Origin of the sequence: Saccharospirillum sp. HFRX-2, from assembly GCF_043196805.1 — a bacterium.
In the GTDB taxonomy this organism is placed as follows: Bacteria; Pseudomonadota; Gammaproteobacteria; order Pseudomonadales; family Natronospirillaceae; genus Saccharospirillum.
Genome location: NZ_JBEBMU010000006.1, coordinates 114,230 through 171,474, shown reverse-complemented (window position 1 = coordinate 171,474; position 57,245 = coordinate 114,230). Strand labels below are relative to the sequence as shown.

The following is a 57,245-nucleotide window of genomic DNA, read 5'->3' as shown; positions in this document are numbered from 1 at the left end:
CACTGAATTTTCTTGGTTTTGTTTACCGCGAAATTCGTCGCGCCCTGACCGATATCGAGAATCTATTCGGTCTGCTGAAGCGGCCGCTGCGCATTCGCGATGCCGACGATGCCAAGGCGTTGGACGTGAAGCGCGGCGCTATCGAGTTTGATGAGGTGAGCTTTGGCTACCATCCAGATCGTACCATTCTGAAGTCCTTGAATCTGAAGATCGAAGCGGGTCAGAAAGTTGCTCTGGTGGGTGGCAGTGGCGCCGGTAAATCGACCATCGGCCGGCTGCTGTTTCGCTTCTATGACCCGCAATCCGGCGAAGTGCGCATCGACGGTCAGCCGATAAAAGAGGTCACTCAGGCCAGCCTGCGCGCCGCCATCGGCGTAGTACCGCAAGATACCGTGCTGTTCAACGATACCTTGTTCAATAACGTCCGCTATGGACGGCCGGACGCCAGCGATGACGACGTCTGGCAAGCCATCCGCATGGCGCATCTGGATAACTTTATTGCCCATCTGCCGGACGGCGCCGATACCCGAGTCGGCGAGCGTGGTCTGAAAGTCTCTGGTGGCGAAAAACAGCGTATTGCTATCGCCCGGGTGTTGCTGAAAAACCCGCCGATTTTGTTATTCGATGAAGCCACTTCAGCGCTCGACTCTCATGCCGAGCAAGCCATTTTGACGGCCATGAACGAAGTCTCCCGGAACCGAACTTCCATCGTTATTGCCCATCGGTTGTCGACGGTCATCGATGCCGATCGCATTGTGGTTTTGCGTGATGGTTGGGTGGTCGAGCAGGGCTCGCATCAGCAGTTGCTGGCACAACAGGGTGTTTATGCGGATCTGTGGCGCACGCAATTGCGTCAGGGGGAGGAGCGAGAACAGGCCGATGAATCGGATTCTTGATCAAGGCTGTGGCTGAAGTGAGATGAAGCCGATGCAGTCACTTAGCCGACTGCATCGGCCCCCTAATCAGCGTCTGCGACAATACAATTCTATATATTGAGAGGGGATAAAGGTCTCTTCGCCATGGCGTATATTGGGGACTCTCGAAAAGTAAACCTCCTTGTAACCCGGATGGATTTCAATGCAGCCACTGCTATTGTCAGCCGGAGAGACAATCGGTTGGTCGATGCGTTCTAATAACTGAGTGTATTCGGGGTCGGCATAGACTTCATAAATTAAATGATATTCAGCGCCAAAAACGGCCCCTTCAACAGGTCCATGGGTGATATTGGAAGAACCTGATGTTGTGCTTAACGGGCTGCGATATTCAATCGGTTCATCGGGTGATGCGGGGTTATGCAGGATAGCCCGGCTGTAAACTACCTGGTCGAAGTGTTTGATGACATTAAGGTCGAACGCATAAACCAAGAACAGGTCCAGTTGCCCTGGATTCGACCGAGCTAACCAATAGCCGGCATTGATCACTTCAAAATGTTCGCTGTATACCCGCTCCGGAAACTGTGCCGTGAATTCCCGGTTTTCTTCACGAACGCCCGAAAGCCAGAGCGGTTTATCGGCGGAAACTTGAGTGCCCTGGTATTTAATGCTTTCCATCGTTGAGCAGGCTGTCAGTATCAGGCTGAGCACCAGAACGGCACTGAGAGACTTGAACGTCATAAGTATTGGCTTCCCTTTAATGGCCATCGGTTTGAGTGTTGCCAATCGCTATTAAAGGGGCGCTTTGCCATAAAGCCAAGCGGTCATGGCAGATCAATCAGTCGGCAAGTTCGGTCGCAGCGGCCGCTTGCAAACTGTATTGCCGCGGTGAACAGCCCATCACGCGTTTAAAGGCAGTACTAAAAGCGCTTTCCGATTCATAACCCAGGGAGAGTGCCACGCTCGACACCGAGTCATCGGTGCGTTGTAAGCGATCACCGGCCAGCAACATGCGCCACTGGGTTAGATATTCCAGCGGCGGCGTACCGACCTTGGTTCGAAAATGCTGGGCGAAACTGGAGCGCGATTGGCCGGCTTGTTCGGCCATGGACTGCAAGGTCCAGCGCTGGGCTGGCTGCTGATGAATGGCTTCCAACGCCCGGCCAATGGCGGGATCTTGCAACGCGAATAACCAGCCCTGGCGCAAATCGGTTGCGCTTTGCTGATGCAGGCGCAAGGCCTGGATCAAAATCATATGCGCCAGGTGTTCTATCACCAGCGTGCTGCCGGCCTGAAGGTTGCGCATCTCCTGCATCATCTGCTCGACACACCAGCGTAGCGAAGCTGCCCCCTGGTCTTCACGAATATGGACAATGGCGGGCAAGAGTTGCGTCAGCAGGCTGTTGTGTTGGCTGCTCAGCGCGAACCGACTGCTGACGCCATAACACCGACCGCCGCCTTGATAGGTTGAAATCGTACCCTGGCCGAGTGCATTAAACAGGTCGCGCGCCGGAACGCATCGGCCGTTCAAATCGCTGCCGAGCCGGAAAGGACGACCCCAGGGCAGCACAAAGCAGTCACCCGCCTGCAGATGAACGGCTTCGTCCACGCCTTCTACCGCTAGCCAGCAGTCGCCGTTGAGGATGGCGCCGCACTTAATGCTTTGTTGCTGATCGGGGAACTGCACCAGCCAGTCGTCGCCAACATCGAAGCCGGCGCTCAGGTAGTTGCGCAACTTCAGCAGGGACAGCAGGTCTGAGAGTGGGTCCATGATGGATTTGGATGATTGCGAAAGAAGTTAGGACTTTACCGCATAGATCGTACAATAGTCACGCCTTAAGCTGGCCAGCATTCAACCGTACTTCGGTTGAGTGTCAAACCAGTAAGAGGAAGTCACATGCGAGTATTGGTAACCGGCGCCACCGGCTTTGTCGGCTCGGCGGTCGCAGAGGAATTAGTTAAAGAAGGTCATCAGGTCATCGGTCTGGCGCGTAATGCAGCCGGCGAAGCCAAATTGGCCGCAGCGGGTGTCAGCAGCTACCTGGGCGATCTGGATCAGCCGGACAGCCTGGCGCAGGCGGCTGAAGAGGCCAAAGCCGACGCTATCATTCATACCGCTTTCAATCATGATTTCAGTCGTTTTACTGAAAACTGCGCTGCCGAACGCGCGGTTATCTCGGCACTGGCCAAGCCAGATCGTCCGCTGTTGGTCACTTCCGGCATCGGTATGATTACCTCGACCGACATCGTGACCGAACAAAGCCGTGCCGATTACCCGCACGCCAGGTCGCCGCGTTCAGCGATGGAAGCTTTGTTGGACGAACTGGCGCAACAAGGAATGCCCGTCGGCGCCGTGCGTTTGCCGCCATCGGTGCATGGTCAGGGCGACCATGGTTTCGTGCCGATGTTGATCGATATTGCCCGTCGTCAGGGACGTGCCGCCTACGTCGGCCAGGGGCAAAACCAGTGGCCAGCGGTGCATCGGTTGGATGCTGCCCGTTGTTTTGCTCTGGTATTGAGCAAGGGGTTTGAACCGGGTGATCGCTTTCATGCCGTGGCGGAGACGGGCATTGAGTTTGGTGCCATCGCTGAATCCATCGGTCAGCACCTCAATCTGCCGGTCGACTCAGTGAGACCTGAGCAGGCAGCGGATTACTTTGGTGGTTTCGTGCATTTTGCCGCCATCGATAACCGCGCCAGCAGCGACTGGACGCGTCAGCAACTTGACTGGCAACCGAGCGGACCGGATCTGCTGAGCGATATGGATCAGGCGGGGTATTTCTAAAGCAAAAAAAAGCAGCCTCCGGGCTGCTTTTTTAGGTTAAAACGTCGACATTCCGGTCGCTTCCATAAACCGGTACATGCCATAACGCCAGCGGCTGTGATCAGAGAACTCGGCGTAGTCGAGACTGAAGACGCTGTCGTCGGGGTTGCTCCAGGAACGGTCAAAATCGTTCCGCATGGCGATCACTTCCGGGTGATCGGAGCGTACCGTTACCAGCACGCTGGTCTCCATATTGAGGTTATGGAGGTTGCGTCGGGTGAAGTTGGCAGAGCCAGTGATGACCTGGGTTTCACCATTGGCACGATCCAGACGAATCCACTTGCGGTGACATTGCTCGCCCTCGGTGGCGCACCAGCGCACGGCGATGCCTTCGTCATGCAAATCCCAGGCAGTCTGGCGATTGGGAATGCCGTTTTTCTCGCGGCCAAAGGCATCCCGGTTGGGATCGAGAATGACGCGCAGTTCGACGCCGCGTTCATGGGCCCGGATCAGCGCTTTGATCACCGGCCGTGATGCCAGGTAGAACATTTCCAGATCGATCTGGTCGCCTTCATCGGAGGAGTCGATCAGCGTCAACAGCCCGGTTTCAATCGCGCCTTCGGTCAGTACCTGCACGCTGAAGTCGGCGTCGGCATCCAGCTCATCGGCGACAGGCGGTGCCTCGGGCCAGTTCTCGGCGGCTTCAAAGCCGGACATCAGGGCGGCAGCGCGTTCGGTTTGCAGTAAATCCAGCGCGGCCGGACCGGTGAAGGTAACGGCGTTGTTGTCGTGACGGCTGCTGGCATCGTGGGGATTCATTGACGTCACCAGAGCGCGCCATTCGGTGCCGGTATTCACCACCAATGTTTTGCGATGGTTGGCACGGAAGTTCAGCAAGTGCAGGTAGGAACGCAGCGTTACTTTTCCGGGGCCGACCGGGTTGGGCAGCCAGCCGCCTCGGCTGCTATTGCCCACGAAACGGCAGCACAGGGTCCACAGCGTGGTCCAGCTGCGGTTGGACACCGGTAACTTGGCGAGGTCGGTGGTTACTACATCCACACCGGCCGCTTCCAGGCGATCGAAGTAGGGCGATTCCATGCCACCGTAGAGGGTGTTGAAAGGGTCGGTGATCAGCACCACTGGCATGTCAGGATGACGTTCTTTGGCGCGGACTAACGCTGTCGTCAATTCGTTTGATAGTGGCCGGTAAGCAGTCTCACCGGCGAAGTCGTTGTACAGGAACATATCCAGCACCAGCATGGATTCGGCGCTGTCGATCAGCGCTAGAATTTCATCCATAACTTGCTGGTTGACGACTTCGTCGCCATCGCTTTGGCGGTACGTCTGGTCGTAGAAGAAATCGACGTTATCCGTGGCCCGAACCGGTCCGGTGGCGGATAAACCTTGCGGCATGGAACTGCAGGCAGTTAACAAGAGGCTGCACAACACAGCCAGACACAGAGAACGATACAGAGCAATAGAGGAGTGATTCATGCAGTTTCCTTACTATGTTCAAGCCGCGAGATTGCCCAATGCAGTCAGTCTTTGCAATGGTGTGACGGCATCCTTGCCGCTTCTCGAAGATCTAAGAAATTATAACGTGTCGCTGATTTCGGTCAGCGCCTGATCGAGTGTATTCACCAGGGTATCGATGTCTAGATCGGTGGCGGTTAGCGCCGGGCTGAAATTCAGGGTGTTGTTGAACCCCGTCAGGCTGCGGTTGGTGCGGCCGATCAGCAGTCCCAGTTGTTTGCAACGGGCAACAATGGCCATAGGAATGCTTTCGTCAGCGGGTGTTTTGGCGCGTCGGTCGGTGACTAATTCCAGACCGGCAAACAAACCTTTACCGCGCACATCACCAATCAGCGGATGTTTTTGTGCCAGCTTTTGTAAGCCCGCCAGTAGCCGTTCACCCTGGCGTGCGCTGTTCTCCACCAGGGCTTCGCGCTCAATGATCTCCAGGTTGGCCAGCGCCGCCGCCTGCGACGAGAGGCAACCGCCGAAGGTGGAGATATCGCGGAAGTAACCCAGATTATCGTCAGGCGCTTCCTGCAATAACTGATAGACGCCTTCGGTGGTCACGGTGCAGGAAATAGCGGCGTAACCGGAGGCGACGCCCTTGGCCATGGTGACGATATCGGGGGTGATGTCGTAGTGCTGGTAACCGAACCAGGCACCGGTGCGGCCGAGACCACAGACCACTTCGTCGATGATCAGCAGTACGTCATATTGATCGCAAATCTCGCGCACCCGTTTTAAGTAACCCTCCGGTGGCGGGATGATGCCGCCGCCGGCGGTAATCGGTTCAATGATAACGGCGCCGACGGTATCGGCACCCTCACGCAGTATCACCTCTTCCATGGCGGCCGCAGCGCGCTCGCCATAACTGACGACATCGCCATCGACGTCGCCAAACTGATTGCGGTATTCGCAGCAGTGCGGGAATTCGACAAAGCCCGGCACAAAAGGACCGAAGTGATCGCGTCGTTCACTCTGGCCGGTGGCACTGAGCGCGGCGATGGTGGTGCCGTGATAATCACGCTCGCGGTAGAGAATTTTGTGTTTCTTGCCGCCATGATGTTTATGCGCAATCTGGCGCACCATCTTGAAGGCTTTTTCGTTGGCTTCCGAACCGGAACTGGAATAGTAAACCCGGCTCATGCCGGGCATCTTGCTGATCAGTTTTTCGGCAAAGGCAGCCGCCGGCTTGCTGGCCATGGAACCGGCGAAATAATTCAGTTCGGTCAACTGGCGATAAACCGCCTCGGCGATTTCGGTACGGCCATAGCCGACATTGGTGACCCAGACACCACCGGCGGAGGCGTCCAGATATTCGTTGCCGTCGCTGTCCCACAGGCGCAAACCTTCGCCGCGCACGAACATGGGCAGACCGGCGGCGGCCGATTGGCCGGGGGTCAGATGATGCCAGACGTGGGTTTTATCCCAGTCTTTTAAGGCGTCAACATCGTGCTCAACTTGGGTCATGGCGGCTCCTTGGATTCGCGCAGTGGGTGAGGGTTTCAGTTGTTGCGATGCACCGAGAAGGGCGACCAGGCCTGAGATACCGGCATGATCTCCAACTGGTTGATGTTCAGATGCGCTGGCAGATTGGCGATCCAGAAAATGGTGTCGGCAATATCGTCCGGCTGAATCGGATCGGCGCCCTGGTACAACTTATCGTGGGCTTGCTGATTGCCGCCGGTACGCACCAGAGTGAACTCGCTTTCGGCCATGCCCGGTGCCAGATTAGTCACGCGCACACCGGTGCCGCTTAAATCACAACGCAGCGCATAGGAAAACTGTTCAACGAAGGCTTTGGTACCGCAGTAAACATTGCCGCCGGGATAAGGCCAGTGACCGGCAATGGAACCGATGTTAATGATGCTGGCGCCGTTACCCTGATCGATCAGCGTGGGCAATAAAGCGTGTGTCATGCGCGCCAGGCCGCTGATGTTGGTGTCGATCATCTGTTGCCATTGTTCGGGATCGCTGTCTTGAGCAGGGTCGGTACCTAAGGCGAGGCCGGCGTTATTGACCAGCACCGAAATGGCTTTGAATTCCTCGGGCAAAGTGGCGACGACATTTTTGACCGCTTCGGCGTCGGTAACATCGAGCGCTAAAGTCAGCACCGGGCACTGTGACGACAGTTCGGCTTTCAATTCATCCAGACGCTGTTGGCGACGACCGGTCAATACCAACGACCAGCCGGCCTGGGCAAAACGCTGGGCCGTGGCGCGGCCAAAACCTGAGGTGGCACCGGTAATAAAAGCGATGGGCATTGCAAACTCCTCAAATCAAAATCCAACGGAAGGGCTGCTTAGGCTACCAAAAAACAGCGTCCTGACTTCGCGGAAAAACAGCCAACCCGCCATTAAAATCAACGCCGGGGCGACCAGAGTGCGGTATGACAGGGGCGGAAAACGGTCGAATAACCAATGCCCCAGAGCCGCACCCAGCCAGGCTAAAGGGCAGAGCGTTAACGCCAGCCAGGCGGTTGCAGTGCTGATCAAACCCACACTCAAATAACCCAACAAGGCGGTCGAACTGGCGCTGATAAAAAAGACGATGGCGGTGGCGCGGGCGGTCTGTGGGTCTAACCGGCTGTGCATCAGATAGATCATCAGCGGCGGTCCACCCGCTGACGACAGGCTCATCGCCAGGCCAGAAGCGCCACCGGCGGGCAACGCCAATCGCAAATCCCGGCGACGGTCTAAGTGCGTGGCGAGTTCATTGCCACGATGCGGTTGCACCAGTGTTGCCAGGGCGCCAACCAAACACAGGCTGGCAACGACCAATCTGGCTGCGCTGCTGGGCAAGACGCCCATCAGCGCTACGCCGGCGATAGAAGCTAAGAACATGGTTGGCAGCAGTCGTTTTAACACCGCGCCGTCCGCCTTGTGCCAGGCGTGTCTGACTAAGCCCAGAGCACCGAGCAGATCGAGCAGCAAGACAGTGGTCACCACCTCGACCGGCGGCAGCAACCACAACAGCCCCAACGCCATGGTCATGGCGAAGCCGAAGCCGGTGTAGCCGCGCAGCGTGCCGGCCGCCAAAGCGACGCCGCCGCTGATCAGCCAGGCAGAAGAGAAGGGCATGGGGTGGTGCTCCACAATCGAATCGTGCAGCGACTATAGAACCACCGGGGTATGAACTTTTAGGGCCAGATTGGGTGTCTGGATGTGACATCCCTGATTGTGAATTAACGGTCGTGGATTAACCAAGGTGCCGCATGACAGAGGCAAGTTGCTCGATACCCGGAAGTATTTTCTGCCGTCCAATGGCGTTAAACCCCAGACGCATAAAATGGCGTGGCGGTACCGGGTCATTAAAGTGCTGGAACCCCGGCTCGATCAATACGCCCTGTTGCGCCGCGCGCCAGGCCAACTGCTGAGTGTCGGTGCCGCGGGGCAGTTCCAGCCAGAAAGCGCTGGCACGAGCCGAGCTGGTGCAATGCGCCTGGGGTAATAAGCGTTCGATGGCGGCGCGCAATGTCTCGCGCCGGGCATCGGTGTCCTGCACATGGCTGCGCAAATGGGTTTCGTAGTAACCCTGAGCAATAAACTGCGCCATCTGGTGTTGCAGGTTGGCCGGCGGGTGGCGGTACATCAGTCGACGCAAGGCGCGCAGTTCGTCGATCAATTCGCTGTCGGCGACGATGTAGCCCATGCGCAAACCCGGCGACAGCACCTTGGAAAAACTGCCCAGATAGATCACCCGGTTCCCCACCTGGCTGGCTTTCAGCGCTGGCAATGCCTGGCTGTCGTTGTGCAGTTCGGCGTCGTAATCGTCTTCAATAATGATTTGATCATCCCGAACCACCTGCGCCAGCAGAGCGTCACGCCGCGCTCGGCTCATCGGAATGCCGGTCGGCACCTGATGGCTGGGCATCACATAAAAATAATCGCACTGGGCAGAGCGGTCGTTGAGTTGAATGCCCTGATCATCGACCTGGTGACGCTCCAGGGTGCTGCCAAAAAAGCGGAATACATTCACGGCTTCGCGATAGCCGGGATCTTCCAGACCGATACGGGTGCCATCGTTGATCAGCAGTTGCGCCAGCAAATAGAGGGCGTTTTGCGAACCCAGAGTGATCAGCACCTCATCCGGCCGCGCCAGGATGCCACGGCGTGGCAATAAGCGTTTGCGCACCTGCTCGACTAATAAAGGGTCGTCTTGATCGATGCGATCACGCAGCCAGTTGCGGTCACGATCACCGGCCAGTCGGCGCCGGGTAATGTCGCGCCAGGCATTGAGCGGAAAATCCTCGGTACCCGGCTGACCATAAATAAAGGGGTAGGGGTAGTCGGTCCAGTTGCTCGGCTTAAGAATGCCCTGAAACTGGCCGGGATGCCGCGCCAGTCGTTTGCTCCAGGATGGTGCGTCCTTTGATCTTGGTGCCGATGTCGCTGTCTGTTTCAGTGCCAGTTTTGAAACCGGCTGAGTCGTTACCGTATCGCCTTGATGGTAATCGCTGTGCAGGAAATAACCGCTGCGTGGTCGGCTGATCAGATAACCATCGTCGACCAGTTTTTCATAAACGATGGCCACGGTATTTCTGGAAATACCCAGCTGTTCAGACAGTTTGCGGCAGCTGGGCAGCGCCGAATCGGCCGGCAGGCTGCCAACACGAATGGCCTCGAGCAGACCTTCACGCAGGCGTTCTTGTAAGCCGCCTTCGCAACGATCGTGCAATGCCAGGCTGAGTGTTGTCATGGTCGGCATCCTCTTTGCTCTAGTGTTTGAACGCTGGTCTGCGCGAGGCCAAGGCACAGCGAGACGAGCGCGCAAAAGCTGAATTCAGCACAAAACATGCCACGGGGTCTGTCACAAGGTGGGGGCTCATCTGGCTCTAAGCAGGCATTAGAAAACGCCCTAGGGTGCCAAAGAGCTGCTGTTCAACAGTGGTTTATGAGCGAAAAAACGACATCGATACGCGCCACCTTCGAAAAAAATGCAAGCGAAAACGTGCATGCAAACGAGAGTCTGGAGAAACCCTATGAAGCATATTTTGACGTCGGCTATTGGCCGCGGCGCCTGTTCCCTGATCGCCGGTCTCGGTTTGATCGCTGCGGTTCACGCCGCCGATCTCGATGAGATTAAAGAGCGCGGCTACATGGTCGTTGCCACTGAAGACAACTACGCACCCTTCAACTTTATGAATGGCAGCGAACCCGATGGTTTTATGAAATACATGATCGAAGAGTTGGAAGCCTATTCCGACGACTTCGAAATCCGTCAGGAAATTCTGCCCTGGACCGGCCTGCTGGCGGCGGTTTCCAACGGCCAGTACGATGCTGCCATCACCGGTGCATCCATCTCTGATGAGCGCATGCGGGTGTTCAACTACGCCCCACCTTTTGCGTCTGCTCAGCACTTCTACATCAAGCGTGCCGATGACGATCGTATCAACAGCGTTGCCGATCTCGATGGCATGACTGTCGGTGTGCAGGCGGGTTCTGTATTGCTGTCGCGCTTGCCGGAGCTGGAAGCCATGTTGGAAGAAAGCGGCGGCAAACTGGGTGAAGTAGTGCAGTACGAAGCATACCCTGAAATTTATGCGGACCTCGCCAATGGCCGTCTCGACTACGTGATCAATTCCGCCGTCCCGGTTAACGATCTGATCTCCGAGCGTGGTGACATCTTTGCTGCGGGTCAGGCCGTTTCGGGTCCGGGTTTTGTTGGCTGGCCGGTACCGAAGAACAGCCCAGAACTGCTGGCCTTCTTGACGGATTTTATGAACGAGATGAAAGCCAGCGGCCGTTTGGCTGAATTGCAGGAAGAGTGGTTCGGTGAGTCTTTCCCGGATCTGCCCGAAGTACCTATTACTACGGTGGAAGAATTCCACGAACTGGCGGGTATGTAAGACCTTGCCCGATGTCCAGGGAAGACACCGCGGGCCGGGACGCCCGCATTTTTTAACCCGGCCTGCGTAAGAGGAAAACCATGGATTCCACGGCTTGGAGTATGCTGCTCAACGGCGCCTGGGTGACGCTTTGGATCTCCGGTGTGTCCATCGCTCTGGGGGTGACCCTGGGCTTAATCATTGCGCTGATACGGTCGGCAAAAATTCCCTTTGTGCATCAAGTGCTGGGTGTCTATATCAGCATTGCCCGCGCCACGCCGCTGGTGACCCTGGTGTTATTTATCTTTTTAACGGCACCGACCCTGGGCATCAGCATGGATAGATCCATTGCTGGCATCCTGGCATTAACGCTTAACACCACCGCCTTTAATGCTGAAATCTGGCGCTCCGCTTTTAATAATTTTTCCAACGATCAACGCGAGGCTGCTCTGGCTGTCGGTATGACGCCGGGCGTCTACTTTCGCCGCATCATGTTGCCGCAGATTGTGATCACCAGCCTGCCCAGCCTGGTGAATGAAATGTCTTTTCTGATCAAAGGCAGCCCGGCCATTGCCGTCATTGGTGTCGTCGATTTAACCCGGGTGACCAATCGAATTTCTGCGGTGACCTACGAACCCTTGCCACCCATCCTCGCTGCGGGGCTGCTCTATATGTTGATCATCGCCGCGCTGGTCTGGTTCCAGCGGGTGGCTGAACGCAAAGCCAACCGGTTGGCCATGTGAAGGAGAGGCAGCGATGACAGATTGGCAGATTCTCTGGGCCGAACGCGGCGTCTTCGTCGATGGTTTTTTCAACACCTTGCAGTTATTTGGTCTGGGCACTGTGCTTGGCTTTTTGCTCGGTTGTGTGATCGTGTTTGGCTTGGAAGGCGCCAAGGCACCACTACGAATTGCGTTGCGAATTTTTATCGACGCCATGCGGCTGTTGCCGTTTTTGGTGTTGGCTTATTTGTTTTATTACGGCTTGCCGTCGCTGGGCATTCGGCTCAGCTCCTGGGAGGCCGGCGTCAGTGCGCTGGTGTTGTACCACGGCGCTTACTTCGCAGAAATCATGCGCGGTGCCCGAGTGACCTTGCCTCCGGGACAGGTCGAAGCCGCCGTTGCCCAAGGCTTTTCCATGCCGAAGATGTTTCTGCGCTTGATCCTGCCGCAACTGGTGTTGAAGTCGCGCGGGGTGATGGGCAATCAGTTGATCATCCTGCTTAAAGACACCGCCTTTCTGGTCATCATCACCGTGCGTGAGTTGACCGCCGCTGCCAACGGTTTGTCTGGCACCTACTTTATTCCGATGCAGGCTTTTATCGTGGTCATCGGTTTCTACTGGATTATCAGCATCGCCCTGGAGCAGGCCGTCAATTGGATGGGACGCAGTGGCGCCAAGCGAGGTTTCAAGAATGCCTGAATTAGCCGAAGTCAGTATCCAAAAACTGTCCAAACAGTTTGACGGTGTGGAAGTGCTGCGCGATGTCAGCCTTGACGTTCAACGCGGTGAAGTGGTCAGTATTCTGGGTTCTTCGGGCTCGGGTAAGTCGACCTTATTGCGTTGCGTGAACTGGCTGGAACAACCCGATGGCGGCGAAATTCGCATCGCCGGTGAACGCATTGGCGTTAAAGCCGATGGCAAAGCGATGAACAATCGCGACCTGGCGAAGGTGCGCTCACAACTGGGCATGGTGTTTCAAAGTTTTAACCTCTGGCCGCACCTGAACGTGTTGCATAACGTCACCGAAGCACTGATTCATGTGAAAGGCATGAAGAAAGCCGAGGCTGAAACACTGGCCGATGAACTGCTCACCAAGGTCGGTATGGCGGAAAAGCGCAGCAACTATCCCTACACCTTATCCGGTGGCCAAAAGCAGCGCGTCGCCATCGCTCGGGCGCTCGCCATGCAGCCGCGCGTGATGCTGTTCGATGAACCGACCTCAGCGCTCGATCCGGAATTGGTGGGCGAAGTCTTGGCGGTGATCCGCGATCTGTCGCAGGAAGGCTATACCATGATCATCGTCACCCACGAAATGGAATTTGCCCGTAACGTGTCCGATCAGGTGGTGTTTTTGGAAAAGGGCAAGATCATCGAGAAGTCATCGCCGGAAGAGTTTTTTGTTAATCCGAAAACGGAACGGGTGCGGCAGTTTTTGGAGTTGGATGAGAAAGCTAGAGTGTCTTGAGTAACTCGATTGAAGAGTGCCGGACAGTCTTAAGACTGTCCGACGTTTTCTTATTATTCGGATTCAGCGTCCACACTGGGGACCAATACCCACTCACCATCAACTTGACGGAATACACCGATTCGGCAGCTTCCAGCATATTCACCGTTGCTGTATACGTGGTAGTCCATGGGTTCTGAGAAGTTCATTAAAGTCGAAACACTACAGCGCCAGTTGGCAATATGGTATTCGGCGCGAATTCGAACATTGGTATTTAATGGAACCTGGTTTTCATAGACGCGTATATTCTTGGCGCTCTCTTCATCTTCGAAATCATTGATTTCATGATAGCGTTCGTCGCCAACGGAAACCTGGTATGACATCCAGCCCTGATTTCTAGAGTCAGAGAGGCTATCAATAAACGTAATATCGGTGGTTTCTACATCGGCAGGCACAGTATAGTTTGGGTATGTTGCGCAACCGGCCAAAGCTATCGTCGCTAAAACAGTAACTGCGGCTTTCATGCTGAATAAGCGGTTATACATCATGACTTCCTTGATAGAGGTTTGGTTTAATAAGTGGCGGTTAGGGCTTTAAGGAGCAATGCTCATTGTTATATTAGCCAATAAGTCTATAAAGCCCAAAAAGAACCTTTGTCTCAGCCGAATAGAAAGCGGATTGTGTTAATTTCAGTCGCTTTTTTGAGCTTTATGATACGCCACCAGCGCATTGGCGTGGCCGTGCCCCAGCTGATGTTCCGTCTTTAAAAATGCTACCTGTTCCATATGTTTTCGATCCTGGACGCTATCCAGCAATTTGAGCCAGTGATCAATAGGTTTTCCGTAAGTCTTCTCTATGGACGGGAAGTATGAAGCGGGGCCTTTGGGTTTGTCGTTCGTTGCCATGGTTCATTTCCTTATTGAGTTTATCGGTAGCTGCTGGATGCAGCCGGTCGGCGTTGTCATGGTTCTGGTCGCTCCGGGCGACGGTCTTTCGACAGCCGAACCGCACAATCAGCGTTTTTTTCCTGTGCTTAGGTTTAAATCATAACGTGCTAGGTGCGTTTTTGCAGGAGCGGGTTGTATGCTAGATAACCGCTCTGTCGCGGACACTAAGGACACCACGCTATGAAGATGTCAGCCATTCCCTTCGGGCTCACCGATTGGGCGCAAATCGAAAAAACCACCCATCCTGGTGAACAGGGGCTGGCGATTTGGCAGACGCAGACCTTCGGTGATATCCGGGTCCGCATGGTCGAATACAGCGCTGGCTACCTGGCCGACCATTGGTGCAGCAAAGGCCATATTCTGCTGTGTCTGGAAGGGGAGCTGCATACCGAGCTGGAGGACGGTCGCACCTTTGTATTGACGCCTGGGGTCAGTTATCAGGTGGCCGACCAGGCTGAAGCGCATCGGTCTTTTACCGAGGTGGGTGCTAAGTTGTTTGTTGTTGATTGATTTTAAAAGACGGCCGAACGGATAACATACCAGTGACCGTCTTTTTGGTAGACGCCTATTTCTACCAGGGCATCGCGCTTTTCATAAATGCCTTTCCAGGCGGTGCGATAGATATCCAGATCGTCGATGCGTTCATTGCGCAACTCACTGAGAAATTCGTAGCCCTGGTTGCGGCCATTTCTTTGCTGCATCTGTTGAATGTCGTTATTAAATACTTCTGGGGTGAAGCCTTGCAGGTATTTGTCTTCGTAGCGCTGGGTAAATAACTCAAAATCGGCGTTGTCGTCGGCCGCTAACATTTCCTTGAGATAGTGTTCAGCGATGCTGAGTGCTTCGGCTTTTGTGGTCATAACAATCATCCTTAGAGTGTTGCGCCTTTCAGGCTAAGACATCATTCCACCGCTTTGCTTTGTGGCTCGGTACTGACCAGGTCCACCACTCTATCTCTCGATACCCAACCTTTAAATTCACCGGCATCCGAGGTCACAGCCATGGGTACGTTAGCGCGTATCATCTGCGGCAAGAGACTTTCCAGATCGGCCGATTCCGGCACGCAGACAACGTCTGTGACCAGAGCGCCAATTTCACCGTCGGCGTTTTGCAGGTCGTTCAGAGTAACGATGCCGACCAAGGATTTGCCCTCCAAAACGGTGGCGTAATCGAAGCCTTGGTCAATCATCCACTGGCGCGCTTTTTCGACGCTGGTGCGGGTGGTGAGGGTGGCTTGCGGCATGGCCATCACATGGTGAGCGGTCAGTACTTTGCCTCGGTTGACGTCGCGCACGAAGGCGGCAACGTAGTCGGTGCTGGGGTTGAGCAGGATGTCTTGCGGGTCGCCTTGCTGCACCAGCGCGCCGTCTTTGAGGATGGCGATGCGGTTGCCCAGGCGCAGCGCTTCGTCGAGATCGTGAGTAATAAAGACGATGGTTTTGTGCAGCCGCTGTTGCAGTTGCATCAGCAGGTCCTGCATTTCTTTGCGGATTAATGGATCGAGCGCGGAGAAGGCTTCGTCCATTAACAGAATATCGGGGTCTGTCGCCAGGGCGCGCGCCAGGCCAACACGTTGTTGCATACCGCCGGAGAGTTGATGCGGATATTGGTCGCCGACCCCTTTCAGGCCGACCTGTTCCAGCCAGTATTGTGCTTTCTTGCGGGCTTCATTTTTGGCGACGCCCTGGATATGCAAGCCATAACCCACGTTGTCCAAAACGGTTTTGTGCGGGAAGAGGGCAAAACGCTGGAACACCATCGACATTTTGTTGCGACGGCGTTCAATCAGGTCCGCCTGTTTCAGCGCGATCATTTCTTCGCCGTCGACGCGGATGTTGCCGGCGGTCGGGTCAATCAGGCGGTTGAAGTGACGAATCAGCGTTGATTTGCCGCTGCCGGACAGTCCCATAATGACGAACAACTCGCCATCTTCAATGCTCAGATTAATGTCGTTCAATCCGAGCGTATGGCCGGTGTCTTCCAAGAGCTGTTCCTTGCTCATGCCGGCTTTAACAGAAGCCAGATGGCTGCTGGCTTTGGGGCCAAAGATTTTATAGATGCCTTCGACTTCTATTTTTGCCATCAGTCACCGTCCTTTACTGCTGGGTACTGCAAACGTTTGCCATAGCTTTGGGTGACGCGATCAAAAATAACCGCGAGGGCGACAATGGCCAGACCGGCTAATAAGCCGCGTCCCACTTCCAAACGATTGATGCCTGCGAGCACCTCTTGACCCAAACCGCGCGCGCCGATCATGGAGGCGACGACCACCATCGCCAGCGCCATCATGGTGGTCTGGTTGATGCCGGCCAGGATGTTGGGCAACGCCAGCGGCAATTGTACGCCGAGCAGTTTTTGGCGTTTGGTGGCGCCAAAAGCCGTGGCGGCTTCCATCACTGAATGGTCGACCAGACGGATGCCAAGGTCGGTCAGGCGGATCAGAGGTGGTACCGCATAAACGATGGTGGCGATCAGCGCTGGTACCTTGCCCAGACCAAACAGCATGACCACCGGAATCAAATACACGAAGGTCGGCATGGTCTGCATGATGTCGAGAATCGGCAGCATGATTTTGCGAAAGCGTTCAGACACCGACATCAAAATACCGGTGGGAATGCCGATCAGCACACACATCACCAGCGAGACGATCATCAAGGCCAGCGTCTGCATGCCTCTGTCCCATTGGCCGATGGCGCCAATAAACAACAGCAGCACGGTTACGCCAGCGGTCAGTGTCCAGCGACGACTGCCGTACCAGCTGACAGCCGCGATGATGGCGATGACCAGCCACCAAGGGGTGTCGCGCAGTAATTGTTCGACAAAGACCAGGAATTTCAGCAGCGGCATGCTGATGCGCTCCAGGTCGTCGGCGTAGTTGATGACCAGGGAATCGACGAAGGCGTCGATGCTCTGGCGCAGGGCGCGAGCGTCGAGAATTTCCGGGAAAGCCAAGAGTGAGTCCTCTTGCTGGAGCGGATCGGACGGCACCCGGACGGATGCCGTCATTTAAAAAGCTTAGAGGCTGGCGCGAACCTTGTCGGCAATGTCGTCAGACACCCAACCGGTCCAGACGTCTTCGTAATTTTCGAAGAAGTAGTCGGCGACCTGATCGGGTTCAGCACCGTTTTCATCGGCCCAGCCGAGCAGCTTGTTGACTTCTTCGGTCGGGATGTTGACCGCTTCGAAGAAGGCTTTCAGCTGAGGTGCGGCCTTGCCGAATTCGGTATTGATGCTTTTGTGGATGCGCGCTGTCGGGTAAGCGCTGGCAACAGGATCGGCGCATTCGGGGTCCATATTGCAGCGGAAGCCCTCGGCCTGATAATCCGGCATCTCCAGCTGCACCATATCGAACTTGCCCAGCACCGCTGTGGGTGACCAGTAGTAAGTTACAAAGGGACGCTGGCGACGATAGTTGGATGCAATAGCCGCATCCAGAGCGGCGCCACTGCCGGGGGAAAACATGACGTAGTCATCCGTCAGTTCAAAGGCTTCCAGCAAATTGTTGTTAACCGCACCGCAGACCCAGCCTTCCGGGCAGTTGTAGATGCGGCCTTTACCGGGCTCTTCCGGGTCTTCGAACAGATCGGCGTAGTCGGGCAGGTCGTAGACCGAGACCAGCCCCGGGTTCTGTTCAGCAACGTAAGCCGGAATCCACCAGCCTTCTATGCCGCCGGAGTAGGTGCTGCCGAGCGATTCAACGATGCCTGCTTCGTTGGCGGTTACCCAGTCTTCGGGGGCAGAGTCGATCCAGGTTTCGTTATAGATATCGACATCACCACGCACCAGGGCGGCAATCATCGGCACGGTATCGCCGGCTTCTACCTGGGTTTCGCAGCCGTAACCTGCTTCGACGATGGTGCGTTCAATTTCCACCATCATCAGGTTCGACATCCAGCTCATGCCCGAAAAACGGACCGGGCGATCGAGTTCACAAGCAAAGGTCGGAAGACCGACCAGCAGTAAAACCAGCCCCAGCAAAGTCGTCTTTTTCATGGGAGCGTCCTTTATCGTCGGCGGTGTGTTAGGGGGTGTTGAAACCCTGGAAGTCACGGCACAGATCAGTTTTGGGTTCCATGGCGTCACAGTATTACGCAGTGGTTTTTGAATTGCCAACCCGGCTCAGCAGTCTTGTGCGCGTGACAGGGGCAAGGCAGGATGTCGACCGTCTCGATGCAGGAAAGTTCCGATGACCGCAGACTCTAATAACGATAATGCGCTGGTACAGCTTGAGCGCCGCCAGGCCTTACAGCTGATCCGGCTGAACCGACCCAAGGCGCTGAATGCGCTGAACCTTGAACTGATTGAAGCCTTAACGCTGGCCTTACAACAGGCGTTTGATGACGACTCGGTACGCAGCATCTGGCTGGAAAGCAGTACTGAGAAAGCCTTTTGCGCCGGCGGCGATGTGAAAACGCTGGCGATCGAGCTTGCCGGCCAGCCGGCTGATGAGCAGCGCCGTATCGGTCATCGTTATTTCGCCGCTGAATATCAGCTCGATGCCATGATTGAGCACAGTCCCAAGCCGATTGTTGCTTTTGGCCGTGGCTTGGTCATGGGCGGTGGCTGGGGATTGTTTGCCGGTGCCGATCTGCGCCTGGTTGATCGCAGCAGTCGCTTTGCCATGCCGGAGTTGCAGATTGGCCTGTTTCCCGATGTCGGTGCCGGCCATTTTCTGCAAAAGCCAGACTGGCGTGCCGGTACTTTGATCGGCATTTCCGGCATTCATCTGTCGATGCTGGATGTGTTGGCGCTGGAATATGCCCATGCCGAGGTGGATGACCAAGAGGTGGCTGCATTGCAGGCTGAGCTGGCTGGCGGTGAATTGCCCGAACAGCAGGAATTGGCTAAACCAAACAGCGAGATTCAGGCGCATCGTCAGGCCTGGCAGCAGGCTTTGGCGTCGCTCGGCGAGCCGTTGTTAAGTGATTGGATGCACGCTGTGCGCAGCAGCGACTTTGCGCCCTTTCAAGCCGCCGCCGACCAATGGCGTACCGCCTCGGCGTTGAGCATTGCCCATTGTTGGTATCACTTTAAGCGGTTGCGTCAGGCCAGTCGGGTGGAGGCTCTGGAAATGGACTTGACGGTTGGTTCTAACGCCTGCAGCGAACGCGAATTTTTGGAAGGCGTACGCGCGTTGCTGATCGATAAGGACAAACAACCGGCCTGGCTGTACCCGAGCGTTACCTCGGTTCCCTTTAGTTTGATTGAACGTTTTTATCAGCCGCTGCCCTTCACTACCGAGACCACTTATCCGGCCAGCAATACTTAACAGCCGGACAGAAAAAGAGGACGCCCGATGCAGGACATCGCCCAGCAACACATTTTGATCACCGGTGCCGCTCGTGGTTTAGGGTTTGCCATGGCGCGCTTATTGGCGCAATCAGGCGCAGTGATATCACTGGTGGATATCGATAAGGAGGCGGTTGACGCTGCGGTAGCTGCGTTGCAGTGCGAAGGTTTGAGTTGCCAGGGCTACACCGCCAATGTCGCCGATGAAGCCTCGGTTTTGAACTTGTTTAACCGCTTGAAGGCCGAGCATGGACACCTGGATGCGCTGATTAATAATGCTGGCATCTTGCGCGATGGTCTGCTGGTTAAACAAAAAGGCGGTGAATTGCTAACGCTGAGCCTGACGCAGTGGCAGGCGGTGATTGATGTCAATTTAACCGGGGTGTTTCTTTGCGGTCGCGAAGCTGCCGCCTGGATGGTTGCCGAGCAAACGCCCGGGGTGATCGTTAACATCAGCTCTATTTCCAAAGCGGGCAATCTGGGCCAATCCAACTACAGCGCAGCTAAGGCTGGTGTGGCGGCCATGACCGTCACCTGGGCTAAAGAGTTGGCGCGTTATGGCATTCGCGTCGCTGGTGTCGCGCCGGGCTTTATCGAAACCGAAATGACCGCCAGCATGAAACCCGAAGCCATCGAACGATCGTTGCAAGCCGTGCCGCTGAAACGCATGGGCCAACCGCAAGATATTGCCGAGGCGGTAAAATTTATCCTCAGCAACGACTATTATTCGGGCCGGATTCTGGAAGTCGATGGCGCGATGCGCATTTGAGTTGCTTCGCGCAGGACGCTGGACGGGAGACGGGAGACGCTGGTTAGGTGTTGAGTGCATAGCGTCTAGCGTCTAGCGTCTCCCGTTAAGCGTCTCCCCAACTACCAAAGAGGTTCCCTTAATGACCCACGAAATTGTCATCGTTGCCGCCAAACGTACGCCGCTGGGTGGATTTCAGGGCGCCTTGTCGAGCCTTGCGGCAACCGACCTGGGCGGCGCTGTTATTGCGGCCAACCTGGCGCAGATCGGCCTGGCGCCTGACTCGGTGCGTGATGTGCTGATGGGCTGCGTATTACCGGCCGGCCTGGGACAGGCTCCGGCACGTCAGGCGGCCTTGAGCGGCGGTTTGCCGGAATCGGTACCGACCACCACGGTCAACAAGGTGTGTGGTTCGGGCATGAAAGCGCTGATGCTGGCGGCCGACCAGATGCGCGCCGGCGACATCGACATTGCCATCGCCGGTGGTATGGAATCGATGTCTGGAGCGCCTTACCTGATGCCCAAAGCGCGATCGGGTTATCGCATGGGCCACCAGCAGGTATACGACCATATGTTTCTTGATGGTCTCGAAGACGCCTACGATGGCCGTGCCATGGGCGTACACGCTCAGGCCACGGCCGACGAATACCGCCTGACTCGTGCCGCTATGGATGACTACACCTTACGCAGCCTGAGCCGAGCGCAAAATGCCATCGCTCAGGGGTATTTTGATGACGAAATTGTGCCCATCACCGTCACTGATCGGCGCGGTGAAACCCGGGTGACTGAGGATGAACAGCCCGGCCAGGCGCGGCCCGACAAAATTCCCCAGTTGAAGCCCGCCTTCGCCAAAGACGGCACCATCACCGCTGCCAATGCCAGCTCGATCAGCGATGGTGCAGCCGCCCTGACGTTGATGACACGTGCTCGTGCTGACGCCTTGGGCCTGGCGCCCCTGGCAGTGGTGCGTAGTTATGCCAGCCACGCCCAGGCGCCGAGCAGCTTCACTTGCGCGCCCATCGGTGCGATGAAGTCTGCTCTGGCCAAAGCTGGCTGGCGCAATACCGATGTGGAACTGGCAGAAATCAACGAAGCTTTTGCCATGGTCGCTATGCTCGGTATGCAGGAAGTGGGATTGAGCGCGGACATCACCAACATCAGCGGTGGCGCAACGGCTCTCGGTCATCCACTGGGTTGCAGCGGTGCCCGTATAATCGTCACTCTGCTGCACAACATGATCCGGCTGGATCAGCGTAAGGGTATGGCGGCGTTGTGTATTGGTGGCGGGGAAGGCACGGCAGTGTGTTTGGAACGGGTGTAAAACAGAGTTGTTAAAAAAGGGCCAGAAGGCCCTTTTTTAATTCATTCTTCAATCGGGTACAGCGTTTTTAATTGCCATAAACCAACTCCATCTTCAGCGCGCAGCTGAGCCACAGCGTCTGCCTGTGTCTCTCTGGTGGAGGGGATTACCAGGGAGCTGGTACTGCGATCCCTATTCTTGTGAACCGTCATGGTATTGTTTAATACCGTGATGGTGTCTTCTTCGATGGTGAAAGCGTAGAAGACTCGCCTCGGTTTTGGGTTGTAAGAAAACCTAAGTGTTTGTGATTGTTTGGGCCAGGTTGTTTGAATGCCCAAGTAATACTCACCAACCGGGTAGGGGCCGAAGGTTGCGACTCTTTTGTTCAGGGTTGGATCCAGAATGATTCGGTCGACAACGCCTTCTTCTCCAGTACGAAATACCTGAAATTCGTAGGTGTAATAAAACCGGCCACCCGATTCGCTGGAAACCTGCATCGGAAAGGCGAGCATGCCACCGGTTGTGTCACTGGGCGCTGGCAGGGTTGCACAGGCCGACAGTGTCAGCGTTATTACCAATAGCAGGGTATGTATAGGTCTCATAGGCGTGTCCTTGTAGTGATAGCAGCGGGCACGATGATGCTCTGTTCACCGCTGTTCGCTTGCAGAGCCATGGCTGTTAACTGTTCAGGAATTTTATTCAGGAATAGCGGGATTTATTTGCCAAAGTCCGGCTTCATCCATCGCCCTGAGCTCGGTCATTGCCTCAGCCTGAATGTCCTCAGTTAAAGCACGACGACGATTGCTCGTGCTAAAGCCGCCGCCACTTCTGGGTCGCTTATGTACCACCAGCTTGGTGTTCAAAATGGTGATGGTATCTTCTTCAATGGCAAAGGGGATATAGATTTCACGAGGGTTGGGTTTGTATTGAAAACTCATCGAAGGGGATGATTTCACTCGGGTGGTTTGGACACCAAGATAATATGCGCCGGGCTCATATGGCCCGAAAGTACGGACATGAATACCGCTGGCCGGACTCAGTTGAATGCGATCAACTTCGATATCGGTATCGTGTTCGAAGACGGTAAATTCATAAACATAGTAAAAGGTGCCGACACCGCGCACTTCCATCGGGAAGGCCAGCATGCCGCCATCGGTTTCGTTTGGAGAGGGAAGGGAAGTACAGCCTGTCAGCAACAGCATCCCGGCGATCAGACCCCAACGTAGGTACGTCATAACAGCTTCCTCGTTCTGATTGGGAAACCTCGCAACCTTGCGAGGCGGGTGTTTTTTGAACACCCGTCAGGCCACCCTAGCAGGCGTCTTTACAAAGCTCCAGCCAATGTTGAATGCCCGGACTGCGGAACTTCTGGGCATGCAATACAAAATAAAAGTCGCGTTTGAAGTCGCGTTGGGGCACAGCTAAAGGCACCAGCGTGCCGCGTTTAAAAGCGTCTTCAAGGCACACACGCGACAGGCAGGCCATGCCCAAACCTGCCTCGACAGCCCGTTTTATCGCCTCGGTATGTTCCAGTTCCAGGGTGATTTCCAGCTTGCTTAATAAACCATGCATACCGCGCTCAAAGGTTTGGCGGGTGCCGGATCCCGGTTCGCGTACGATCCAGGGTTGGGTTATCAGCTGGTCGTCGGTTAACGGGCCAGCGTTAGCCAGTGGATGATCCGGAGCGCAGAAGATCACCAGTTCATCAGAACGCCAGGGGGTTACTTCCAGGTCCGGATGGTTGATCTCGCCTTCGATCATGCCCAGGTCCAGATCGAAGGTAAGCACCCGGTCGGCGATGGCGCGGGTGTTAGCTACTTCCAGAGTGACGCGGGCATTGGGTTGGGTGGCCTTGTATTGCGCCATTAATTGCACCGCCAGGTAGTTGCCAATGGTCAGGGTTGCCCCCACTTTAAGCCGCCCCAGGTCGTGATGACCGGTCAGGTCGGCTTCCAGTTGGTCGGCCTGTTCCAGTAGTGCTTCGACCCGCGGCCACAACTGGCGACCCACTTCATTGAGCTTGAGTCGCTTGCCGGCCCGTTCGAACAGGCGCACGCCGTACAGCGTTTCGAATTCGCGCAGCGCACCGGATGCCGCGGACTGGGACATATGCAGGCTGGCCGCCGCGCGACTGATGTTTTCGTAGTGTGCGGTCGCCAGAAAGACCTGGAGTTGACGCAGCGTGAATTTCATATTGGTAAAACCAATTAAATATATCGGAAATAATCATTTTGCCGATAAGCTCGCGCTGCGTATAGTGTCATTCATATAACTCGTTATTAATTTTTTAGAGGTTCTTATGTCGAATTTGAATATCGAAACCGTCACCAGTGTTCGGCATTGGAACGACACCCTGTTCAGCTTTACCACCAGCCGGGATCCGGGTTTCCGCTTTAAGAACGGCTATTTCACCATGATCGGGCTGGAGCAGGACGGCGGTCGTCCTTTGCTGCGGGCCTATTCCATTGCCAGTGCCAACTATGAAGAAGAGCTGGAGTTTTTCAGCATCAAGGTACCGGACGGTCCGTTGACGTCTCAGTTGCAAAACATCAAACCGGGAGACGAAATCTATGTCGGTCGTAAACCGACCGGTACCCTGGTGACCGATCATCTGCTGCCCGGTAAAAACCTCTGGTTGCTGTCTACTGGCACCGGTTTGGCGCCGTTCTTGAGCATCATTAAAGACCCGGAAATCTACGAGCAGTTCGACCGCGTGATTCTGACCCACGGCGTGCGCCAGGTGTCTGAACTGGCGTATCAGGACATGATCAGTGACTTGCCGAACAACGAATTTTTCGGTGAGATGATCGACGGCAAACTGCTGTATTACCCGACCGTCACCCGCGAGGAATTCCGCAACCAGGGTCGCCTGACCGACTTGATGACCAGCGGCAAGCTGTTTGACGATCTGGGTTTGCCTAAGCCGTCACTGGAAGACGACCGCTTTATGCTCTGCGGCAGCCCGGCCATGCTTAAAGACACCACTGATATTCTCGACAGCTGGGGCTTTAAAGAAACCCGTGCCGGTAACATTGGTGAGTATGTGATCGAGCGGGCCTTTGTCGAAAAATAACCTCGACCGCTGACGAAAAACCGGCGTAGGGAAAAGTCCTTACGCCGGTTTTTTTTGTTTATCGCTTGTCGACGCTGTCAGTTGGATCAGTACTGAAACCGGCTGACGGCCTTGTTCTGTTGCTCTACCAAATTGTTAAGCCGTTCGAAAGTCGCGCCGTTACGCGAGGCGTTGGAGTAAATCGCATCCGACAGTTCGGCAATGGCTTCGATCGAACGCGCCACTTCGTCGGCGGTGGCGCGCTGGGCGCTGGTGCCCTCGGCAATGTGCTGACTCATCTCGGTGATGTCATTCAGCGCCGTGAGAATGTCCTGCAGCGAATGGTCGGCTTCGCTGGTGCGGTTAACCACCTGGTCGACCCGTTCGCGGTTGTGGGTCATCAGTTCGACCGCTGAATTGGCGCGCGTCTGCAGGCGTTCAATCATCTCGTAGATTTCTTCAGTCGAGCTCTGCGTACGGCTCGCCAGGGTACGGACTTCATCGGCAACGACAGCAAAACCTCGGCCTTGCTCACCGGCACGGGCTGCTTCGATGGCGGCGTTCAGCGCCAGCAGGTTGGTTTGCTCGGCGATGTCCTGAATCACTTCCAGGATGGTGCCAATGCTCTTCGATTCTTCCTGCAGATTGTTCACCACCTCGCTGGCTTCGGTCAGGTCGTTAACCAGCTGGGTGATTTCCTGCTGGCTGGCCGCCATATTGCGCTGGCCTTGAGCGGCCGAATTGTGTACCGCCTGGACGCGCTCGAGGGTGTTGTCGGAATGGTCGGAAATGTCGCTGGCGGACGAGGTCAGCTCGGTCGCCGCCGTGGCGATGGACGCTGACTGGTCTTTTTGCTGCTGCAGTTTTTGCGAGCTCGAGCGAGTGGTTTCTGAGACCTGATGCGAGACCGAGGCGATCTCTTTGGAGGTGTTCTTAATGTCACTGACAATCAGGCGGGTGTGTTCGATCAAGGCATTGATGCCACGACCGATCTGGCCGAACTCGTCGGCCGAACGCACCGTCATCTGCTGCGACAAATCGCCTTCGGACACCGCGCCGAGTAAATCGGTAATGGTCTTCAGCGGTCGGCGAATACTGCGAATCAGCGACATCATGATGGCTACGGCAATGACCAGCGACACCACCAGCACGCCCAGCACAATCAGGCTGGCGCGTTCGTTGGCGCTGTTGCCTTGCTGGCGCAGCGTTTCGCTTTGCTCGCTTAAGGCCGAGGTCACCAGTCCCAGGCTGCGTACTCCACTGTTAACGGTGTCGGCCAGCACCGCCAGCTCGCGGCTGGACAGTTCCTCAGCACGCAAGGCGGACAAATAAAGCGTCAGGGTGCCGGTGTCGCCCGAAACCGCGGTTTGCAGCAGTTCGACATAGGTCGACAGATAACGGTGGATGATGGCGTTGCTGTCCGCCAAGCGTTCCATGCGTGAACCCAGACGCTCCAGTTCACGCTCCAGATCTTCCTGCACCGCCAGCACCTGACTGGCGGTGGCCAGACCGTTGATACCGTTGATGCCGGTACGGACCAGGTCGATGCGGTCGAGTACGTAGTTGGCGTCGGCGCCAATCTGACGGGCTTCGGCAGTGGACTGCTGGCCCAGCACTTCCAGCACCCGGTCGACAATTTTCATATCGTCACTGAACGTCAGCCAGCGCGAACCCTGGGTTTGAAACTCGCGCAGAAAGGCCTGTCGGCTGTCGAGTACGGTGCGGCGGGTTTGCAGGTGTTGCTGGCCCAGGCGCAGTGCTTCATTGATGGTGCTGTTGGCCTGAGCGAGCGGATCCACCAGAGGGTCGTTCTCGCTCAAGCTGTCGGCCAGGCCGGTGCGGATCCGGTTCACTTCGGCTTCGGCCTCGGTGAAATCGGTTTCGTAGCGTTCCAGGTCTTCATCGCTGGAAACAGCGGCGTGCTGGGAGACGGCTTTATTGGCATTTTGCAGTGCGATCACCAGGCGATAGGCCTGTTGCATGCGCGGTACCACTTCGGACGTGGTGGTCTTGAACAGACCGCCAACGGAGGCTTGGTTGGTCAGGGCCGAGACTGTAATGCCAACCATCAGCAGCAGAATCAGTGCAAAACCCAGAGCCGTTTTCATGACCACCGTTAACTTCATGGCGGAACTCCTAACTGGATAACTAAAGCGGTGAACAGGTCGTTACTGTAGCGACAGTTTACCTGATTCATTGAATTGAAATACCTTGGATGTTCCGAACACTGTCCGCCTGCAGCCCACGGGGCTTGCGCTTGCGAGCGGCGGTCACGGTCAATAAGATGCCTGCTGATTCAGCTGTCCTTCATGCTGCGCTCATCGTCTTTCGTCCTGGTATTGGCCGATGGTTGATGGCTCGGTAAGCGATCTGCCCAGCGTTGTCAGCAGCGTTGTGGTGCGGTGCCAGGGCGAGTGTGAAACGACAGATTCAACGATTCGATGACGGAGTTGCAGTATGAAAAGATTGGCGGTTAAAGGGGTGTTGCTGTGTTGTTCTCTGGTTTTGGCGTCGGCGCTGGCGTGGGCGGATGACCCCATTCGCATCGCTCATATCTATGGCAAGACCGGGCCTTTGGCCAACTACGGCAAGCAGAGCCATGACGGTCTGATGCTGGGTCTGGAGTACGCCACCGAAGGCACGATGAGCGTGAACGGTCGGGCCCTTGAGGTGATCGAAAAAGACAGTCGTCTGGATCCGCTGCTGGGTCGTTCTCTGCTGGAAGAAGCCTATGCTGAAGACGATGTCTTGATGGCCGTAGGGCCTTTATCATCCAGCGTGGCGATACCGATGTTGCCGGTCGCGCGCCAGTACCGACGCATTCTGCTGGTCGAACCGGCGGTTGCCGACACCATAACCGGGTCGCGTGGTAATCGTTATGTGTTCCGCACCGGTCGTTCGGCCAGTCTCGAAGCGGTAGCCAATGCGGTGGCGCTGGCTCGTCCGGGCCTGAAGATTGCCACCCTGGCGCCGGATAACGACTTCGGTCACAACACCCTTGCTGTGTTCGGTCAGGCCTTGCTGGGCACTGGCGCGGAGGTGGTGCATCAGGAATTTCTGCCCGCCGGCAGCGATGACTTCCGCGCTGCCAGCGAGCGCATCTTTGCGGCTTTGGAAGATGCCGAAGGTGACCGGTTGGTGTTTGTAAATTGGGCCGGTGCCGGTGACCCTCTGGCTCAGCTGTCCGCCCTGGACCCGCAACAGCACGACATTCGCCTGGCTGCCAACGGTGGGTTCTTATCCACGCTGGCTGGCTACAAGGCATACGACGGCCTGGAAGGCGCCAATTACTATTACTTCGAACACCCCAGCAACAGCGTCAACGATTGGTTGGTGGAGCAGTATCTGGCGCGCTTTGGTACACCGCCGGATATCTTTACCGCTGGCGGCATGACCGCGGGTATCGCTCTGGTTGAAGCCTTGCGTCGGGCCGACAGTACCGACACCGAAGATATGATCGAAACCCTGGAAGGCATGCGGTTTAACACGCCCAAGGGCGACATGCTGATCCGCGCTGAAGATCATCAGGCGTTGCAGTCGATGTATCACTTCCGGCTGCGCAGTGAAGAGGGTGTGGAGTGGGCGATCCCTGAACTGGTGCGGGAAATTCCTTTCGAAGAATTGCCCTTGCCAGTGGGTCGTTGAGGGCAGGGAACATCACGAAGGGCAGGGAGCATCAGGGCGTCAGATTCAATACGCCCTGAATGTCAGTTCAGGGCGCCGGCGTGGTGTCGGTCGCTTTGCTGCCACCTTTGAGGCGTTTGTTTTCGTCTTCCAGTGACTTCAAACGACGTAACATGGACTGGCTGTCGCTCATAAACTGACGCAGCAGCGATTCCATTTCTTCCACGTTCTCGCTGCTGTCGGGACGCTCGTCGGCCGGACGCGCTTCCGGCGCGGCGGCTGCGGCTTCTTCGACGTCTTCCTGCAGTTGCTGAACCGCCTTTTCCATCTGCCGCAATAGTTTTTGCAACTGATCGATTTCCGCTTCCTGCTGATCGGCAAGTGAGCTGATATCGGCATCGTCCTTGCGCACGTCGTTGGCGGTTTTACGCAGTTTAATCAGCACTTCTTTCTGTTCGGCGCTGAGCGCTTTCAAATGCTCCGGCATGGGCGGCAGCGACGCATCATCGGCTTCGTCCGCTTCGGGACGTTCTGCCAACTGGCGCAGCAGCTCTTGTTCGCGTTCGTTCAAATTGCCAATGGCGAGTTGCGCCTGTTCCAGTTCCATTTCCAACACGCTGACACAGGATTGGGTGTCACGGACCAGCAATTCCAGGCGACCGATTTCCGCCTCCTGGTATTCGGCAACCTGCTCGCGATCTCCACCGCTGCGCAGTTGATCCAGAGAATCACGCAGGTTGGAAACCGACTCAGCCTGTTTGTTGGTATTGGCTGACAGTTGATCGACGTTGTCGCGGTTGACCGGATTGCCGTCTTCGCTTTTGTCTTTCAGGCTCGCCATCTTGGCGCGCAGTTCACGAACTTCTTCATCCAATTCGTTCTTGGCCTGCTGGGCGGCCTCCATTTCTTTTTCCATCAGATTCATGGTGACGTCGGCGTCTTTGATATAACGCTCCATGTTCTGCATCTGCTGTTTCTGCGCCTGATCGAATTCCGCTGAGTTGGGATTCATCTGTTGCAGCTTCAGGCGCAGCTGATTGATGGATTCCTGCATGTCGAACTTGTCGCAACGCAACTGGTAAAGCTCGTCGGCGTACTGGCCGGGTTCCGGTTTTTCCATCAGCCGTTCGGAGGACAGATCGATGCTCTTAAACTCTTCGACTTCTTTTTCCAGGAAGGAAATGCGGTCTTTGGCGGCCTCATATTGATTGCGATATTGCTTGAGGTCTTTTTCCAACTGTTCGCTGCGCAGTTCTTCACTCGCCAGTTCTTTGCGGTTGCTGGAACCGGGTTCGACGCCCAGTTCGCGTAACGTATCGCCGGCTTTTTCCTGCCACATCTCTTCGTCGATATCACCGGAGAGCAATTGTTGTTCGAGTTCGAGAATGCGCCGACGCATCCAGTTGAGCTGCTCGGCGGGGTCGGCACCGGGTGGTTCGTCCGGGTCGGTGCCTTCCTGACGGGCGTCCTCGCTGAGTTGGTCGACGCGGTCGCGCAGCTGTTCCGGGATGGTTTTGCCGGCCGATTCGGCGGTGCGCTTAACCACCTCGAATTCGGTGGTCAGCTTTCTGTTCTTGGCGCGCAGCTCGGCGATTTCCTGCTGACGTTCCTGCTGGCGACGCAGCTTTTCCCAGCGCATCTCTTTAAGGATGGCCACCAGTACGTGGTAGAGCCGCCCCCGGAAAAACAGAAAGACGGTAATAATGAAGTAGACCACCGCTACTTCGGCCAGGATGAAAAGGGTCATCTGGTCAATAAACATGGCGGTCTACAGCTCCGTATTTTAGACGCGATCAACCCAGCCGCTGGGCTGGCTGGTATTGCTCTGGCCATCGGCGGAATAGGTTTCGGTGGGGGCCAGCAGATTGCGCAAAATGGTCATCTGCGCTTGCTTGCGGCTGGACAGGGTGGCCAGGACCTGCCGGTTGACGGCACTGCGCTGGTCGTTGACGGTCAAGCTTTGCCGCAGTTCACGCCAGCGGTTTTGCCAGCTTTCGCGGTCGGCCTGGGCCAGGTTTTGTGTCCAGGCCTCGAAGGAGGCGAAGTCGGGATCAATGTTCTGCTCAGCGCACCACTGCAGCAGTGTCTGAGACGCGCTCAACAGCGCTTCGGTCTGTTGGCGTTTGCGTTCAATCAGCTCCTGGAGCGCCGAAATATCGGCAGACTTCAAAGCCGCCAGTTCTTCTTCAAGCAGTGGCTTGAAGGCATCGCTGGCTGTCTGGGCATCGCGCAGGGCCGCGTCCAGACGGGTCAGGGTGGTAGTGTCGATGGTCATGTCGCCGAGCCTCCCCAGCGACGCCCTTAACCTTGATACCCTCAGAGCTCGGATTCAAAGCGTCTAAAGGCGGCCGCCAGTTTCTCGTGGTCAATCTTATAGTCGCCACCTTCGATGGCGCTGCGAATGCGGTCTACTTTTTCCTGATCAATTTCCGGCATCTGGCTGATGGTGTCTCCAGCCGACTTCAGGATGCGGGCTCGATCGGAAAGCTGAACCACATCGCTATCACTAGCAGATTCCGTTCCACTTTTTTGTGCAGCCGGGGTGCCGACGTCACCTGCGCCATCATTCTGGCGGGTTTTGGCGGTGCCCGTTTGGCCGGGTGTAAGGCCGTTGATATTCATGGCCATGTCTAACCTCGCTGAAAATAGAATTTTCTGGAGGGGTTAACGGCTGTCACTCCAGGAACTTTAGTCCCAATTGTGACAAATTTCCGTTATTTCCCCAAATGTTAGCGTTTTACACGCTGTTTATCGTCCTAGGGTCGTTAACGGCTGCTGGTTTCCACCACGCCGCGCTCCTTGATATAGGCATGCACGGTTTCACCGGAACGCAGGTTTCGTACTGGTATTTGCTCGCCGGCACGTCCTTCTCGCAGCGCTTCTCCCAAAGTGCGTACCGACAGGAGTCCACTGTGCGAGAGGATATAAACCCGGTCACCACGGTCGACCAGCATCGGTGGTTCGGCGATATAGGGCGTGATCACCTGGCCACTGTTGACGCTGCGCGCCAGTTGATAACCGATCAGATTATCCGTTGTTTCAAAATAACCCTGGCGCAGGCTGGCAATATCCGTATTCTGCAGGCGCAAATCGGTCGCTGTTAGACGGTGGCCGCGATTCAGGTTGCCGGCGGTGACCACCACCGGCAGATGAATGGCGACGCTGACCGGTACATAAAGTTGCCAGCCTTCGTTGGCGCAACTGACTTTGGGGGTCAGCCGGCTGCTCAGATCCTGGCCGCGCCAATCCACCTCGATGGCGGACGTGCAGGGCGTCAAATTGCCGGCAACGGCCTGCAGTTGAAAATCAAACTGCCTGTTTTGTGCATCCAGATCGGGATGCTGCTGCGCCAGTCTTTCAATCAGGGCGGCATTCAGGGCACTGGTGATCTGCGCCTGTGCCGTCGGCTGCGCCGCCTGTACCGTCACTGCACTGAGCAGTAAAGGCATTAAGCATTGGCCGATACGGGCCGATAGCCTGGGTAATGATTGCATTCAGTTGTCCTGTGCCGATAGCCGTCTATGCTTACTGCCAAAGGGGCCTGCAGGCGGGTACTGAGCAGCACTGCAATCCCATTTGTTAACGACCTGAGTGTCGGTGTTTTGACACCTTCAGGGCTTGTTGAAGGTTACTGCAAAGGCTGTGCCTGGTTGTTTGAGGTAACCAGTCACTGCATCTAGCTAGACGGAGATGGCCATGGCCGGAGTGCTTGATAGTGTTAACCAGCGGACGCAGCTGGTGGGTAAGAACCGACTGGAATTGCTGTTGTTTCGGCTCAGCGGCGATCAACTGTATGGCATCAACGTATTTAAGGTGAAAGAGGTTCTGCAGTGTCCGCCCTTGACGCAGATGCCGCAGAGTAAATCGGTGGTTAAAGGTGTGGCGCATGTGCGCGGCGGTACCATTCCAATTCTGGATTTGAGTCTGGCCATCGGCCAGGCACCGCTGACCGACATTCACAATAAGCTCACCATCATCACTGAATACAACATGCGCAATCAGGGTTTTATGGTGCGCGGTGTAGAGCGCATCATTAACATCAACTGGGAAGAGGTGCAGCCGCCGCCCAAAGGCTCGGGTCACGAGCATTTTCTGACGGCGGTAACGCGACACGAAGATAACCTGGTTGAGATCATCGATGTGGAACGCATCCTGGCCGATGTGTCACCGATGAAAGAAGACATCAGCGAGGGTATCATTACCGAAGCAGCCACCAGTGCCGCGGTTTCCAAGCAGGTGTTGATCGTCGATGACTCCAAGATTGCCCGTAAGCAGATGACCAAGACACTGGAGCAGGTCGGCCTGACGGTGGTGGCTCTGAACGATGGTCGCGAAGCGCTGGATCATCTGCTGGGTCTAGTGGATGAAGGCGTGGACCCGGTTGAGCGCTACCCCATTGTCATCTCCGATATTGAAATGCCGGAAATGGATGGCTATACGCTGACGACCCACATCCGCGCTCATGATAAACTCAAAGGCCTCTATATCCTTTTGCATACTTCCTTAAGTGGTGTATTCAACAAGAGCATGGTGCAAAAGGTGGGTGCTAACGAATTTCTCGCCAAATTCCAGCCGGATATGCTGGCTCAGTTGGTCATCGAACGGGTGACCAATCTGGGTGGCGAATTACCTGCCGTTGAAGGAGAGTTATGAAGCGGTGCAACCATCAGCCGGGAAGGCTGATTATTGATCGGCCCACGACTGCAATGAAGGAGCTGAGGCTTTAATGGTTGACGTTAACCAGGGCTATGAAGCCTTCTGTGATTACCTCGAACAGCACAGTGGTATTTGTCTGGGGGCCAGTAAACAGTATCTCGTTTCCAGTCGTTTGCGAAAAATACTGCAAGAAGCGGCCATCAATAATCTGACCGAACTGGTGTCTGCCATGTCCAAGCCGGGCGGGCAGTCGCTTCGTTCGGCCGTGATCGACGCCATGACCACCAACGAAACCCTTTGGTTTCGGGACATCCACCCATTCCGTATTCTGGAAGAACAGTTGCTGCCTGAGTTTTTCCAGCAGAAGACGAGTCGTCCGCTGCGCATCTGGTCGGCTGCCTGCTCGACGGGGCAGGAGCCCTATTCGATGTCGATGATGATCGAAGAGTATAAGCAGAAGAACCGGGTGTTCAGTGCCGGCGAAAAGATCATCGCCACCGATATTTCGGCCACTGCGCTGGACGCCGCCAAGTCGGCGGAATACGCCATGCTGGCCATTGGTCGTGGTCTGGACCCGGAACGATTGAAGCGTCACTTTGAAGAAACTCCGGCCGGACGCTGGAAAGTCAAAGCGCCGATTGCCCAGCGCGTTGAGTTTCGCGCTATCAATCTGCAGGACAGTTACGCTCTGTTGGGCAAGTTCGACATCGTCTTCTGCCGTAATGTATTGATCTATTTCACCGCCGACCTCAAGCGCGACATCCTGACCCGCATCCACGCCACTTTGAATCCAGGCGGCTACCTGATGGTGGGCGCTTCCGAAGCGGTGAACGGCCTGGGCGATCTGTACGAAATGGTGCATTGCCGGCCGGGCATCATTTACCGCAAACGCTGATCCCATCAAGCGGCATACCGGCAACGGCCAAGCCTTGCCGGTATGCCGGTCCAGCTCCCTCCGAAAACGCCTAACCCACTGATAAATAAAGAAAAATAAAATTGGCACCTGCTTTGCAATACGTTCTGCAACTGAACTAAAAGCGGCAAAGAGGTGTGCGATGTCTGCACTGGGTTTCAACAACTCTCTCGGGATTCACGATAACGCTCTGCTGGTACGCGCCGAGCGTTCTCAGGTATTGGCCAACAACCTGGCCAACGCCGATACCCCTCACTTCAAAGCGCGTGATATCGACTTCAAGGCGATTTTGCGTGGCGAAGTCGAGCGCAGCAAAAGCCTGGAAGTGAACCGCACCGACAACGCTCATATTCCCGGCCGTGTACGCGAAGAAAGCGAACTGCTGTACCGCTTCCCATACCAGCCGTCGATCGATGACAACACCGTCGACCCCAACGTCGAGAAGGCTGAGTTCACCAAGAACTCCATCGATTACAACTCCAGTTTTGATTTCCTCAACCGCAAGTTCAAGGGCCTTGATGGCGCATTGAGAGGGCAATAAGGATGTCATTAAGCAACGTCATTAATATTTCCGGCACCGGTATGACCGCCCAGTCAGTGCGGTTGAATACCACCGCCTCCAACCTGGCCAACGCCCAGAGCGTGAGCTCGAGCATTGACGAGACCTACCGGGCGCGCAAGCCGATCTTCCAGCAATTGCAGCAGCCCTGGCACGAGCGCGACATCCTGGCGCCGGTCGATCTGGAACATGATGTCGGTGAGGGCGTTAAAGTGCGCGCCATTGTTGAGAAAGACGCGCCTTTGGATATCCGTTTTGAACCGACCCATCCCTTCGCCGACGAAGACGGTTATGTGTATTACCCGAACGTCAATGTGGTGGAAGAGATGGCTGACATGATCTCAGCGTCGCGCAGTTTCAGTGTGAACGTTGAGGTGTTCAATACAGCCAAAACGATGATGCAGAAAACGCTGACGATGGGTCAGTAATGACCAGCTAGTCGCTAGCCGGTTTTTTTACAGCGAGGTTTCACCATGGCGGATGTCAACAACGTATCAGGCAGCTCACCGCTGGACCAATACGACATCGGCAATAAGAAAGAAAAGAAGACCAACAGCAATGAGCTGGGTCGCAACGAGTTTCTGGAACTGATGATCACTCAGTTGAAAAACCAGAACCCGCTGGATCCGCAGGATAACGCTGAGTTCGTTGCCCAGCTGGCCCAATTCTCGACGGTGGAAGGCATCGAGAATATGTCCTCCAGCCTGGAAAACATGTCGGCCTCCTTTACCTCATCGCAAGCCTTGCAGGCGACGGCTTTGGTCGGGAACTCGGTCACCGTTAACGGCCAGGACACCAGTATTTTGCAGCATGGTGACCTGGTGTACGGCTTGATTGAGGTGCCGCGTGGTGCCTCCAACATGACCTTGCGCATTACCAATGCTGAGGGTGAAACGATTGAGGACGTACCTCTGGGTAATCTGCCAGCAGGCGCAGCCACCATGAAGTGGGATGGCGCCAACCTGGAGGTTAACGGGGCTCTGGTCGAGATCGATTACGACAAGTTCGAAACCGATGAGGACGGCAACATCATTCCTCATCCGCAAGGAGAATACTCCTTCGATATATTCGGCAACGTGGCGGGAGTGCAAGAAGAGATTGAGTTGAACATGAGTTCACGCGTCGATTCGGTCACCCTCGGCAGCGCCGGTGAAATTCAGCTGAATCTGGCAGGTGCTGGCAAAGTCATCACCATGGAAGACGTGCTCCAGATCAACAGCGCTTATTGATGGCCGGGCCGGCTGGTCCGGCTCAATTGAATGAAACACTAGGAACGAACTTGGCGGCAACGCGGGTTCTGGCTCTGTAACAGCGCAGTGCGAGGTGCAATACGATGAGCTTTACGACGGGTCTTAGCGGCATCGCGGCCGCCAACAAGGACTTACAGATCACCGGTAATAACATTGCCAACGCCAGTACGACCGGCTTTAAAGCCAGCCGTGCGGAGTTTGGCGATGCCTATACCTCATCCTTTATCGGCTACGGCCAGGACAAGGTTGGTTACGGTGTTAAGGTGGTGAATGTCGGCCAGAAGTTTGAGCAGGGCAACATCAGCCAGACCAACTCGGCGCTCGACATGGCCATCGACGGCGAAGGCTTCTTCGTCACCGAATATCCCAACGGCAGTATTTCCTACACCCGTTCCGGTATTTTCGGCATCGATAAACAGGGTTATATCGTCAGCAACCAGGACGCCAAGCTGCAAGGCTATGGTGTGACTGCCGGTGGTGACATCAACACCGGTGTGCTGACCGATCTGCGCGTCGACAAAGCCAACCAGCCGCCACGTGGTACTCACCAGGTGGACGCCAAGGTAAACGTTCCTGCCGGTGCTCAGGTGCTGGCGGAAGATGGCACCATCCTGACCACCGAAGGTCTGGCCATCGGTTCAGCGCAAGTCGGCCCGACTGAAGATACCGCCACTGTTTTGAACACCGTGGGTTCACCGACCACAGCCGGTACCAACGCCGAACTGATCGGTGGTATTCCCCGCGTGCCGTTCCCGTGGCAGCCGTCTCCGGTGGAAGCCTCGTTTACCATGGACATCGAATTGCGCGGCCCGAATATCACGGGAACCAACAATACCGTCACCGGCACCATTCAGCCGTTTGATTCGGCCCAGGTTTATACCGATGTTTACGACCTGGTTGACGCCATTAATGCGTCCATTACCGGCGACTCCGGTTTGCGCGGCAAAATCGAAGCCACGGTTAACGACTACGGCGGTTTGTCGTTCCAGACATCGGGTGTTTACGCCACCGATGGCACCGCCATTGTCAGCATCGTCGACAACGTGGGTAACCTTTCTGGTGATAACTATTTGAACTTCCAGAACGGCACCATGATGGCTTCTGGCACCACCGAGCCGGGTCTTGAGGTCGTGAACGCCGCGACCCCGACCATTTTGACCGGTGGTCGTGACATGAACTCTCTCCCTAGCGGCGGTGCCTTCCTCGACAGCTCTGCCACGCCTACCAATATTGACTTTGTGATCAGCATTGGCGGCACACCGACGAACATCAGCGTGCCGGTTCCGGGTGGCGGTTTTGCGAGCCAGGCAGCCTTTGTAGCTGCGGTTAACGCCGAATTCACCGGTGCGGGTCTGAACGTGGCGGCCAGTATTACTGGTGCTAACCGTCTGACCATCACCGCGACCGGTGCGGCAGTCGGTGATACCGATATTGTTGTCAATGCCTTGGCATCCACCACCAATTCGGTCGATGTGCGTGATTTAGGTCTGACCACGAACTCGACCTTCCCGCCTGCCGTGACCCAGGGTCTTGATCCCAACGATACGCTGTCGTTCAGCCTCGATGGCGGTCCGGCGATCGCCATGGCCGCGCTGACACCGGGTGTCTATGCCAGCGTTGATCAGTTGGTGCAGGAGATTAATGCTCAGATTACGGCCACTGCGGGTCTGACCGGTGAAATTCGTGCCATCAATGATAACGGCGTCATCGTCTTCGATCGCCTGAACAACCCGGGTGCGGGTACCGCTGATATCGACGTTACCGGTACGGTCTTTGCCTTGGAGTATTTCGGCCTGGATACCCTCGACAAGCAATTGTCGCCATCGGTTGTTGCGCCCGTTCCAGGTAATGATCTGTTTGCCAATGGTGGCTCCATCGACCTGACGTCCGATCCGGGTCAGGCCGCCTCCTTGATCAGTAACACTCAGGCAGAGCTTGACTATAACAGCCTGACACCGGGCACTTTCTCGACCCTGACCAGTTCGAGCACGCTGAACTTCCTCGATAACACCTTGCCCTTTGGTGACCTGGAAGCGGGTAACTCCTTTGCCTTCGGTATTGCCGTCGGCAGTAATTCGGCAACGGGTGTTACCGTCACTGTTCCTGCAGGCGGCTGGCCGACTCAGGCCGCCTTTGTCACCGACCTGCAGACGGCAATTGATGGTGCCTTGGGCGCTAACGTAGCGAACGTCAGCATTGATGGCGCCACCAACCAGCTGATCATCGAAGCTGGCACGGTCGCCGGTGTTGGCCCGAACGGCATCACCATCACTCATTTGGCGGGTTCAACCACCACCACTTCCTTCGATCTTGAAGTCCTGGGTTTGGCATCGACGTCTTCGCCAGCACCGACGCTCGATCCGGGTGACTCGACCATTCTGCCGAACAACGAATTCACTCTGTCGGTGGATGGCAGTGCCTTCCAAACCATCATCATTCCGCCGGGCAGTTACACCGAGATCGAAGATCTGGTGGCCGCCATTAACCAGCAGATTTCCACCAACTCCATCCTCAACGGTGAAGTGGTGGCGTCGCAGGTCAATGGACGTCTGGTGTTTGAGCGTACTGAGATCGGTAACTTCCCGCTGGATCTGGACATCAATGGTTCGGTGCAGGCATTGCAAGCCTTGGGCATGGATAGCGCTACCAAGATCGAAGGTGAAGATCCCATTGATCGGTCAAACTCCTTCCGCATCAACCTGACGGTGCCGCTGCCGGATGAAGACAATCGTTCCGGATCCGTGGAAATCAGTCTGAGCGAAGACATCCGCTCCATCGATCAGTTGGCGGCTGCCATCAACCGTGAGTTGGCGGCGGTATCCGATGAGGACTACATCGGTGTGCGCGCCCGGGTGATACAGGACGATGCCGGTAATGAGCAGTTGATCCTCGAAGCCACGGTCGAAGGTGAACCGTCGCAAATTTCGGTCAGTAACATCCGCGCGCCGGGTGATGACCTGGCCGTGGAAGCCATGTACGGCTTGCTGCAATTTGCGCCGGTGGCGGGTGATTATCTGGTGCTGGGTGAAGCTGCGGTCACTAACGGCTACCCGGAACAGGGCGTAGTCATCTACAACGAAGAGGCCGATGAGCGCGAGCTGGTTACCATTCCCGAAGGCTCGACTGCCGGTGAAATCGCTGCACTACTGAGCGAGTACGAAGGTGTGGACGCCTCGGCGGAAACCGAAGTGCGGTTGATGTCGCAGAACTACGTTAACTCCGGTGACATGAACATCTACATCAACGGTCAGGTGATTGAAGCGAACAGCCTGGAAGCGATGGTGGCTGAAATCAATCAGTATCAGCAGACCTCGTTGAACAGCATCACCGCCGAATTCGATACCGAAACCGGCGATGTGATTCTGACCTCCAGCACCGGTATCGACATCTCGGTGCGCATCGAATCACCGACGGTGACCGATAGCCTGAGGGTACAAGGCGTTCAGGGATCTGCACCGGTGGTGCTCGGTGGCAATGCCGACGCGGAAACCAATGCGCGCATTGGTGGCTCCGTCGATATCATCCTCAACGAAGGCTACACCATGTTGGAGCCGGATCCCTATGTGGCCGGTCTGTTCAACGGCCTGGGTGAAGATGCGTTCGAGCCGTACACCATTAACGAGTTCAACCCGGATGACTCCGACACCTATAACGAAACGCGGGCGTTGCGAATCTTCGATTCCATCGGTAACGAGCACGAAATGCGCTTCTTCTATGTGAAGGATGCGCCCGATCCGAATCGCCCCAACTCGCTGAGCACTTGGACGGTGTATCTGCAGGTCGATGGTGAGAATGTTGGTGATCCGAACACCAACCTGCCGTTCCCGGAGAACACCCAGGCGACGCTGGCATCGCACAAGCTGTACTTTAACGCCGACGGTACCCTGAACAAGGAAAGCACCGGCGACTTCCTGATCTCCAACTGGAAGCCGATCGACCCGGATACCGGCAAGCCAACCGGTGCCTACATCGGTCAACCGGAAGCTCAGGGCGGTGCCTTGCCGATTCCGGACCCGAACTTTAACTCGAACTTTGCGATCTCGTTCGATGGCACCACTCAGTACGGTGGCACCTTTGCCAACAACAATCTGCAGCAGGATGGTTACGCCTCAGGCCGACTGTCTGACCTGGAGATTGACGACGCCGGCATCATCTACGCCCGTTACTCTAACGGCGAAGCACTGAAGCTGGGTCAGGTGGCGCTGGCATCCTTCGCCAACACCGAAGGTCTGGTGCCGGTCGGTGACACCGAGTGGGTCGAAGGGTTTGAATCCGGTGATGCGGTAATCGGTGAGCCCGGAACGGCCTCGCTGGGCACCATCGAATCGGCCTCTTTGGAAGATTCGACGGTGGATCTGTCGGAGCAGTTGGTGCACCTGATTATCGCCCAGCGAAACTATCAGGCCAGCTCGAAGACGATTGAAACGGCCAACGCCGTGACCCAGACGATTATTAATTTACGATAGTTTTGGGTTCTCTCCAGCTATGGCGTCGGTAACGGCGCCTTTTTCCGCTGGACGCTTAACGGGAGCGGTACGCCGCCCGGACGGAAGACGCAAATTACGAAGCACCTTTGGTGCTGGGTTTTGCGTATCCAGCGTCTCCCGTCTCCCGTCCAGCGTCTTCCGCCCACGGCAATCGCTTGCCGCACTCCTCTGCACGTCCCTGGCCACTTACGCCAACTCCCCGCCAAATCTGGCTCTCCAGGCATTTTCAAAACTTGGCACGGCTTTCGCTATCTATCCGTTATAAGCGGTTAAACAGCCCAATAGCGGCAGGAGTTACCCATGGATCGCGCGATATACATCGCCATGACCGGCGCCAAACACAACATGCTGGCGCAGACGTCACACTCGAACAATCTGGCCAATGCCACGACCACCGGCTTTCGCGCCGACTGGGAGCAGGCACGCGCCATGCCGGTGTTTGGTGAGTATTACCCATCACGGGCGTTCTCCAACACCGAACGGCCGGCGACCGATTTTAACGACGGCCCCCTGGTTGAAACCGGCAATGAATTGGATGTTGCCATTACCGGTGACGGTTTCTTTGCCGTTCAGGACGCCGAAGGCAATGAAGCCTATACCCGACGCGGTGATTTTTCCGTCACCCCAGTCGGTCAGTTGATCAATGGTTCCGGCCAGCCGGTGATCGGGCAGGGTGGTGGACCGATCGTCTTGCCGCCCTATGAGAAAGTCGAGATCGGCGAAGACGGCACCATTTCCATTCGCCCGGCCGGCGCTGGCCCCAATGAGATGGCGGTCATCGACGGTCTGAAAATTGTGAACCCGGATCTGCAGAACCTCGATAAAGGCACCGACGGTTTGTTCCGTCCGCGTGAAGGAGAGCAGGTGTTGGAAGACGATCCGGCGTTGTCGGTTGTCAGTGGCTTTGTTGAAGGCAGCAACGTTAATCCGGTGCACGAACTAACCAATGTGCTGGCGCTGAATCGCCAGTACGAACTGCAAGTAAAAATGATGAAGACGATCGAGGAAATCACTCGCTCTTCTGAACAAATTCTGCGGTTAAGCTAAGGGGGTATTCAAGATGCATAAGGCATTGTGGGTCGGTAAGACCGGTTTGGAAGCCCAGGATCTTTCCTTGGCCACCATCTCCAACAACATGGCAAACGCCAGCACCACCGGCTTTAAAAAAGAGCGGGCGGTGTTTGAAGATCTGATCTATCAGATTCAACGTCAGCCGGGCGCCCAGGGTACTCAAAACACCCAGCTGCCCTCCGGTTTGCAGCTTGGTACCGGGGTGCGCACCGTGGGTACGCAAAAACTCTTTACCCAGGGTGATCTGAACACCACCGAGCAGCCTTTGGACCTGGCGATCAACGGTCGTGGTTTTTTCCAGATTCTGCTGCCCGACGGCAACCTGGCTTACACCCGCGACGGCACCTTTCATATGAACGATGAAGGTCAGATCGTTACCGCCAGTGGTTATCTGCTGGAGCCGGATATCCAAGTGCCGGAACAAACCAGCACCATCACCATTGGTGAAGACGGCATCGTCACGGCGGTGATCGGTAACGACAACAACAACCTGGTGCAGCTGGGCGATATCGAAGTGGTCGACTTCGTCAACCCGGCGGGTTTGCAGTCCGCGGGTAAGAACCTCTTCCTGGAGACCGCGGCCAGTGGCCCACCTCAGGTCGGCGTGCCGAGTCTGGATGGTTTTGGCGCCATTGTTCAAGGCGCTCTGGAAACCTCGAACGTGACCATCGTCGAGGAAATGGTCGACATGATTTCGACGCAACGGTCCTACGAAATGAACTCCAAAGTGGTCAGCACTGCCGATCAGATGCTGGGCTTCATTACGTCGAACCTGTAACGCGAGGATTAAGCTCATGAAGATGATCACACCGCTTCGCACAGCGCTGACTTGGGCGGCTTTGAGTCTGCTGGTCAGTGGCTGCAGCACCACGCAATCGGTGGGTCTGGGTGAACCCTTCCCGCAGCCAGGCGACCCGGATTTTGCGCCGGTACCGGCCGAAGCCTTGCAGGCACCACCGGGAACCGACGGTTCGCTGTTTAACAGCCAGGCCGGTATGGCGCTCTATGGCGATAAGAAAGCCATGCGCACCGGTGACATCATCACCATCGTGCTGGATGAGCAAACCCAGGGCAGCAAGTCGTCTCAGGCGTCCTCATCGAAGACCAGTGAAGCGGCGCTGAACGCGCCGATCATCGGTGGTGGTCAGCCCATTGAGTTGCTCAGTGGCACCGTTGGTGGCAACCGCAGCTTTTCTGGCAGCGGCGATGCCGACCAGAGCAACAGCTTGAGCGGCAATATCTCTGTGACCGTCTCTGAAGTGCTGCCCAACGGCGTACTGCGAGTGCGCGGTGAAAAGTGGATTACGCTGAATACCGGCGCTGAATTTATCCGTATTCAGGGCATGTTGCGCCCGGAAGACATCAACCTGGACAACACAGTGTCCAGCCAGAAACTGGCCGATGCCCGCATTTCCTACAGCGGCGCCGGCGCCCTGGCCAACGCCAGCCAGCCCGGTTGGTTGAGTCGGTTCTTTAATAGCCCGGTTTGGCCGTTTTAGCGGCCAGACCGGACGCTTGACGCTTAACGGGAGACGCAAATTACAAGGCACCTTCGGTGCTTGGGTTTGCGTATCCAGCGTCTCCCGTCTCCCGTCTCCCGTCCAGCGTTCAGCGCCCTGCCTAAAGCGGCATGGCCCACTAATTGCTCTAAGCTGCTTAAGTCAAAGCAGACGTCAATAGAGTGACACCATGAAAAAGTTGCTGATTGTACTGATTGCCGCCCTGGCCATGCCGGTCTGGGCCGATCGCATCAAGGATCTGTCGTCCGTTCAGGGCGTGCGTAATAACCAGCTGGTTGGTTACGGCCTGGTGGTGGGGCTCGATGGGTCGGGCGATCGCGCACCTTTTACCAACCAGACGTTCCGTAACATGATGGAGCAGTTTGGTATCACCATCCCTGAAGGCGAAAACCCCAATCTGAATAACGTCGCCGCAGTCAGCGTGCACGCCACCTTGCCGCCGTTTTCCAAGCCGGGTCAGGAAATTGACGTCACCGTCTCCAGCATCGGTAATGCCGACAGTCTGCGTGGCGGCAGTCTGTTGCTGACGCCGTTGCGTGGCCCGGACGGCCAGACCTACGCCGTGGCTCAGGGCAACCTGGTGGTCAGCGGTTTTGGCGCCGAAGGCGAAGACGGTTCCTCGATCAGCGTCAACGTTCAGAACGCTGGCCGCATTCCCAATGGCGCCATTGTCGAGCGCGGCGTGGCCAACACCTTTTCCCAGGGCGATTACATGACCTTCAATCTGCATCGCCCGGATTTCACCACCGCCAAGCGGATGTCGAGCGTGATTAACGAACTGCTCGGCCCGGGCGCAGCTTATGCGGTCGATGCCGCTTCGGTTCGAGTCACCGCGCCGCGCGATCCCAACCAGCGGGTGAACTTTATCAGCGTGCTGGAAAACCTCGATGTGCAGCCTGGCGAAGAAGCCGCGCGCGTCATCATCAACAGCCGCACCGGCACCATCGTGGTCGGCCAGCATGTGACGGTCTCTCCGGTTGCCATCACTCACGGCAATATGACGGTCACCATCGACAACACCCAGAATGTTGATCAGCCGCCGCCGTTCAGCGAAGGCGAAACAGCGGTGGTGCCGGATACCGAAATCGAGATCGATGAAGGCGACAACCGCATGTTCCTGTTTGGGCCGACGGTCACCCTCAGCGATATTGTCGATGCGGTCAACGAAGTCGGCGCAGCGCCGGGTGATTTGATGGCCATCCTTGAAGCGCTGAAAGCGGCCGGTGCCCTGAAAGCCGAATTGATCGTGATCTGAACTCGAACGCTCGGTTTGCTGAATTGGCACGAGCTTTGAAATAGAAAGATCACAGTTAAGACAAACCGGCCTGAAATGCGGGCCAGACGGACGTTGCCGTGGTAAAAGCGGCAACTTCTCACCGGAGAGCGGCAAAGATGGTTTCGCAAGTCGACGCAGCCTTTAACTACAACGACCTCAACGGCCTGAATCAGGTCAAGTCGATGGCGCGTAAGGATGACCCGGAAGCGTTGCGGGTGGTGGCGCAGCAATTTGAGTCCATGTTTATCGGCATGGTGCTCAAGAGCATGCGTGAAGCCAATGACGTCATGGCGTCCGACATGCTCAACAGTAACGAAAGCCGTTTCTACCGCGATATGTACGATCAGCAACTGAGTCTGAACCTGGCGCAACAGGGCGGTTATGGCCTGGCGGATGTGCTTTTCGATCAGCTGTCGCGTCAGCTGCCACAGCGTGATCAGGACTTCAGTAACATCAACATTAAAAGCCTGGAAGACAGCCGTCGCCCGGTCCTGCCAGCCAATCAGGCCGAGCCTTTGCCGGTGTTACCCGGCGCGACTGAAAGCCGTTCAGATGCGGCTGTTCCTGATGCAGCGCAGGTGCTCGACGAAGATCTGGAAGCGTCCGATTTGTCGGTTAATCTGCCCGGCAAACAAAGCGCTTTTGACTCGCCCGAAGAATTTATTCAATCGTTGTTACCGCACGCCCAAGAGGCGGCCGAATCGCTGGGCGTGGATCCGCGTATTTTGTTGTCTCAGGCGGCGCTGGAAACCGGCTGGGGCCGTTACATGATTGAAGATGGCCAGGGCAACAACAGCCATAATTTTTTTGGCATTAAGGCCGATGCCCGCTGGGATGGCGCCACGGCGGAGACCATGACCCATGAAGTCTTTGATGGCCGTACCATTCAAATGCGCGATGCCTTTCGTGCCTACGAAGATCCCCGCCAGTCCTTTGCTGATTACGCCAACTTTTTGCAATCCAATCCGCGTTATCAGCAGGCTTTGAACCAGGCCGATGACGCTGAAGCTTTTACCCGATCATTGCAGGCGGCCGGCTACGCCACCGACCCGCAATACGCCGATAAAATATTACGCATCGCCGATAGCGAAGTGATGCGTTTAGCCGCTGCGGACCACGCAGTTCGGCATCCTTTGGGGTAATGGTGGCCTATGGGCAGCATTCTTAATATCGCCATCACCGGACTAAAAGCTCAGCAAACTGCGCTGAGTGTGACCGGTCACAACATTGCCAATGCCGGTGTGGAAGGTTACTCACGCCAGGACGTGGTGCTGCACACCAATAACCCTCAGTTCCGCGGCTACGGTTACATTGGTAATGGCGTCAGCATCTCCACCGTGCGCCGTATTACCGACCAGTTTATGGTGGAACAGCAGCGCATCGACACCAGCAGTTTTCAGCGCGAACAGACGTATAAATCCAACATCGAACGCATTGATTCATTGCTGGCTTCACAAAGCACCGGTTTGCAATCGGTGCTCGATAACTTTTTCGCCAGCTTGCAGGGTGCGTCCGACAACCCCGGTTATGTGCCGTCGCGCGACGTCGTGGTGGGGACGGCTGAAGGCGTTGTTGATCGTTTCAAAACGCTGCATCGCTATCTGACCAACCAGAACGAAACTCTGAACGGGCAGATATCGACCGCCGTCGATGAAATTAATGCGCTGGTCGAAGGCATCGCCAATCTGAATGAGCGCATTGTCTTCGCTCAGGGGCGGATCGAGTCGGAACCGCCCAATGATCTGATGGACCAGCGCGATGAACTGGTGCGGCAGTTATCGGAGTTCCTGCCCGTCGAAGTGACCGAGGATAACGGCCAGTACAATGTTGCCTTTGGTCAGGGCGAGTCACTGGTGCTGGGCAAGCAGGCGCACCGGCTGATGGCGGTGCCGTCGGCTGAAGATCCGCAGCAGATGGGCATTCGTTTTGTCAGCAATCTGCGCGATGTGTTTGTGACCGATACCATCAAAGGCGGCAAGCTCGGTGGCATGTTTGCGTTTCGCGAAGAAGCCCTGAACCCGACCATGAATGAACTGGGCCGTATTGCCGTGGCCTTTACCGAAGAAATCAATGCCAAGCATCATCAGGGCGTCGATATGAACGGCGATTTTGGCGGCGATATGTTCCAGGATTTAAACGATCCGGTACTGGCCAAGCAGGCGCGCGTTCAAGGCGATGGTCTCAACGAGCCACCGATTAACCAGGTGTTCAGCCTGTATTTCGACGACGTCGGTGACCTGACCACGAGCGATTACACCATCCGCTTTACCGGCCCCGATGACGACAGCTACGAAGTGTTCCGTAAAAACGATGGCGTCAAAGTGGACGGCGGCACCATTGATGGTGGCAACCTGCCAACCGAAATCAGTTTCGATGGTCTGCGCATCGTGCTCGAAGAAGGCAATTTTAAAGCCGGCGACGAATTCACTGTCAAACCACTGCGCGATGTCGCCTCGCAGATGGATTTTGTGTTGTCGCAGTCATCGGAATTGGCACTGGCTTATCCGATGCGTTCCGACAAGAGTTTGGGCAACCTCGGTACCGGTCTGATCGACCATGGCCAGATGCTCAGTGAAGACGGCAAAGCTTTTGCCATTGAAGGTCAGTTGAACCCGCCTTTGGTGGTGGTGTTCCATAGCGAAACGCATTATTCCATTCTCGATAACAGCGATCCGGGTAATCCCAAACCGCTGGATCCGCCGATGGAAAATATCCGTTATGTCCCCGGCGCGGAAAACGATCTGTTCCCGACCGATCCGGGCGAAACCATGGTCAGTTCGTGGCGTCCCCGCTTGCCGGAGCTGCCTTATATCACCCCGGACGGTCCGTCTTCGACCACGCCCTACAACGGCATCAATTCGGAGCGTTTTACCTTCAGTCGAACCGATCCGGTTACCGGTAAGGTGACGCAAGACCCAGTCGTTACCACCGCCAGTGGCGCGACTGCCGCCGAGATTGCCCAGGAACTGAACAAGGTCGATGGCGTGCAGGCACGGGCCTACACCGAGGTAAAACTGAGTAATTTCACCAACTCCGGTACGCCCTATGATCCACCCAATCCGTTCGAGGTTTGGGTCAATGGCTACGAAATAACCCTGGATGATCTGGGTCCTAACCAGAGCATCTTTATGGATGGTTTTCCGGAAGAAATTCCCGAAGATATGACGCCGGATTTTCTGGCCGATCGAATCAATTCGCACTATGACCTGGTGGCAGCCGGTGTGCGTGCCAGCAGTGATGGCGAAACGCTGACCATCACCGATGCCAAGGGTAACGACATCTTTATCGAGATGCGCGGCGATAAACCCGATCCCGCCATCGTCGGCACACCTCCGCTGGGTACGCCGCCGCCGAACGATGCCATTGATCCGGGCGATACCTTCGAAATCAGCACCGGTGAAAACTGGCCGGTGGAAGCCGTTGAAGGTGAAACACGCGGCCTGTTGAACAACCTGACCGGTTTCGATTTCAGCGAAGGTGGTCCTTATCGCTATCAGATGTATTTGCCGGACGGTCGCAAGGGCACCATTGAACTGACCGGTGACCACGCCACCGGCGACGACGTTAAAGCCGAAATCGAAGCCAAGATCGGTGCGCTGCTCGATAGCCCCGGACGCGCCGAGGTCAGCATTTCTGCGGAAGGCGAAATCAGTTACCAGGTGTTCGTTAAGATGGCCGGCTCGGGTAATGACGATACCGCCGGCATGAATGTGGGTGGTCAGGTTGATGTCACCATGGCCGACGGTATTTCCATGAAAACCGATCCCAGTGACGGCGCGATCTTTACCGGTGTGTCGGCCGCCAAGCCGACCTATCAGGGCTTTCAGTTCACCATTTCCGGTCGCCCGGAAGCCGGTGACAGCTTCACCATCGAATGGAATTCAGACGGCATCTCCGATAACCGTAATGCGCTCGATCTGATTGCGCTGGAAACCACGGATACGCTGAATGAACGGGAAGGCGGCATGACCTTTACCGAAGCTTACAGCCAATCGGTCGAGAAGGTGGGCACCAAAACCAACCAGGCGCAGATTCGTGCCCAGGCAGCCGAAGCCGTTTTGGAAGGCACTGAGTCCGATCTGAACTCGGTGCGGGGTGTGAACCTGGACGAAGAAGCCGCCTTATTGATCGAATTTCAGTTGGCCTACCAGGCCAATGCCCAGGTGATCAGTGTCGCCCAGGAAACGTTCAACGCTTTGATTGGCGCCTTCCGTTAAGCCTCGCTGCGGACAGGCCGATAAGTTTGCCGTCATCCACCACAGGATGACCGTTTAGGAGGTCGAGATGGTCGATCGTGTTTCAACCTACTGGATGTTCAACCGTCCAGTCAGTGACATGACCCAGTTGCAGGCCGATATGATGCGGACTCAGGAGCAAATGAGTACCGGCTTGCGTATTCTGACACCCGCCGATGATCCGGTCGGTGCCGCCCGGGTGTTGCAGTTGAATCAGGAAATTGCGCTGACCACACAATACGAGCGCAATATTATTCTGGTTGAGGGTCGCCTTAATGAGGAAGAGGGCATTCTGGAATCGATCCAGAACACCATCGGCCGTATTCGCGAGCAGGCGGTGAAAGCCGGTAACGCGGCGACCCTGAACGATGAAGATCGCCTGGCCATTGCTGCTGAAGTTCGTATACGCGTTGATGAACTGTACGACCTGATGAACAGTAAAGATGGCAGCGGCGAATATCTGTTTGCCGGCTATTCCGGTGGCACTCAACCCTTCCAGCGCAATCTCGGTGGTGGTACTTCCTTTGAAGGCGACCAGGGCGTGCGCTATTTGCAGATCAGCCAGAACGTCACCCTTGCCTCCAGTGATTCTGGCAAGGATGTCTTTATGGACATCCCCGCCGTCGAGCCGAGTTTCTCCACCTATGGCAACCCGCTGAACAGTGGCAACCCGCCGGGAATTATCTCTGCCGGCATCACCCGTGATCAGCAGGCGCTGGACGAATTCTTCCCGCACGATGCGGTAATTACCTTCGAAAACCCGCTCGATATTGAGCCCTCTGAACCGAACTATACGGTGCGCCGGAAATCGGATGGTCGGGTCGTGGAAGGCTTGAAAAACATTCCTTATGTACCTGGCGGCAATATTGAATTCGGTGGCATGAGCGTCACCGTGGTGGGCGACCCGGCACCGGGCGATGAGTTTGTGGTCGAGACCAGCAACAAGCAGGGCATTTTGACCACCTTCGAGAAATTTTTGTTTGCGCTGGAGAGCTATCCACCCGGTACCGCATTCGACGATGCTTATGATGAAGCCATCGAACAAACCCTGGGTAATTTGGATAACGCCGTCGATAAAATATCCCAGGTTCAGGCCCGCATTGGGGCTCGACTGAATACATCCCAGTCGGTCACCAACCAGCATGCTGACAGCAAGTTGGATATGCAGGACGTTCGCTCACAGATACAGGATGTCGATTGGGCAGAAGCGGTCAGTCGATTACAGATGCAGAGTTTGACCTTGCAGGCGGCTCAACAGAGTTTTGCGCAGACCAGCCAGCTCAGTTTGTTTGATTTTATTCGTTAACGGTGGGGCGGGTTGATCAGTCTTTAAGCTGATTGATCTGATTGTAGCGTTTGGCCTTGGCCGCACTGCTGGGTTTGGCCGGATGCAGTTGAATCAGCTCATCCCAGATGTGCTGGGTTTCCTGCATCGCCAGGTTGTGGTTTTCGGCGATAACGGCTTGCAATTGTTGGATAACCTCCTGGCGTTGTGAGGCCGGCATTTGCGCCAGACTTTGTTCGCAACGCTGACGCCATTGCTCAAAAGCCGGCTCTAAATTGTTTTGCTGGTTGAGCAACGGCAACAGGGATTCAACGAGTGGATGAGCCATGAGGTCCTCTCAGACCAAGTTGTGCAGAGTCGATAGCATGGCACAAGCGTCTGCATATTGCATAGCGCTTCTCGGTTGTGGCGCGATACAGTCTGGTGGACGCCGGATACATGCTAGAGTTGTTTTCATCAGTAGCGTTATAACGCACGATAGCGTCGCTTTACCGACACCTAAATGACAGGACGGACCTTATGAAGTCGCCTCGACAATTAAAAACGCATTATCAGCAGGGTGACAATATCAGCGCCCTGATGCGTGCCGATCGCGGCTTGACGGAGAACAACAGCGAGATCATTGAAGTCGCCTACGACTTGCAGGCGGGTTCTTACATTAAAGCGCTGGAAAATCCGCAACACGCTGAACGTAAGCTCGCCTACAACGAGGCGTTGTTGACGATCCTGAACGATTTTAACGACAGCCGCCACTTGCTCGAGGCCGGCGTCGGTGAAGCCACCACGCTGGCCGCAGTGGCCGGGCAGCTGTCACACGCCCAGGGCTACGGTTTTGATTTGAGCTGGTCGCGGGTGGCGCATGGTCATCATTGGTTGCAACGACAAGGCGTCAGTGCCCAACTGTGCACCGGTGATTTACTGGCTATTCCGATGGCCAGCAACGCCATTGATCTGGTGTATACCTCGCATTCCATTGAACCCAATGGCGGACGCGAAGCGACTATTTTACAAGAACTGTATCGGGTGGCCGGTCGCTATCTGGTGCTGTTTGAGCCGGGTTACGAATTTGCCAGTGATGAAGCCCGGGCGCGTATGGATCATCACGGTTATTGCAAAGGCCTGGCGGACACCGCTCGTGAGTTAGGCATGACGGTAGTCGATCATCGACCGATGCCAGTGTCGGTGAATCCGCTCAATCCGACGGCGGTGACCATCATTGAAAAACCGCCGGCCGATTCAGGATTGGATCTGAATTCGGACAGTCCCTTTGCCTGTCCGCAATATAAAACACCCCTGGTCGAGTTGGGGCAGATGTATTACAGCCCGGAGGCACTGAGCGTGTATCCGGTGATTGCAGGGTTTCCCTGCTTACGACGTGAAAACGCCATTTTTGCCAGTAGTTATGAAATGGTGGTTAGCCAGTGGGGCTATGCTTAACGTCATAATAGCGAGTGTCTGCAACGCAGCAGACCGGTTGTCGAGGTATGTCTATGTTCGATAATGCATCCATTGTGATTACCGGGGGCACAGGTTCCTTTGGTAAGCAGTTTGTGCGAACCATTCTGTCTCGGTTTCGACCTAAACGTCTGGTGATTTTTTCCCGTGATGAACTCAAGCAGTATGAAATGCAGCAAGAGTTCAACGCACCCTGTATGCGTTATTTTATTGGCGATGTACGCGATAAAGAACGCGTGATGCAGGCTTTTAAAGGCGTTGATTTTGTCATTCACGCAGCGGCGCTAAAGCACGTTCCTGTTGCCGAATATAATCCGACAGAATGCATCCGCACCAACATCAACGGGGCAGAAAATGTCATCCGTGCGGCGATTGAAAACCGCGTGCAAAAAGTCATTGCTCTGTCGACCGATAAAGCCGCCAATCCGATTAATTTATACGGCGCGACCAAGCTGGCGTCGGACAAACTCTTTGTCGCTGCCAACAATATGGTAGGCAGCGATGTGCCGCGTTTTGCCGTGGTTCGTTACGGCAATGTGGTCGGTTCCCGCGGTTCTGTGGTGCCGTTTTTTAAGCGCCTGATTGCGGAAGGCAAAACCGAACTGCCAATCACCGATGCTGAAATGACCCGCTTCTGGATCACCTTGCAACAAGGTGTCGATCTGGTGATGTCTGGCTTCGAACGCATGTATGGCGGCGAAATTTTTGTGCCGAAAATTCCGTCGGTACGCATTACCGATCTGGCCGCTGCGGTAGCGCCGGATGTGCCGCATAAAATTGTCGGTATTCGCCCGGGGGAAAAATTGCACGAGCAGATGATTCCGCGTGATGATTCCTATCGGACGCTGGAATTTGATGATCACTACGTCATCACACCCGCGATCAAGTTTATGGATCAAAAAGTCAACTATGCGCGCAACCGTTTGGGCGAGCAGGGTGCTTTGGTGGAGCCGGGTTTTTATTACGATTCCGGTACCAACCCCGACTTTTTGAGCGTCGATGCCATCCGCGATTTACACGCATCCATCGGGCTATGATTCCATACGGTCGTCAATCCATCAGCGAGGCCGACATCGAAGCGGTGGTCGAGGTCTTGCGCTCAAATTTTCTGACCCAGGGACCGGTGGTGCCTGCGTTCGAGCAAGCCTTCGCTCAACGCGTTCAGGCGTCTTACGCAGTGGCCTGCAACAGCGCTACCTCGGCGTTGCATCTGGCCTATCTGGCGCTGGGTGTCGGGCCTGGTGATAGCGTCTGGACGTCGCCGATTACCTTTGTAGCGACCGCCAACGCGGCTCTGTATTGCGGGGCCGACGTCGATTTTGTCGACATTGATGCGCGTACTTATAACCTCTGTTGTGATGCCCTGGCGGAAAAACTGGCTCAGGCTGAACGGCAGGGACGCTTACCCAAGGTGGTTGCAGCGGTGCACCTGGCCGGCCAGCCTTGCGAGATGGCGGCTATTGCCGAACTCAGCCAGCGCTATGGTTTTGCTGTGGTGGAAGATGCCTCTCACGCTGTCGGTGCCCGTTATCGCGATGAGCCGGTCGGTAATGGCCGTTACAGCGACATCACTGTGTTCAGTTTTCATCCGGTCAAAATCATGACCACGGCCGAAGGCGGTCTGGCTACTACCAATCAGGCGCAGTTGGCTGAGCGTATGCAATTGTTGCGCAGTCATGGTGTGACTCGTGATGCGCAGTTGTTGCAAGCACCAGACAGCGGTGGCTGGTATTACGAACAGCAGGCGCTCGGCTTTAACTATCGATTGACCGAATTACAGGCGGCTTTGGGTTTGAGTCAGTTGCAGCGTCTGGATGCTTTTCTCGAGGCGCGCCGGCAACAGGTGGCACGCTATCAGGAGCGCTTAGCGTCCTTGCCGCTGCAGTTGCCCTGGCAGCACCCGGACAGCGATTCGAGTTATCACCTCTATCCGGTTTGCGTAGCCGATGAACCGGCTCGCGCTCAGCTTTATCAGCAGATGCGCGCGGCGGCTATTGGCGTCAATGTGCATTACATTCCGGTCCATACGCAGCCGTTTTATCGCGCGCGTGGTTTTGACTGGGGCGACTTCCCGGTGGCTGAAGACTACTACCGTCGGGCGTTGTCGTTACCAGTCTATGCCGACCTGACCTCGCATGATCAGCAAAGCGTGGTCGATGTGCTGGTTAAGGCTTTGGGTTAATGCCATGAAGGTGGCCATCATCCCAGCACGCGGCGGTTCCAAACGGATACCGGGTAAAAATATTCGTCCCTTTCACGGTCGTCCCATGATGGCTTGGTCGATTGACGCGGCGTTGCAATCAGGCTGTTTTGATCGGGTCATCGTTTCTACCGACGATGCCGACATTGCCGAGGTTGCGCTCAAGTCCGGCGCCGAAGTGCCCTTTATGCGCCCCGGGTCTCTAGCCGATGACTTTGCGACAACGGCCGATGTGATGCACCACGCCGCCGATTGGCTGCAACGCAAAGGAACACCTCCATCGCAACTCTGTTGTCTCTATGCCACTGCTGCTTTTGTCACGCCGGCGGTCTTAGTTGAGGCGCAGCAATGGCTCGACCAGGCCGACTGGGATTATGTGTTTGCCGCGGTGCGTTTCGATTACCCCATTCAACGAGCGTTACGACTGTTGCCGGAGGGTGGCGTGGATTGGTTGCAACCTGAAATGGCGCAGCAGCGCTCTCAGGATTTGGAGCCCTGTTATCACGATGCTGGCCAGTTTTACTGGGGTCAGTTCGACGCCTTTTATCAGCGCCGTCCGATATTAGGCCCACGTTCGCGTCCGCTGTTGCTTGATGGCCGTGATGCTCAGGATATCGATACCGAAGCGGACTGGGCGATGGCTGAAGCCTTGTTCGCCTTGCGCCGGGGAGCCGGGAGCGCATGAGTTGGGCATTATTCCGGGTGGATGCCAGTACGACCATCGGCGCCGGCCATTGGATGCGCTGTCTGGCACTCGCCGATGGACTGGCGCAGGCCGGCGTTGAGGTTGTCTTTGTGTACCGCAACACCCTGGACAGCTGTCAGTCGCTGGCTGAACAGGCCGGTCATCGCTGTGTCGAATTAGCCGCTGCTAGCGCTAGTACCGATACGCTTCCGGCTACTGATTACGCCCATTCGCACTGGCTCGATGGCGGTGAACGGGCCGATGCCGAGGCCTGTCTGAATTGGCTGGCTGAGCCGGCGGTGCAGGCGATGGGCAAACCCGGATGGATCATCGTCGACCACTATGCCTTAGCCTCACCCTGGGAGCAGGCCTTGGCTGCTATCGCTCCGATTCTGGTAATCGACGATCTTAACGACCGGCCGCATCAATGCCGTTGGTTGCTGGATGCATCGGCCGACAAAACGGCCGAAGTCTACAGCGACTGGATCGATGCCGGTTGTCGACTGTTGTTAGGACCACAGTACGCCTTGCTGCGGCCTGAGTTTGCTCAGTGGCGTGAGGTCAGTCTGGCGCGGCGACACCAGCCAATCGACGGTCCCCTGAAGGTGTTAATCAGCCTTGGCGGGGTCGATGCCGACAACCTGACCAAGGCCGCTTTAAGCAGTCTGTTGCCGCTCGCCGATGCGCTGTCGGTCGAGGTCATCGTCGGTTCGTCCAATCCTCATATCACCGCATTGCGGCAATGGATTGCCGAGCACTGGCCCGCCTGTCAGATGCATACCCAGGTCAACACCATGGCGCAACACCTGGCCAATGCCGACATCTGTATAGGGGCCGCCGGTACCAGTAGTTGGGAGCGTTGTACGCTGGGCGTACCCACAGTGCTTTTGCTGCTGGCGGAGAATCAGCGTCATAACGCCCGTTATCTGAGCGACAGCGGCGCTGCCATTGCGCTGGGTCAATGGAGTGAGCAGACGGCGGCGCAATTAACCCAGGCATTGCAGACGTTATTGGCCGATACCAGCCGGTTGCAGTCGTTGAGTGATGCCGCCGCCCGTCAATGCGATGGCCTGGGCGTGGCACGGGTTCTGCAACAGTTGATGCCGAGACCGGCGGCTGTTGCTGCGGCCACCGGTCGGTTGCGGGAAATGACAACAGAGGATTTGGCCCTGGTGCGGCAATGGCGCAACCATCCGCAGGTGCGCAGCGCTATGTATAATCAACACCAGATTACGCCGGACGAACACCAAAACTGGTTCGCCCAGGCGCAGGCCGATGCGGATCGGCAGCTGTATATTTTTGAAGTTGAGGGCCGGGCTCAAGGCTTCGTGCAGTTTCAGGCCCGGCCGGAAGATCGTGCTGTTTGGGGCTTTTATATGGCGCCAGAGGCGCCCAAAGGGCTCGGCCGTAAACTCGGTCGCTGTGCTTTGCAACACGCCTTTGAGCGCTTGGAATATCAGCACTTGGAAGCCGAAGTATTGGTCACCAACGATGCCTCCCTGGCGTTTCATCGACGTCTGGGTTTTAACGCCATCGCCCACAAAGAGGTCGCCGGACATGAGGTGGCCTGTTTCGAACTCAGTGCGCAGCAGTGGTTGAAGAGAGGTCAGGATGTCGAATGAAGTCTGGATCAACGGTCGCCGCCTGGCCGCTGATGCACCGCCTTACGTGGTGGCGGAGGTTTCGGCCAATCACAACGGCAGTCTGGAGCGAGCCAAGGCGATTATCAGCGCTGCCGGCCAGGCTGGGGTTGATGCCGTCAAACTGCAAACCTACCGGCCCGATACCATTACCTTGCCAGCGGACAGCGCTGATTTCCGTATTGAAGGTGGTCTTTGGCACGGCCGGACTCTCTATGATCTCTATGAAGAAGCCCATCTGCCTTGGGACTGGCATGCCCCTTTGTTTGAACACGCCCGCAAGCTGGGTCTGACCATCTTCAGTTCGCCCTTCGATAACACCGCTGTTGATCTGCTCGAAGACCTGGGCGCGCCGGCCTATAAAATTGCCTCCTTCGAGGCGGTTGATCTGCCGTTGATCCGCTATGTGGCCAGTACCGGCAAACCGATGGTGATTTCGACCGGCATGGCCAATCAGGACGAAATCGCCGAGGCCGTGGCGACAGCGCGCGACAACGGCTGTTCGCAATTAATTGTGTTGCATTGCGTCAGTGGCTACCCGGCGCCGGCGGGCGATTACAACCTGCGCACTCTGGTCGATATGGCGCAGCGTTATCCGGCTCTGGTCGGGTTGTCGGACCACACGCTTGATAACGCCACGGCCGTCGCCGCCACGGCGCTGGGCGCTTGTTTTATCGAAAAACACTTTACCCTGGACCGCTCCGGTGGCGGCCCGGATGACAGCTTTTCACTGGAGCCGGACGATCTGGCGCGGCTGTGTCGTGATGTTAAAACCGCCTGGGAATCTCTGGGGCAGGTGCATTACGAACGCAGTGAGTCCGAACGTGGTAATGCCCAGTTCCGGCGTTCGTTGTATTTCGTCAAGGATTTGCAGGCGGGCGATGTCATTGACGCCGACTCGATTCGCAGCGTCCGCCCCGGCTATGGGCTGGCGCCGCGTTATTTCGATGAGTTGCTGGGCAAAACACTGACCCGCTCGGTGCAGCGCTATCAGCCGGTGCGCTGGGATTATTTCGACTAGGGGCCGCTGTCGACCATGAAATACTGCACTCAGTGTCTGAGCACCGATTTACGGCCGAATGCCCACTTCAGCGAAGCGGGCGTCTGCATTGCCTGCCAGTATTCCAACGACGATCGAGTCGTAGAAGATAAGCGTTTTAAGCTCACAGCCTTGCAGGAACGTATCAAGCAGATCCGCTCGCGCCGGCGCAAACGTGCCGCTTACGATTGCATCGTTGGCGTTAGCGGCGGCAAAGACAGTACCCGTCAGGCGCATTGGGTGCGCGATCGTCTGGGCTTGCGCCCGTTACTGGTGTGCTGTGCTTACCCACCGGCGCAGATGAGCGATATCGGCGCCAGCAACCTGTCTAACCTGATCAGCATGGGCTTCGATCTGATCACCGCCACGCCGGCGCCCCAGACATCCCGTCGGTTATCGCTGCAAGCCTTTCGGGATTTTGGCAACGTCTGTAAATCGACCGAACTGGCGCTGTTTTCTACCGTGCCCAGGCTCGCCATTGATCTGGGTATCAATCTGATCTTCTGGGGTGAAAATCCAGCCTTGCAGGTTGGCGATGCCGGTACTCGTGGCGTTGATGAGTTCGATGGCAACCGGCTGAGTCATTCCAATACGCTGTCACAAGGTGGCATGGAGTGGATGAAAGGCTGTGTCGATGAGCAACGAAAACTCGACCACTATCGCTATCCGCAGGAACACTATTTCGATAAAAACGGCATCTCTATCTTGTTTCTCGGGCCGGCCTGGGATGACTGGAGTAATGCTAATAATGCCACCTACGCCGCCTTGCAAGGCTTGACCCTGCGCCCGAACGAAGCGCTGGAAACCGGCGATATTTCCGAGGCATCGATGCTCGATGAGGAATATTCCAACATCAATATGATGCTGAA

At 56.1% G+C, this 57,245-nt stretch carries 54 protein-coding genes (2 of these 54 running past the window's edge); 32 read left to right on the top strand and 22 right to left on the bottom strand.

The annotated features are described in order from the left end of the window. Positions 1-896: the 3' end of an ABCB family ABC transporter ATP-binding protein/permease gene (locus ABMA60_RS13635; protein WP_392804010.1), read on the top strand. The gene continues 922 nt to the left of window position 1, outside the view; only the last 896 of its 1,818 coding nucleotides appear in the window; its start codon lies off the left edge, out of view; the stop codon is at positions 894-896. Positions 897-962: 66 nt separating this feature from the next. Here ABMA60_RS13635 and ABMA60_RS13630 read toward each other — a convergent pair whose 3' ends face one another. Both ABMA60_RS13630 and ABMA60_RS13625 read right to left on the bottom strand, forming a co-directional pair. Continuing rightward, entirely contained in the window at positions 963-1,613 is a 651-nt protein-coding gene (locus tag ABMA60_RS13630) for a hypothetical protein (RefSeq protein ID WP_392804008.1), read from the bottom strand. Between the two features lie 97 nt (positions 1,614-1,710). Beyond that, positions 1,711-2,643 (bottom strand): AraC family transcriptional regulator, encoded by a 933-nt coding sequence (locus tag ABMA60_RS13625; protein WP_392804006.1) that lies wholly within the window; start codon positions 2,641-2,643, stop codon positions 1,711-1,713. 126 nt (positions 2,644-2,769) lie between these two features. On the opposite strand from ABMA60_RS13625, the gene ABMA60_RS13620 reads away from it, so the two are divergent. Beyond that, complete coding sequence (locus ABMA60_RS13620; protein WP_392804004.1) at positions 2,770-3,657, top strand: SDR family oxidoreductase; 888 nt, start codon at positions 2,770-2,772, stop codon at positions 3,655-3,657. 36 nt (positions 3,658-3,693) lie between these two features. Here ABMA60_RS13620 and ABMA60_RS13615 read toward each other — a convergent pair whose 3' ends face one another. From ABMA60_RS13615 to ABMA60_RS13595, 5 genes are all read right to left on the bottom strand, one after another. Further along, a complete protein-coding gene (locus tag ABMA60_RS13615) occupies positions 3,694-5,130 on the bottom strand; it encodes a phospholipase D-like domain-containing protein (protein WP_392804002.1) in 1,437 nt (478 codons plus the stop codon). A 99-nt stretch (positions 5,131-5,229) separates the two neighbouring features. After that, positions 5,230-6,621: an aspartate aminotransferase family protein gene (locus ABMA60_RS13610; RefSeq protein WP_392804001.1), complete on the bottom strand. Its 1,392-nt coding sequence runs from the start codon at positions 6,619-6,621 to the stop codon at positions 5,230-5,232. A 35-nt stretch (positions 6,622-6,656) separates the two neighbouring features. Further along, positions 6,657-7,415, bottom strand: coding sequence for an SDR family oxidoreductase (locus ABMA60_RS13605; RefSeq protein ID WP_392803999.1), 759 nt, complete (start codon positions 7,413-7,415; stop codon positions 6,657-6,659). A 15-nt stretch (positions 7,416-7,430) separates the two neighbouring features. Next, positions 7,431-8,231 carry a sulfite exporter TauE/SafE family protein gene (locus ABMA60_RS13600; RefSeq protein ID WP_392803997.1) on the bottom strand — a complete coding sequence of 267 codons (801 nt, stop codon included), beginning with the start codon at positions 8,229-8,231 and terminating at the stop codon, positions 7,431-7,433. A 118-nt stretch (positions 8,232-8,349) separates the two neighbouring features. Then, positions 8,350-9,849, bottom strand: a complete 1,500-nt coding sequence (locus ABMA60_RS13595; RefSeq protein WP_392803996.1) for a PLP-dependent aminotransferase family protein — start codon at positions 9,847-9,849, stop codon at positions 8,350-8,352. Positions 9,850-10,132: 283 nt separating this feature from the next. On the opposite strand from ABMA60_RS13595, the gene ABMA60_RS13590 reads away from it, so the two are divergent. The 4 genes from ABMA60_RS13590 (at position 10,133) to ABMA60_RS13575 (ending at position 13,166) form a co-directional block, all read left to right on the top strand. Beyond that, a complete protein-coding gene (locus tag ABMA60_RS13590) occupies positions 10,133-10,999 on the top strand; it encodes a transporter substrate-binding domain-containing protein (protein WP_392803994.1) in 867 nt (288 codons plus the stop codon). An 80-nt stretch (positions 11,000-11,079) separates the two neighbouring features. Next, complete coding sequence (locus tag ABMA60_RS13585) at positions 11,080-11,721, top strand: amino acid ABC transporter permease (RefSeq protein WP_392803992.1); 642 nt, start codon at positions 11,080-11,082, stop codon at positions 11,719-11,721. Positions 11,722-11,734: 13 nt separating this feature from the next. Continuing rightward, a complete protein-coding gene (locus tag ABMA60_RS13580; RefSeq protein WP_392803990.1) occupies positions 11,735-12,400 on the top strand; it encodes an amino acid ABC transporter permease in 666 nt (221 codons plus the stop codon). Continuing rightward, entirely contained in the window at positions 12,393-13,166 is a 774-nt protein-coding gene (locus ABMA60_RS13575; RefSeq protein WP_392803987.1) for an amino acid ABC transporter ATP-binding protein, read from the top strand. Before ABMA60_RS13580 ends, ABMA60_RS13575 begins: the two co-directional genes overlap by 8 nt. A 53-nt stretch (positions 13,167-13,219) precedes the next feature. Here ABMA60_RS13575 and ABMA60_RS13570 read toward each other — a convergent pair whose 3' ends face one another. Next, complete coding sequence (locus tag ABMA60_RS13570; RefSeq protein WP_392803984.1) at positions 13,220-13,690, bottom strand: hypothetical protein; 471 nt, start codon at positions 13,688-13,690, stop codon at positions 13,220-13,222. Between the two features lie 144 nt (positions 13,691-13,834). Beyond that, positions 13,835-14,050 carry a DUF4287 domain-containing protein gene (locus tag ABMA60_RS13565; protein WP_392803982.1) on the bottom strand — a complete coding sequence of 72 codons (216 nt, stop codon included), beginning with the start codon at positions 14,048-14,050 and terminating at the stop codon, positions 13,835-13,837. A gap of 222 nt (positions 14,051-14,272) precedes the next feature. Between ABMA60_RS13565 and ABMA60_RS13560 the strand changes: the two genes are divergently transcribed. After that, on the top strand, positions 14,273-14,602 hold the full coding sequence (locus tag ABMA60_RS13560; protein ID WP_392803980.1) for a DHCW motif cupin fold protein: 330 nt from the start codon (positions 14,273-14,275) through the stop codon (positions 14,600-14,602). 2 nt (positions 14,603-14,604) lie between these two features. Here ABMA60_RS13560 and ABMA60_RS13555 read toward each other — a convergent pair whose 3' ends face one another. The 4 genes from ABMA60_RS13555 to ABMA60_RS13540 are packed head-to-tail and all read right to left on the bottom strand — an operon-like array spanning position 14,605 to position 18,085. Next, positions 14,605-14,952 (bottom strand): hypothetical protein, encoded by a 348-nt coding sequence (locus ABMA60_RS13555; RefSeq protein WP_392803978.1) that lies wholly within the window; start codon positions 14,950-14,952, stop codon positions 14,605-14,607. A 41-nt stretch (positions 14,953-14,993) separates the two neighbouring features. Then, on the bottom strand, positions 14,994-16,175 hold the full coding sequence (locus tag ABMA60_RS13550) for a glycine betaine/L-proline ABC transporter ATP-binding protein (protein ID WP_392803976.1): 1,182 nt from the start codon (positions 16,173-16,175) through the stop codon (positions 14,994-14,996). Then, positions 16,175-17,098 (bottom strand): ABC transporter permease, encoded by a 924-nt coding sequence (locus ABMA60_RS13545; RefSeq protein ID WP_392803974.1) that lies wholly within the window; start codon positions 17,096-17,098, stop codon positions 16,175-16,177. Before ABMA60_RS13545 ends, ABMA60_RS13550 begins: the two co-directional genes overlap by 1 nt. Positions 17,099-17,107: 9 nt before the next feature. Further along, complete coding sequence (locus ABMA60_RS13540) at positions 17,108-18,085, bottom strand: ABC transporter substrate-binding protein (protein ID WP_392803972.1); 978 nt, start codon at positions 18,083-18,085, stop codon at positions 17,108-17,110. 193 nt (positions 18,086-18,278) lie between these two features. On the opposite strand from ABMA60_RS13540, the gene ABMA60_RS13535 reads away from it, so the two are divergent. The 3 genes from ABMA60_RS13535 to ABMA60_RS13525 all read left to right on the top strand — a co-directional run bounded on the left by ABMA60_RS13535 (position 18,279) and on the right by ABMA60_RS13525 (position 21,450). Continuing rightward, complete coding sequence (locus ABMA60_RS13535) at positions 18,279-19,361, top strand: enoyl-CoA hydratase/isomerase family protein (protein ID WP_392803970.1); 1,083 nt, start codon at positions 18,279-18,281, stop codon at positions 19,359-19,361. Between the two features lie 27 nt (positions 19,362-19,388). Continuing rightward, on the top strand, positions 19,389-20,150 hold the full coding sequence (locus ABMA60_RS13530) for an SDR family oxidoreductase (protein WP_392803968.1): 762 nt from the start codon (positions 19,389-19,391) through the stop codon (positions 20,148-20,150). A 121-nt stretch (positions 20,151-20,271) separates the two neighbouring features. After that, positions 20,272-21,450: a thiolase family protein gene (locus tag ABMA60_RS13525; protein ID WP_392803966.1), complete on the top strand. Its 1,179-nt coding sequence runs from the start codon at positions 20,272-20,274 to the stop codon at positions 21,448-21,450. Positions 21,451-21,491: 41 nt separating this feature from the next. On the opposite strand, the gene ABMA60_RS13520 is transcribed toward ABMA60_RS13525, so the two are convergent. The 3 genes from ABMA60_RS13520 to ABMA60_RS13510 form a co-directional block, all read right to left on the bottom strand. After that, a complete protein-coding gene (locus ABMA60_RS13520) occupies positions 21,492-22,031 on the bottom strand; it encodes a hypothetical protein (RefSeq protein ID WP_392803964.1) in 540 nt (179 codons plus the stop codon). 93 nt (positions 22,032-22,124) lie between these two features. Further along, a complete protein-coding gene (locus ABMA60_RS13515; RefSeq protein ID WP_392803962.1) occupies positions 22,125-22,664 on the bottom strand; it encodes a hypothetical protein in 540 nt (179 codons plus the stop codon). 76 nt (positions 22,665-22,740) lie between these two features. Next, positions 22,741-23,622, bottom strand: a complete 882-nt coding sequence (locus tag ABMA60_RS13510; protein ID WP_392803960.1) for a LysR substrate-binding domain-containing protein — start codon at positions 23,620-23,622, stop codon at positions 22,741-22,743. Positions 23,623-23,728: 106 nt separating this feature from the next. On the opposite strand from ABMA60_RS13510, the gene ABMA60_RS13505 reads away from it, so the two are divergent. Next, entirely contained in the window at positions 23,729-24,502 is a 774-nt protein-coding gene (locus ABMA60_RS13505) for a ferredoxin--NADP reductase (protein ID WP_392803958.1), read from the top strand. An 86-nt stretch (positions 24,503-24,588) separates the two neighbouring features. On the opposite strand, the gene ABMA60_RS13500 is transcribed toward ABMA60_RS13505, so the two are convergent. Then, complete coding sequence (locus ABMA60_RS13500; RefSeq protein ID WP_392803956.1) at positions 24,589-26,607, bottom strand: methyl-accepting chemotaxis protein; 2,019 nt, start codon at positions 26,605-26,607, stop codon at positions 24,589-24,591. Positions 26,608-26,938: 331 nt separating this feature from the next. Here ABMA60_RS13500 and ABMA60_RS13495 point away from each other — a divergent pair, with 331 nt between their 5' ends. After that, complete coding sequence (locus ABMA60_RS13495) at positions 26,939-28,126, top strand: substrate-binding domain-containing protein (RefSeq protein ID WP_392803954.1); 1,188 nt, start codon at positions 26,939-26,941, stop codon at positions 28,124-28,126. A gap of 67 nt (positions 28,127-28,193) precedes the next feature. Here the strand turns inward: ABMA60_RS13495 and ABMA60_RS13490 are convergent, their stop codons facing one another. The 4 genes from ABMA60_RS13490 to flgA form a co-directional block, all read right to left on the bottom strand. Further along, on the bottom strand, positions 28,194-29,867 hold the full coding sequence (locus tag ABMA60_RS13490; RefSeq protein ID WP_392803952.1) for a hypothetical protein: 1,674 nt from the start codon (positions 29,865-29,867) through the stop codon (positions 28,194-28,196). 21 nt (positions 29,868-29,888) lie between these two features. Beyond that, on the bottom strand, positions 29,889-30,380 hold the full coding sequence (locus ABMA60_RS13485; RefSeq protein ID WP_392803950.1) for a flagella synthesis protein FlgN: 492 nt from the start codon (positions 30,378-30,380) through the stop codon (positions 29,889-29,891). A gap of 41 nt (positions 30,381-30,421) precedes the next feature. Continuing rightward, a complete protein-coding gene (gene flgM, locus ABMA60_RS13480) occupies positions 30,422-30,733 on the bottom strand; it encodes a flagellar biosynthesis anti-sigma factor FlgM (RefSeq protein ID WP_392803948.1) in 312 nt (103 codons plus the stop codon). A 137-nt stretch (positions 30,734-30,870) separates the two neighbouring features. After that, on the bottom strand, positions 30,871-31,599 hold the full coding sequence (gene flgA / locus ABMA60_RS13475; RefSeq protein WP_392803945.1) for a flagellar basal body P-ring formation chaperone FlgA: 729 nt from the start codon (positions 31,597-31,599) through the stop codon (positions 30,871-30,873). Positions 31,600-31,801: 202 nt separating this feature from the next. Here flgA and ABMA60_RS13470 point away from each other — a divergent pair, with 202 nt between their 5' ends. The 13 genes from ABMA60_RS13470 (at position 31,802) to flgL (ending at position 49,378) form a co-directional block, all read left to right on the top strand. Then, positions 31,802-32,758: a chemotaxis protein CheV gene (locus tag ABMA60_RS13470; protein WP_392803943.1), complete on the top strand. Its 957-nt coding sequence runs from the start codon at positions 31,802-31,804 to the stop codon at positions 32,756-32,758. Positions 32,759-32,831: 73 nt separating this feature from the next. After that, positions 32,832-33,656 (top strand): CheR family methyltransferase, encoded by an 825-nt coding sequence (locus tag ABMA60_RS13465; protein ID WP_392803941.1) that lies wholly within the window; start codon positions 32,832-32,834, stop codon positions 33,654-33,656. A gap of 160 nt (positions 33,657-33,816) precedes the next feature. Next, a complete protein-coding gene (flgB, locus tag ABMA60_RS13460; protein WP_108165466.1) occupies positions 33,817-34,215 on the top strand; it encodes a flagellar basal body rod protein FlgB in 399 nt (132 codons plus the stop codon). A 2-nt stretch (positions 34,216-34,217) separates the two neighbouring features. Then, positions 34,218-34,661: a flagellar basal body rod protein FlgC gene (gene flgC, locus ABMA60_RS13455; RefSeq protein ID WP_392803939.1), complete on the top strand. Its 444-nt coding sequence runs from the start codon at positions 34,218-34,220 to the stop codon at positions 34,659-34,661. A 45-nt stretch (positions 34,662-34,706) separates the two neighbouring features. Continuing rightward, positions 34,707-35,462: a flagellar hook assembly protein FlgD gene (locus tag ABMA60_RS13450; protein ID WP_392803937.1), complete on the top strand. Its 756-nt coding sequence runs from the start codon at positions 34,707-34,709 to the stop codon at positions 35,460-35,462. Positions 35,463-35,566: 104 nt separating this feature from the next. Further along, positions 35,567-39,949, top strand: coding sequence for a flagellar hook-basal body complex protein (locus ABMA60_RS13445; RefSeq protein WP_392803935.1), 4,383 nt, complete (start codon positions 35,567-35,569; stop codon positions 39,947-39,949). A gap of 321 nt (positions 39,950-40,270) precedes the next feature. Continuing rightward, on the top strand, positions 40,271-41,017 hold the full coding sequence (gene flgF / locus ABMA60_RS13440) for a flagellar basal-body rod protein FlgF (RefSeq protein ID WP_392803933.1): 747 nt from the start codon (positions 40,271-40,273) through the stop codon (positions 41,015-41,017). Between the two features lie 13 nt (positions 41,018-41,030). Next, positions 41,031-41,819, top strand: a complete 789-nt coding sequence (gene flgG, locus ABMA60_RS13435) for a flagellar basal-body rod protein FlgG (RefSeq protein ID WP_392803931.1) — start codon at positions 41,031-41,033, stop codon at positions 41,817-41,819. A 16-nt stretch (positions 41,820-41,835) separates the two neighbouring features. Next, on the top strand, positions 41,836-42,540 hold the full coding sequence (gene flgH, locus ABMA60_RS13430) for a flagellar basal body L-ring protein FlgH (RefSeq protein ID WP_392803929.1): 705 nt from the start codon (positions 41,836-41,838) through the stop codon (positions 42,538-42,540). Between the two features lie 190 nt (positions 42,541-42,730). Next, positions 42,731-43,816 carry a flagellar basal body P-ring protein FlgI gene (locus tag ABMA60_RS13425; protein WP_392803927.1) on the top strand — a complete coding sequence of 362 codons (1,086 nt, stop codon included), beginning with the start codon at positions 42,731-42,733 and terminating at the stop codon, positions 43,814-43,816. Between the two features lie 137 nt (positions 43,817-43,953). Beyond that, positions 43,954-44,979: a flagellar assembly peptidoglycan hydrolase FlgJ gene (gene flgJ, locus ABMA60_RS13420; RefSeq protein ID WP_392803925.1), complete on the top strand. Its 1,026-nt coding sequence runs from the start codon at positions 43,954-43,956 to the stop codon at positions 44,977-44,979. 9 nt (positions 44,980-44,988) lie between these two features. Further along, a complete protein-coding gene (flgK, locus tag ABMA60_RS13415; RefSeq protein WP_392803923.1) occupies positions 44,989-48,054 on the top strand; it encodes a flagellar hook-associated protein FlgK in 3,066 nt (1,021 codons plus the stop codon). Between the two features lie 67 nt (positions 48,055-48,121). Further along, the gene (flgL, locus tag ABMA60_RS13410; RefSeq protein ID WP_392803921.1) at positions 48,122-49,378 is read left to right on the top strand and encodes a flagellar hook-associated protein FlgL; all 1,257 of its coding nucleotides are present in this window, start codon (positions 48,122-48,124) and stop codon (positions 49,376-49,378) included. A gap of 16 nt (positions 49,379-49,394) precedes the next feature. On the opposite strand, the gene ABMA60_RS13405 is transcribed toward flgL, so the two are convergent. After that, positions 49,395-49,685: a hypothetical protein gene (locus tag ABMA60_RS13405; RefSeq protein WP_392803919.1), complete on the bottom strand. Its 291-nt coding sequence runs from the start codon at positions 49,683-49,685 to the stop codon at positions 49,395-49,397. A gap of 191 nt (positions 49,686-49,876) precedes the next feature. On the opposite strand from ABMA60_RS13405, the gene ABMA60_RS13400 reads away from it, so the two are divergent. The 7 genes in view from ABMA60_RS13400 to ABMA60_RS13370 are tightly spaced (at most 53 nt apart) and all read left to right on the top strand, a layout consistent with a single transcriptional unit that may run on beyond the window. After that, positions 49,877-50,794, top strand: coding sequence for a class I SAM-dependent methyltransferase (locus tag ABMA60_RS13400; RefSeq protein ID WP_392803917.1), 918 nt, complete (start codon positions 49,877-49,879; stop codon positions 50,792-50,794). A 53-nt stretch (positions 50,795-50,847) separates the two neighbouring features. Then, positions 50,848-51,849 (top strand): UDP-N-acetylglucosamine 4,6-dehydratase (inverting), encoded by a 1,002-nt coding sequence (gene pseB / locus ABMA60_RS13395; protein WP_392803915.1) that lies wholly within the window; start codon positions 50,848-50,850, stop codon positions 51,847-51,849. Next, positions 51,846-52,994: a UDP-4-amino-4,6-dideoxy-N-acetyl-beta-L-altrosamine transaminase gene (gene pseC / locus ABMA60_RS13390; RefSeq protein ID WP_392803912.1), complete on the top strand. Its 1,149-nt coding sequence runs from the start codon at positions 51,846-51,848 to the stop codon at positions 52,992-52,994. The genes pseB and pseC overlap by 4 nt, the downstream gene beginning before the upstream one ends. After that, positions 52,948-53,697: a pseudaminic acid cytidylyltransferase gene (gene pseF / locus ABMA60_RS13385; RefSeq protein ID WP_392803910.1), complete on the top strand. Its 750-nt coding sequence runs from the start codon at positions 52,948-52,950 to the stop codon at positions 53,695-53,697. The genes pseC and pseF overlap by 47 nt, the downstream gene beginning before the upstream one ends. Then, positions 53,694-55,319 carry a UDP-2,4-diacetamido-2,4,6-trideoxy-beta-L-altropyranose hydrolase gene (gene pseG / locus ABMA60_RS13380; protein WP_392803908.1) on the top strand — a complete coding sequence of 542 codons (1,626 nt, stop codon included), beginning with the start codon at positions 53,694-53,696 and terminating at the stop codon, positions 55,317-55,319. The genes pseF and pseG overlap by 4 nt, the downstream gene beginning before the upstream one ends. Further along, entirely contained in the window at positions 55,309-56,358 is a 1,050-nt protein-coding gene (gene pseI, locus ABMA60_RS13375; RefSeq protein WP_392803906.1) for a pseudaminic acid synthase, read from the top strand. Before pseG ends, pseI begins: the two co-directional genes overlap by 11 nt. Positions 56,359-56,373: 15 nt before the next feature. Further along, positions 56,374-57,245, top strand: partial view of an N-acetyl sugar amidotransferase gene (locus tag ABMA60_RS13370; protein WP_392803904.1) — the 5' portion only. The gene runs 274 nt beyond the window's last position; the window shows 872 of its 1,146 coding nt (coding positions 1-872); its start codon is at positions 56,374-56,376; the stop codon falls past the right edge of the window.

Coding starts and splice junctions, on each gene's coding strand:
- ABMA60_RS13630 (WP_392804008.1), bottom strand. CDS start 1,613: ATGACGTTCAAGTCTCTCAGTGCCGTTCTGGTGCTCAGCCTGATACTG.
- ABMA60_RS13625 (WP_392804006.1), bottom strand. CDS start 2,643: ATGGACCCACTCTCAGACCTGCTGTCCCTGCTGAAGTTGCGCAACTAC.
- ABMA60_RS13620 (WP_392804004.1), top strand. CDS start 2,770: ATGCGAGTATTGGTAACCGGCGCCACCGGCTTTGTCGGCTCGGCGGTC.
- ABMA60_RS13615 (WP_392804002.1), bottom strand. CDS start 5,130: ATGAATCACTCCTCTATTGCTCTGTATCGTTCTCTGTGTCTGGCTGTG.
- ABMA60_RS13610 (WP_392804001.1), bottom strand. CDS start 6,621: ATGACCCAAGTTGAGCACGATGTTGACGCCTTAAAAGACTGGGATAAA.
- ABMA60_RS13605 (WP_392803999.1), bottom strand. CDS start 7,415: ATGCCCATCGCTTTTATTACCGGTGCCACCTCAGGTTTTGGCCGCGCC.
- ABMA60_RS13600 (WP_392803997.1), bottom strand. CDS start 8,231: ATGCCCTTCTCTTCTGCCTGGCTGATCAGCGGCGGCGTCGCTTTGGCG.
- ABMA60_RS13595 (WP_392803996.1), bottom strand. CDS start 9,849: ATGACAACACTCAGCCTGGCATTGCACGATCGTTGCGAAGGCGGCTTA.
- ABMA60_RS13590 (WP_392803994.1), top strand. CDS start 10,133: ATGAAGCATATTTTGACGTCGGCTATTGGCCGCGGCGCCTGTTCCCTG.
- ABMA60_RS13585 (WP_392803992.1), top strand. CDS start 11,080: ATGGATTCCACGGCTTGGAGTATGCTGCTCAACGGCGCCTGGGTGACG.
- ABMA60_RS13580 (WP_392803990.1), top strand. CDS start 11,735: ATGACAGATTGGCAGATTCTCTGGGCCGAACGCGGCGTCTTCGTCGAT.
- ABMA60_RS13575 (WP_392803987.1), top strand. CDS start 12,393: ATGCCTGAATTAGCCGAAGTCAGTATCCAAAAACTGTCCAAACAGTTT.
- ABMA60_RS13570 (WP_392803984.1), bottom strand. CDS start 13,690: ATGTATAACCGCTTATTCAGCATGAAAGCCGCAGTTACTGTTTTAGCG.
- ABMA60_RS13565 (WP_392803982.1), bottom strand. CDS start 14,050: ATGGCAACGAACGACAAACCCAAAGGCCCCGCTTCATACTTCCCGTCC.
- ABMA60_RS13560 (WP_392803980.1), top strand. CDS start 14,273: ATGAAGATGTCAGCCATTCCCTTCGGGCTCACCGATTGGGCGCAAATC.
- ABMA60_RS13555 (WP_392803978.1), bottom strand. CDS start 14,952: ATGACCACAAAAGCCGAAGCACTCAGCATCGCTGAACACTATCTCAAG.
- ABMA60_RS13550 (WP_392803976.1), bottom strand. CDS start 16,175: ATGGCAAAAATAGAAGTCGAAGGCATCTATAAAATCTTTGGCCCCAAA.
- ABMA60_RS13545 (WP_392803974.1), bottom strand. CDS start 17,098: ATGACGGCATCCGTCCGGGTGCCGTCCGATCCGCTCCAGCAAGAGGAC.
- ABMA60_RS13540 (WP_392803972.1), bottom strand. CDS start 18,085: ATGAAAAAGACGACTTTGCTGGGGCTGGTTTTACTGCTGGTCGGTCTT.
- ABMA60_RS13535 (WP_392803970.1), top strand. CDS start 18,279: ATGACCGCAGACTCTAATAACGATAATGCGCTGGTACAGCTTGAGCGC.
- ABMA60_RS13530 (WP_392803968.1), top strand. CDS start 19,389: ATGCAGGACATCGCCCAGCAACACATTTTGATCACCGGTGCCGCTCGT.
- ABMA60_RS13525 (WP_392803966.1), top strand. CDS start 20,272: ATGACCCACGAAATTGTCATCGTTGCCGCCAAACGTACGCCGCTGGGT.
- ABMA60_RS13520 (WP_392803964.1), bottom strand. CDS start 22,031: ATGAGACCTATACATACCCTGCTATTGGTAATAACGCTGACACTGTCG.
- ABMA60_RS13515 (WP_392803962.1), bottom strand. CDS start 22,664: ATGACGTACCTACGTTGGGGTCTGATCGCCGGGATGCTGTTGCTGACA.
- ABMA60_RS13510 (WP_392803960.1), bottom strand. CDS start 23,622: ATGAAATTCACGCTGCGTCAACTCCAGGTCTTTCTGGCGACCGCACAC.
- ABMA60_RS13505 (WP_392803958.1), top strand. CDS start 23,729: ATGTCGAATTTGAATATCGAAACCGTCACCAGTGTTCGGCATTGGAAC.
- ABMA60_RS13500 (WP_392803956.1), bottom strand. CDS start 26,607: ATGAAGTTAACGGTGGTCATGAAAACGGCTCTGGGTTTTGCACTGATT.
- ABMA60_RS13495 (WP_392803954.1), top strand. CDS start 26,939: ATGAAAAGATTGGCGGTTAAAGGGGTGTTGCTGTGTTGTTCTCTGGTT.
- ABMA60_RS13490 (WP_392803952.1), bottom strand. CDS start 29,867: ATGTTTATTGACCAGATGACCCTTTTCATCCTGGCCGAAGTAGCGGTG.
- ABMA60_RS13485 (WP_392803950.1), bottom strand. CDS start 30,380: ATGACCATCGACACTACCACCCTGACCCGTCTGGACGCGGCCCTGCGC.
- flgM (WP_392803948.1), bottom strand. CDS start 30,733: ATGGCCATGAATATCAACGGCCTTACACCCGGCCAAACGGGCACCGCC.
- flgA (WP_392803945.1), bottom strand. CDS start 31,599: ATGCAATCATTACCCAGGCTATCGGCCCGTATCGGCCAATGCTTAATG.
- ABMA60_RS13470 (WP_392803943.1), top strand. CDS start 31,802: ATGGCCGGAGTGCTTGATAGTGTTAACCAGCGGACGCAGCTGGTGGGT.
- ABMA60_RS13465 (WP_392803941.1), top strand. CDS start 32,832: ATGGTTGACGTTAACCAGGGCTATGAAGCCTTCTGTGATTACCTCGAA.
- flgB (WP_108165466.1), top strand. CDS start 33,817: ATGTCTGCACTGGGTTTCAACAACTCTCTCGGGATTCACGATAACGCT.
- flgC (WP_392803939.1), top strand. CDS start 34,218: ATGTCATTAAGCAACGTCATTAATATTTCCGGCACCGGTATGACCGCC.
- ABMA60_RS13450 (WP_392803937.1), top strand. CDS start 34,707: ATGGCGGATGTCAACAACGTATCAGGCAGCTCACCGCTGGACCAATAC.
- ABMA60_RS13445 (WP_392803935.1), top strand. CDS start 35,567: ATGAGCTTTACGACGGGTCTTAGCGGCATCGCGGCCGCCAACAAGGAC.
- flgF (WP_392803933.1), top strand. CDS start 40,271: ATGGATCGCGCGATATACATCGCCATGACCGGCGCCAAACACAACATG.
- flgG (WP_392803931.1), top strand. CDS start 41,031: ATGCATAAGGCATTGTGGGTCGGTAAGACCGGTTTGGAAGCCCAGGAT.
- flgH (WP_392803929.1), top strand. CDS start 41,836: ATGAAGATGATCACACCGCTTCGCACAGCGCTGACTTGGGCGGCTTTG.
- ABMA60_RS13425 (WP_392803927.1), top strand. CDS start 42,731: ATGAAAAAGTTGCTGATTGTACTGATTGCCGCCCTGGCCATGCCGGTC.
- flgJ (WP_392803925.1), top strand. CDS start 43,954: ATGGTTTCGCAAGTCGACGCAGCCTTTAACTACAACGACCTCAACGGC.
- flgK (WP_392803923.1), top strand. CDS start 44,989: ATGGGCAGCATTCTTAATATCGCCATCACCGGACTAAAAGCTCAGCAA.
- flgL (WP_392803921.1), top strand. CDS start 48,122: ATGGTCGATCGTGTTTCAACCTACTGGATGTTCAACCGTCCAGTCAGT.
- ABMA60_RS13405 (WP_392803919.1), bottom strand. CDS start 49,685: ATGGCTCATCCACTCGTTGAATCCCTGTTGCCGTTGCTCAACCAGCAA.
- ABMA60_RS13400 (WP_392803917.1), top strand. CDS start 49,877: ATGAAGTCGCCTCGACAATTAAAAACGCATTATCAGCAGGGTGACAAT.
- pseB (WP_392803915.1), top strand. CDS start 50,848: ATGTTCGATAATGCATCCATTGTGATTACCGGGGGCACAGGTTCCTTT.
- pseC (WP_392803912.1), top strand. CDS start 51,846: ATGATTCCATACGGTCGTCAATCCATCAGCGAGGCCGACATCGAAGCG.
- pseF (WP_392803910.1), top strand. CDS start 52,948: ATGATCAGCAAAGCGTGGTCGATGTGCTGGTTAAGGCTTTGGGTTAAT.
- pseG (WP_392803908.1), top strand. CDS start 53,694: ATGAGTTGGGCATTATTCCGGGTGGATGCCAGTACGACCATCGGCGCC.
- pseI (WP_392803906.1), top strand. CDS start 55,309: ATGTCGAATGAAGTCTGGATCAACGGTCGCCGCCTGGCCGCTGATGCA.